Origin of the sequence: Actinomadura sp. NPDC048032, assembly GCF_040653175.1 — a bacterium.
Lineage (GTDB): Bacteria > Actinomycetota > Actinomycetes > Streptosporangiales > Streptosporangiaceae > Spirillospora > Spirillospora verrucosospora.
The window spans coordinates 1-40749 of sequence record NZ_JBEZJP010000017.1 but is presented as its reverse complement, the minus strand read 5'-3'; the positions used below and the strand labels follow the sequence as shown (position 1 = coordinate 40749).

At 72.2% G+C, this 40749-nt stretch carries 41 protein-coding genes and 2 pseudogenes; 14 read left to right on the top strand and 29 right to left on the bottom strand.

Going from position 1 to position 40749, the window contains the following annotated elements; all coding sequences use genetic code 11:
* The 19 genes and pseudogenes from AB0C69_RS04555 to sigJ all read right to left on the bottom strand — a co-directional run.
* A pseudogene (locus tag AB0C69_RS04555) lies at positions 1 to 85 on the bottom strand (ArsR family transcriptional regulator); the annotation flags it as partial.
* Between the two features lie 486 nt (positions 86 to 571).
* Positions 572 to 1096: a hypothetical protein gene (locus AB0C69_RS04550; RefSeq protein ID WP_360349710.1), complete on the bottom strand. Its 525-nt coding sequence runs from the start codon at positions 1094 to 1096 to the stop codon at positions 572 to 574.
* Positions 1093 to 1623, bottom strand: coding sequence for a hypothetical protein (locus tag AB0C69_RS04545; protein ID WP_360349707.1), 531 nt, complete (start codon positions 1621 to 1623; stop codon positions 1093 to 1095). The genes AB0C69_RS04550 and AB0C69_RS04545 overlap by 4 nt, the downstream gene beginning before the upstream one ends.
* A complete protein-coding gene (locus tag AB0C69_RS04540) occupies positions 1620 to 2867 on the bottom strand; it encodes an MlaD family protein (protein ID WP_360349704.1) in 1248 nt (415 codons plus the stop codon). Before AB0C69_RS04540 ends, AB0C69_RS04545 begins: the two co-directional genes overlap by 4 nt.
* The gene (locus AB0C69_RS04535; protein WP_360349701.1) at positions 2867 to 3907 is read right to left on the bottom strand and encodes an MCE family protein; all 1041 of its coding nucleotides are present in this window, start codon (positions 3905 to 3907) and stop codon (positions 2867 to 2869) included. Before AB0C69_RS04535 ends, AB0C69_RS04540 begins: the two co-directional genes overlap by 1 nt.
* Complete coding sequence (locus AB0C69_RS04530) at positions 3904 to 4896, bottom strand: MCE family protein (RefSeq protein ID WP_360349698.1); 993 nt, start codon at positions 4894 to 4896, stop codon at positions 3904 to 3906. Before AB0C69_RS04530 ends, AB0C69_RS04535 begins: the two co-directional genes overlap by 4 nt.
* The gene (locus AB0C69_RS04525) at positions 4896 to 5939 is read right to left on the bottom strand and encodes an MCE family protein (RefSeq protein ID WP_360349695.1); all 1044 of its coding nucleotides are present in this window, start codon (positions 5937 to 5939) and stop codon (positions 4896 to 4898) included. Before AB0C69_RS04525 ends, AB0C69_RS04530 begins: the two co-directional genes overlap by 1 nt.
* A complete protein-coding gene (locus AB0C69_RS04520; protein ID WP_353831989.1) occupies positions 5936 to 6991 on the bottom strand; it encodes an MCE family protein in 1056 nt (351 codons plus the stop codon). Before AB0C69_RS04520 ends, AB0C69_RS04525 begins: the two co-directional genes overlap by 4 nt.
* Complete coding sequence (locus AB0C69_RS04515; protein ID WP_345177905.1) at positions 6988 to 8247, bottom strand: MCE family protein; 1260 nt, start codon at positions 8245 to 8247, stop codon at positions 6988 to 6990. The genes AB0C69_RS04520 and AB0C69_RS04515 overlap by 4 nt, the downstream gene beginning before the upstream one ends.
* Positions 8244 to 9071 carry an ABC transporter permease gene (locus tag AB0C69_RS04510; RefSeq protein WP_360349691.1) on the bottom strand — a complete coding sequence of 276 codons (828 nt, stop codon included), beginning with the start codon at positions 9069 to 9071 and terminating at the stop codon, positions 8244 to 8246. The genes AB0C69_RS04515 and AB0C69_RS04510 overlap by 4 nt, the downstream gene beginning before the upstream one ends.
* A 3-nt stretch (positions 9072 to 9074) precedes the next feature.
* Positions 9075 to 9860 carry an ABC transporter permease gene (locus AB0C69_RS04505; RefSeq protein ID WP_353831991.1) on the bottom strand — a complete coding sequence of 262 codons (786 nt, stop codon included), beginning with the start codon at positions 9858 to 9860 and terminating at the stop codon, positions 9075 to 9077.
* Between the two features lie 55 nt (positions 9861 to 9915).
* Positions 9916 to 10434, bottom strand: a complete 519-nt coding sequence (locus AB0C69_RS04500) for a hypothetical protein (RefSeq protein WP_360349688.1) — start codon at positions 10432 to 10434, stop codon at positions 9916 to 9918.
* Between the two features lie 53 nt (positions 10435 to 10487).
* Positions 10488 to 11711 carry a lipase family protein gene (locus AB0C69_RS04495; RefSeq protein ID WP_360349685.1) on the bottom strand — a complete coding sequence of 408 codons (1224 nt, stop codon included), beginning with the start codon at positions 11709 to 11711 and terminating at the stop codon, positions 10488 to 10490.
* A 9-nt stretch (positions 11712 to 11720) separates the two neighbouring features.
* Positions 11721 to 12848: a DUF6801 domain-containing protein gene (locus AB0C69_RS04490; protein WP_360349682.1), complete on the bottom strand. Its 1128-nt coding sequence runs from the start codon at positions 12846 to 12848 to the stop codon at positions 11721 to 11723.
* Positions 12849 to 12973: 125 nt separating this feature from the next.
* Positions 12974 to 14275, bottom strand: coding sequence for a DUF6801 domain-containing protein (locus AB0C69_RS04485; protein WP_360349679.1), 1302 nt, complete (start codon positions 14273 to 14275; stop codon positions 12974 to 12976).
* A gap of 255 nt (positions 14276 to 14530) precedes the next feature.
* A complete protein-coding gene (locus tag AB0C69_RS04480; RefSeq protein WP_360349676.1) occupies positions 14531 to 15544 on the bottom strand; it encodes a cupin-like domain-containing protein in 1014 nt (337 codons plus the stop codon).
* Between the two features lie 68 nt (positions 15545 to 15612).
* The gene (locus tag AB0C69_RS04475) at positions 15613 to 16989 is read right to left on the bottom strand and encodes a DUF6801 domain-containing protein (protein ID WP_360349673.1); all 1377 of its coding nucleotides are present in this window, start codon (positions 16987 to 16989) and stop codon (positions 15613 to 15615) included.
* 50 nt (positions 16990 to 17039) lie between these two features.
* Positions 17040 to 18635 (bottom strand): phospholipid carrier-dependent glycosyltransferase, encoded by a 1596-nt coding sequence (locus tag AB0C69_RS04470; RefSeq protein ID WP_360349670.1) that lies wholly within the window; start codon positions 18633 to 18635, stop codon positions 17040 to 17042.
* A gap of 239 nt (positions 18636 to 18874) precedes the next feature.
* Positions 18875 to 19813 carry an RNA polymerase sigma factor SigJ gene (gene sigJ / locus AB0C69_RS04465; protein WP_360349667.1) on the bottom strand — a complete coding sequence of 313 codons (939 nt, stop codon included), beginning with the start codon at positions 19811 to 19813 and terminating at the stop codon, positions 18875 to 18877.
* 157 nt (positions 19814 to 19970) lie between these two features.
* Here sigJ and AB0C69_RS04460 point away from each other — a divergent pair, with 157 nt between their 5' ends.
* Positions 19971 to 20600, top strand: a complete 630-nt coding sequence (locus AB0C69_RS04460) for an LUD domain-containing protein (RefSeq protein WP_360349664.1) — start codon at positions 19971 to 19973, stop codon at positions 20598 to 20600.
* Positions 20601 to 20710: 110 nt separating this feature from the next.
* Here the strand turns inward: AB0C69_RS04460 and AB0C69_RS04455 are convergent, their stop codons facing one another.
* The 3 genes from AB0C69_RS04455 to AB0C69_RS04445 are packed head-to-tail and all read right to left on the bottom strand — an operon-like array spanning position 20711 to position 23150.
* Entirely contained in the window at positions 20711 to 21484 is a 774-nt protein-coding gene (locus tag AB0C69_RS04455; protein ID WP_345170945.1) for an ABC transporter permease, read from the bottom strand.
* Positions 21481 to 22452, bottom strand: a complete 972-nt coding sequence (locus tag AB0C69_RS04450; RefSeq protein ID WP_345170947.1) for an ATP-binding cassette domain-containing protein — start codon at positions 22450 to 22452, stop codon at positions 21481 to 21483. The genes AB0C69_RS04455 and AB0C69_RS04450 overlap by 4 nt, the downstream gene beginning before the upstream one ends.
* A gap of 38 nt (positions 22453 to 22490) precedes the next feature.
* Positions 22491 to 23150 (bottom strand): DUF4097 family beta strand repeat-containing protein, encoded by a 660-nt coding sequence (locus AB0C69_RS04445; protein ID WP_353832001.1) that lies wholly within the window; start codon positions 23148 to 23150, stop codon positions 22491 to 22493.
* Between the two features lie 252 nt (positions 23151 to 23402).
* On the opposite strand from AB0C69_RS04445, the gene AB0C69_RS04440 reads away from it, so the two are divergent.
* Together AB0C69_RS04440 and AB0C69_RS04435 are read left to right on the top strand one after the other, a co-directional pair.
* The gene (locus AB0C69_RS04440) at positions 23403 to 24149 is read left to right on the top strand and encodes a helix-turn-helix domain-containing protein (protein WP_360349659.1); all 747 of its coding nucleotides are present in this window, start codon (positions 23403 to 23405) and stop codon (positions 24147 to 24149) included.
* A 164-nt stretch (positions 24150 to 24313) separates the two neighbouring features.
* Entirely contained in the window at positions 24314 to 25852 is a 1539-nt protein-coding gene (locus tag AB0C69_RS04435) for an MFS transporter (RefSeq protein WP_360349656.1), read from the top strand.
* A gap of 87 nt (positions 25853 to 25939) precedes the next feature.
* Here AB0C69_RS04435 and AB0C69_RS04430 read toward each other — a convergent pair whose 3' ends face one another.
* The 3 genes from AB0C69_RS04430 to AB0C69_RS04420 all read right to left on the bottom strand — a co-directional run bounded on the left by AB0C69_RS04430 (position 25940) and on the right by AB0C69_RS04420 (position 28618).
* Entirely contained in the window at positions 25940 to 26494 is a 555-nt protein-coding gene (locus tag AB0C69_RS04430; RefSeq protein WP_360349653.1) for an SMI1/KNR4 family protein, read from the bottom strand.
* Positions 26495 to 26630: 136 nt separating this feature from the next.
* Positions 26631 to 27317, bottom strand: coding sequence for a response regulator transcription factor (locus AB0C69_RS04425; protein ID WP_360349650.1), 687 nt, complete (start codon positions 27315 to 27317; stop codon positions 26631 to 26633).
* Entirely contained in the window at positions 27287 to 28618 is a 1332-nt protein-coding gene (locus AB0C69_RS04420; RefSeq protein ID WP_360349647.1) for a sensor domain-containing protein, read from the bottom strand. Before AB0C69_RS04420 ends, AB0C69_RS04425 begins: the two co-directional genes overlap by 31 nt.
* Before the next feature lie 126 nt (positions 28619 to 28744).
* Between AB0C69_RS04420 and AB0C69_RS04415 the strand changes: the two genes are divergently transcribed.
* The 5 genes from AB0C69_RS04415 to infA all read left to right on the top strand — a co-directional run bounded on the left by AB0C69_RS04415 (position 28745) and on the right by infA (position 33984).
* Positions 28745 to 30040 (top strand): SGNH/GDSL hydrolase family protein, encoded by a 1296-nt coding sequence (locus AB0C69_RS04415; RefSeq protein WP_360349644.1) that lies wholly within the window; start codon positions 28745 to 28747, stop codon positions 30038 to 30040.
* Positions 30037 to 30822: an ABC transporter ATP-binding protein gene (locus tag AB0C69_RS04410; RefSeq protein WP_360349641.1), complete on the top strand. Its 786-nt coding sequence runs from the start codon at positions 30037 to 30039 to the stop codon at positions 30820 to 30822. The genes AB0C69_RS04415 and AB0C69_RS04410 overlap by 4 nt, the downstream gene beginning before the upstream one ends.
* Before the next feature lie 3 nt (positions 30823 to 30825).
* A complete protein-coding gene (locus AB0C69_RS04405) occupies positions 30826 to 32757 on the top strand; it encodes an ABC transporter permease (RefSeq protein ID WP_360349638.1) in 1932 nt (643 codons plus the stop codon).
* A 211-nt stretch (positions 32758 to 32968) separates the two neighbouring features.
* Positions 32969 to 33763, top strand: coding sequence for a GNAT family N-acetyltransferase (locus AB0C69_RS04400; RefSeq protein WP_360349635.1), 795 nt, complete (start codon positions 32969 to 32971; stop codon positions 33761 to 33763).
* On the top strand, positions 33760 to 33984 hold the full coding sequence (gene infA, locus AB0C69_RS04395; RefSeq protein WP_360349632.1) for a translation initiation factor IF-1: 225 nt from the start codon (positions 33760 to 33762) through the stop codon (positions 33982 to 33984). Before AB0C69_RS04400 ends, infA begins: the two co-directional genes overlap by 4 nt.
* Before the next feature lie 140 nt (positions 33985 to 34124).
* Here the strand turns inward: infA and AB0C69_RS04390 are convergent, their stop codons facing one another.
* Both AB0C69_RS04390 and AB0C69_RS04385 read right to left on the bottom strand, forming a co-directional pair.
* Entirely contained in the window at positions 34125 to 34451 is a 327-nt protein-coding gene (locus AB0C69_RS04390) for a rhodanese-like domain-containing protein (RefSeq protein ID WP_360349629.1), read from the bottom strand.
* A 196-nt stretch (positions 34452 to 34647) separates the two neighbouring features.
* Entirely contained in the window at positions 34648 to 35058 is a 411-nt protein-coding gene (locus AB0C69_RS04385) for an ATP-binding protein (protein ID WP_360349627.1), read from the bottom strand.
* Positions 35059 to 35174: 116 nt separating this feature from the next.
* Between AB0C69_RS04385 and AB0C69_RS04380 the strand changes: the two genes are divergently transcribed.
* The 5 genes from AB0C69_RS04380 (at position 35175) to AB0C69_RS04360 (ending at position 38686) form a co-directional block, all read left to right on the top strand.
* The gene (locus AB0C69_RS04380; RefSeq protein ID WP_360349624.1) at positions 35175 to 35984 is read left to right on the top strand and encodes a helix-turn-helix transcriptional regulator; all 810 of its coding nucleotides are present in this window, start codon (positions 35175 to 35177) and stop codon (positions 35982 to 35984) included.
* Positions 35984 to 36184, top strand: coding sequence for a DUF397 domain-containing protein (locus AB0C69_RS04375; RefSeq protein WP_360349621.1), 201 nt, complete (start codon positions 35984 to 35986; stop codon positions 36182 to 36184). Before AB0C69_RS04380 ends, AB0C69_RS04375 begins: the two co-directional genes overlap by 1 nt.
* Before the next feature lie 260 nt (positions 36185 to 36444).
* On the top strand, positions 36445 to 36591 hold the full coding sequence (locus tag AB0C69_RS04370; RefSeq protein WP_353832015.1) for a hypothetical protein: 147 nt from the start codon (positions 36445 to 36447) through the stop codon (positions 36589 to 36591).
* Positions 36591 to 37553: an MvdC/MvdD family ATP grasp protein gene (locus tag AB0C69_RS04365; RefSeq protein WP_360349618.1), complete on the top strand. Its 963-nt coding sequence runs from the start codon at positions 36591 to 36593 to the stop codon at positions 37551 to 37553. Before AB0C69_RS04370 ends, AB0C69_RS04365 begins: the two co-directional genes overlap by 1 nt.
* Positions 37550 to 38686: a methyltransferase domain-containing protein gene (locus AB0C69_RS04360; protein ID WP_360349615.1), complete on the top strand. Its 1137-nt coding sequence runs from the start codon at positions 37550 to 37552 to the stop codon at positions 38684 to 38686. The genes AB0C69_RS04365 and AB0C69_RS04360 overlap by 4 nt, the downstream gene beginning before the upstream one ends.
* 99 nt (positions 38687 to 38785) lie before the next feature.
* Here the strand turns inward: AB0C69_RS04360 and AB0C69_RS04355 are convergent.
* Positions 38786 to 39847 (bottom strand): annotated as a pseudogene (locus AB0C69_RS04355) (N-6 DNA methylase); the annotation flags it as partial.
* A gap of 51 nt (positions 39848 to 39898) precedes the next feature.
* Positions 39899 to 40054: a hypothetical protein gene (locus tag AB0C69_RS04350; protein ID WP_360349612.1), complete on the bottom strand. Its 156-nt coding sequence runs from the start codon at positions 40052 to 40054 to the stop codon at positions 39899 to 39901.
* Positions 40055 to 40314: 260 nt separating this feature from the next.
* On the opposite strand from AB0C69_RS04350, the gene AB0C69_RS04345 reads away from it, so the two are divergent.
* Positions 40315 to 40749 (top strand): hypothetical protein (locus AB0C69_RS04345; RefSeq protein WP_360349609.1); only part of this gene is annotated, 435 nt, incomplete at its 3' end.

Genomic DNA, 40749 nt, shown 5'->3' with positions numbered 1-40749 from the left:
CCCGCACGACGGCGAATCCGTTGTCGCGCAGCACCTTGAGGTGCTGGGACACGGCGGGCTGGGAGATCCCGAACTCCTTCCGGACGTCCTGGTCAGCTCGCCGACGAGGCGGCTCTGCCGGACGGCCGGGTCGCCGTCCGGCGGGGTCACGGTGATCTCGACGGCGACCAGCATCCGGGCCCTGCCGGACCGCTCGTCCAGTTCGGCGACGGCGGCGTCCAGGATGCGGGCCCTGGTGATCGTCCGCGCCTTCGCGACCTCCCGCTCGAAGGCCGGACGGCCCTGCGCGATCTGCCGGTGCAGGTCGCCGGTGGTGGAGTCCTGCCAGGTCCTCAGGCCGGGCCCGAGCGATCGGTAGTCGAGGGTGTTGAGGTTCTGGACGCCCTGCTCCCCCGCCTCCAGGACGTCGTCGCGCGCACGGGAGTACGCGCGGGCGCCGTCGTGCGCGGCCGAGTACCATGACCGGCCGGCCCAGGCGGCGAACAGCGCGGCGAGGACGAGCAGGGCCGTCGCCGTCCGTCGCGGGGTGTCGTCCGTCCCCCGCAGGGTTCCGTCTGCCATGCGAGCCCCCTCAGACCGAGGTGAGTGCGGTGATCGTCCAGTGGCCGCGGTCGCGGTGCGCGGTCACCGCGAGCTGCGCGGCGGCGGGCGTCCCGTCCGGCCCGCCGGCGCGCGCGGCGGTCTGGTCGAGGAAGACCAGGAGCCGGGCGGTGTCGCCGGTCAGCGAGACGACCCCGGCGCGCACCACGCGGGTGGTGAGCGTGACCCGCTGGGCCGGGGCCTGCCGCCTGACCTGCGCGAAGAGCCGCCGGTACTCGTCCAGCGCCCGGCCGGACAGCTCCGTTCCCGCGGCCCGCTCGGTGGCGGCGAGGTCGTCCGGCGCGTAGCTGAACACCCGGGCGAGGGCCGTGGCCACGTCCCCCAGCACCTCGGTCGTGGCCACGTCGTCCAGGACGGCGGTGTCGCGGGGAGTCTTCCCGCCCCCCGCCAGCCCGTGGTCCCGTGCCGGTCCGGCGGCGAGACGGAGGGCCGGCGCGAGCACGGCGAGCGCGAGCGCGACCGCGAACGGCCCGCGGAGCCCGGGCAGCCGCCTCATCGCGCACCGACCGGGATCGCGGTGAGCGATTCGAGCCTCCAGCCGGACGGCGTGCGGACCGTCCCGGCCTCGAAACGCTTGCGCTGCAACGTGGGCGCGCCGCCCTGCGAGGCCAGCTTCACCTGCACGGACGCGATGACCTTCGCCTTCCCCGCCCGGACGTCGAGCGAGGTGACGGCGGCGCCGGTGACGGTGGCCGCGGCGGTGGTCCGGGACCGGCCGATCCTGGTGCGGTTCCGCGGTTCGTCCCGGGCGAGCTGGTCGTGCAGCGCGCCGGTGGAGGCGTCCCGCCAGGCGCGCAGCCCGGCGTCCACCCGCGCGGGGTCCATCGAGTTGAGCGCGGCGATCTGCTCGCGCACGCTCCGCAGCACGACGTCCCGCGCGCGTTCGGGCCCGCTCCGGGCGTCCGGTTCGTCGTGCCACACCGTCCAGCCCGACCAGGCGAGGAACGCGGCGGCCGCCGCGATCGCCGCCCACCCGGCGAGGCGCCGGCCGCGCCCCCGGGCATCCTGTGCGGTCGCGGTCATTCGCCCGCCCCCTCGACGCCGAGGAGGCCGCCCATGCCGGTGGGGCCGTCTTCGACGCCGGGCAGGGCGAGCGCCCCCGGCAGCGAGGGCGAACCGGCGGAGAGCACCGACCCCGCCTGCGCCGGGGGCGGGACGGGACGTCGCGGTGCGTTGCCCGCGCCGCGCACGTTCACGCCGCTGGACGGCGGCGAGGCGCAGCGGGCGGCCGTGTTGAGCGCCGGGCCGGGCGAGGTGTCGAGGCCGTTGCGGTACTTCGTGCCGCCGTAGCCGCTCACGCAGTCCGGCGGGTCGAAGAACGTCGTGACCATCCCGAAGCGGAGCCTGCCGCCCTGGGCGGCCGACATGCCGGCGGAGACCGCCGCGGGCGCCTTGACCAGGAGCTGCTCCAGGCCGTCGGCCCGGGGTTCCAGCAGATCGGCCGTGGTCAGCAGGTTCGCGACCAGGACGCTGAGGGACGGGTCGAGGTCGCGCACCAGCGCCCGGAACTCGCCCGCCGCTCCCGGCGCGGTCGACACCAGCCTGCGGAAGGCCGGGTCGGACTCGCGGAGCTGCTCGGAGAGGAGCCGCGCGTTGCGGCCGAACGCCTTCAGCGACGCGGCCTCCTGGTTCTGGGTGCGCAGGACGGTCTCGCCGTCGCCGATGAGCGAGGTGGTCGGCCCGGCGTTCTCGTTCGCGGCGCGGGTCAGCGACCGCGTGCCGTCCAGGAGGGCCTGGAGGTCGGGACCCTGCCCGGCGAACGCCTGGCCCAGCTCCCCGACGACCGTCCGCAACGCCTCGGTCGGGACGGACGAGGCGAGCGCGTTCACGCTGGTGAGCAGGTCCGTCACCGGCGCGGGGGTCGCCGTGGAGGAGCGCGGGATCACCGAGCCGGCCGCCAGGTACGGTCCGGCGCCGGTGTCCGGGCGCAGGTCGATGTACTGCTCGCCGATCGCCGAGCGGTTCGCGACGACGGCCCGCGTGCGCGCGGGGATGCGCGGCGCCGACTTCTTGATCTTCAGGTCGGCTAGCACGCCGTCGCCGGTCAGGCGCAGCGCGCCGACCCGCCCGACCGAGGTGCCCCGGTAGGTGACGTCGGCGTTCTCCGCGAGGCCGCCCGCCTCGGCGAGGTCGGCCCGCACGACGTAGTGGTCGCGGTAGCCGACGTACCCGCCGAGGCCGGCGTAGGTGAGGCCGACGTAGCCCACCGCGAGCAGGCCGGCGACGAGGAACACGAGGTTCTTGACCCTGGCGGACGCGGTCAGCATCAGTCCCCCTCGGCGGGCTTGACCGGCGGGACGATCCGGGTCCCCGGGCGGGCCGTGATCTGGAGGTACACGTTCAGGTAGTCGCCCTTCACCGCGGGCAGGACGGCGTCCGTGAACGGGTACGTCGCCAGGACCTGCAGCGCGTTCGGCAGGTCCCGGCCGGCGTCGGAGAGCCTGCGCAGCGTCGGTTCGAGGGCGCGCAGGTCGGCGATCATGTCGTCCCTGCTCCGCCGGACGGTGGTGACCGCCGCGCGCGACAGGTCGTCCAGCGAGCGCAGCATCCGGACGAGCGCCCCGCGCTGCTCGGCCAGCACCGCGAGGCCGGGTTCGATGTCGTCGAGGGCGACGCCGATCTGGTCCCGGCGGCCGCGCAGCGTGGCCGACAGCCGGTTCAGGCCGTCGATGGCGTCGGTGATGCCCTGCCTGTTCGCGTCCAGGGCGCCGACGAGCGTGCGGGCCTGCTCCAGCAGCGACCGGACCCGCGGTTCGTTGCCGCCGAGCGCCCGGTTCAGCTCGACGGTGATCGTCCGGAGCTGGGCGATGCCGCCGCCGTTCAGCAGCATCGACAGCGCGCCGAAGACCTCCTCGACCTCGGCGTTCCGGTTCGTCCGGGACTCCGGGATGACCGCGCCGTCCGCCAGCGCGCCCGCCCCCGCGCCGGGCGGGGTCCCGCCCGGTGGGCCCGCGCCGAGCTGCACGAACTTCTCCCCCAGCAGGCTCGACTGGCGCAGCTCGGCGCGGGCGTCCGCGGGGAGCCGGACGTCGCCGTCGACCTTCATGGTGACCTCGGCCGTCCAGCCGTCCCGGGGCAGCGTCACCTTCACCACCCGCCCGACCGCGACGTCGTTGACCTTCACCGCCGACTGCGGGACGAGGTTCAGCACGTTCGCGAACCGCGCCCGCACCGTGTACGGGTGGTCGCCGAGGTCGGCGCCGCCGGGCAGCGGGAGGTCCGCGGCGCCGGAGAAGCCGCAGCCGCCGAGGGCGGTGCAGGCGAGGGCCGTCCCCACGGCGTTTCGGATGAGGGTGTGCCGGATCATGGTGCCGCCTTCCGGAGACCGGCCGCGGGCAGGGGCGGGGCCAGCTCGCCGAGGTTCTGCCGCCCCATCAGCGACCGCGTCGCCGGGTCGTAGGCGTTGAGGACGTTGGTCGCGTTGAGCGGCTGGACGTCCAGGGCCTCCGCCAGCGACCGGCGCTGCTTCACCAGCAGCCGCGTGATGTCGGCGAGCTTCGCGACGTTCCCGGCGATCTGCCGCCGGTTGTCGTGCACGAACGCCTTGACCCGGGCGAGCGCCTGGGCCAGCGCCCGCAGCGCGGCGTCCAGTTCCTCGCGGTCGTCGGCGAGAAAGCCGGAGACGTCGGCGAGCTGCCGCTCCGCCTCCCTGACCTGCCCGTCGTTCGTCTTCAGCGTCGTCGTGAACGTCTGGAGGCCGCGGATCGTCGCGAACAGGTCCTTCTGCGAGCCGGACAGCGTCCTGGCCGCCTGCGCCATCCGCTCGGTGGTCGTGCGGATGTCGCGCCCGTTGCCGCTCAGGTTCGCCGCGCCCGTTTCGAGGAGCCGCGACAGCGCGCCGTCCTTGTTCAGGCCCTGGGGCCCGAGGTCGCCGGCCAGCTTGCGGATGCTGTCGTAGATCGCGTCCAGCTCCATCGGCGTGGCGGTCCGCTCGACCGGGATCACCGTCCCGGGCGCCATCTTCGGGCCGGACGTGTAGGCGGGAGTGAGCTGGACGTACCGGTCGGCGACCAGGCTCGGCGCCACCGCCACGGCCTTCGCCCCGGCCGGGACGTCCACCCCCCGGTCGACGGTCATGACCGTCCTGACCCGGGTCCCCTCGGCGCGGACCGAGTCGACCGTGCCGACCTTCACGCCGAGGACCCGCACGTCGGAGCCCTGGTAGACGCCGACGGCGGTCTCGAAGTACACGGTGATCCGGGTCCCGCCCGGGTCGTGCAGGGCGACCGGCACGACGGCGGCGACGACCACCGCGAGACCGGCGGCGACCAGCGGGATGCTCAGTCGGCGCAGCATCACCCACCTCCCTTCCCGGGTGGCATGCACCCGTGATTCGGTGCCTTCGCCCCGTACTCCTTCGGGACGAGCCCGCACAGGTAGCCGTCCATCCAGCGCCCGTTGCCGAGCGTGTTGCCGAGGAGCCGCGTGTAGGGGCCGGCCGTCCTCAGCGCCCTGTCGAGGTCGTCCTGGTTCCTGCGCAGCAGGTCCGTGACGCGGCCGAGCGATCGGAGCGTCGGATCGAGCTGCCGCTGGTTGTCGTCGACGAGCCCGGTGAGCTGCTCCGCCAGCGCCTGGGTGCCGGTGAGCAGCGCGTGGATCGCCTCGCGGCGGCGCCGGATCTCGCCGAGCAGCAGGTTCCCGTCGCGCAGCAGCGCCTCGACGTTCGCGCTCTGGCCCGCCATCGTCCCGGTGACCTGCCGGGCGCCCGCCAGCAGCCGCGCGAGCTCGGCGTCCCGCGACGAGATCGTCTTCGACAGCGCGGAGACGCCGTCCAGCGCCCTGCGGACGCTCGGCGCCGTCCCCGCGAACGTCGTGGAGATCGCGTCGAGGCTCGCGGCGAGCCGGGCGGAGTCGATCCGGCCGGTCGTCCCGGCGAGATCCTCGAACGCCCTGGTCACGTCGTAGGGGGAGGTCGTCCGGTCGAGGGGGATGCGGCGGCCCGGGTCCTGCGGGCGGGCGCCGAGCGGGTCGAGGGCGAGGAACTTGTCGCCGAGCAGCGTCTTGATCGCGATGGCGGCGGTGCTGGCGTCCCCGATCCAGGCGCGGCGCACCCGGAACGCGACGGCGACCTTCGCGCCGTCCAGCCGGACCCCGGTGACCTCGCCGACCTTCACCCCCGCGACGCGGACCTCGTTGCCGGGACGCAGCCCGGCGGCCTCGCCGAACTCGGCGGTGTAGCGGGTGCCGCCGCCGATCACCGGCAGGTCCCCGGCGTTGAACGCCAGCAGGACCAGCGCGCTGATCAGCGTGAGCGACACGACCGCGACGGCGACCGGGTTCCGCTCCCGGACGGGCCGCAGCCGAGGCCGCCGGCCTTCGGCGTGCCGTCTGTTCGTCATGCGCCGCACCTTTCGGCCGTGAGCGGGACACCGGTGGGCGGCGGATGCTCCTCGCCCGGGTACTGCCGGTAGGCGGCGCCGCCGAGGTCGGCCTGGCAGAGGTAGAGGTTCATCCACGACCCGTAGGAGGCGATGCGCCCGATCGCGGTCATCTTCACCGGCAGCAGCCGCAGGAACGACTCGACCTTCGGGGAGTCGTCCGACAGGTTCCGCGACAGCCGCCCGAGCTGGGCGATGTCTCGCCTGAGCGGTTCGCGGCCGTCGCGCAGCAGGCCGGTGGCGGTGCTCGCGAGGTCGTCCAGCGCGCCGATCGCCGCGCCGATCGACGTGCGGTCGGCGGCCAGCCCGGACACGAGCCTCCGCAGCGTCCCGACCAGGTTCCCGAGGTGGTCGCCGCGCGCGTTGACCGTGTCGAGGACGGCGTTCAGGTTGTCGACGACCTGCCCGATGACCTGGTCCTTGTCGGCGATTCCGCGCGTCAGCGACCCGACCGCCGACAGCAGGCCCTCGACCGTCCCGCCCTCGCCCTGGAGCACCTGCACGATCGACCCGGCGAGCCGGTTCACGTCCTGCGGCGACAGTGCCTGGAACAGCGGCTGGAACCCGTTGAACAGCTGCGTCAGGTTCAGTGCGGGCGCCGTCCGCTCGACGGGGATGGTGGCGCCGGGCCGCAGCGTCCCGCCGGTCCCGGCGCCCCGTCCCAGCTCGACGTACCGCTGCCCGATCAGGTTCAGGTACTTGATCGTGGCGGTGGACGAGGCGGGCAGCCGGCGCCCGCGCTCGACGGAGAACGAGACCAGCGCGACGCGGCGGTCCACGACCTCGATGCCGCCGATCCGGCCGACCTCGACGCCCGCGATCCGGACGCCGTCGCCCTCGCGGAGCCCGGACGCGTCGGTGAAGCGCGCCCGGTAGGTGACGGCGTCGCCGCCGCCGGACCCGGTGATGCTGAGGGCGAGCATCGCGGTCGCCACCACGGTCACCACGACGAAGGCCAGCGACTTGACCAGCGGCTTCGCCAGGCCCCGTTTCCCTCGCGCCGTCCGGTTCACTTGAGCCTCACCTCCGTGCCCCGGTAGACGGGCCCGACGAGGACGCTGCTCCAGTCGGGCAGCGCCTCCGGAACCTCCTGGAGCCCGGGGGCGAGCAGCTCGTTGACGAGGCGGTTCTCCTCGGGCGAGTTCGGCAGGCCGAGCGCGCCCGGCGCCACCGCGACGGGCGTCGCCGCATCGACCGGCGCCGACCTCGGGACGGCGGTCCCGCCCACCGGATAGCAGTGCGGGCCGCCCTTGTCGGTGTAGCGCGGACGGTCCCTGCCCGGGACGTAGCGGCCCTTGGACGGCAGCGTCGTGACGTCCACATGCAGGCCGGGCCGGTCGGTGCCCTTGCCGAGCACCTTGTCCATCACGGGGACGAAGTCGGTCAGCATCCGCAGCGTGCACGGGTACTCGGGCGAGTACCTGCTCAGCAGTTCGAGCGTCGGGCGGCTCGCCGCCGACAGCCGGATGACGTTGCCGGAGTTCTCGTGCAGGAAGTGGGCCAGGTCCTGGGAGGCGTCCGTGACCGACGCGTACAGCCGCGCGAGGTCGTCGCGCTGCTCGACCAGCGACCGGCTCGTGGAGGCGAAGTCGTGGAGGGCCTGGAGGATGTCGGGCGCGGCCTCGGTGTAGTCGCGGCTCACCTCGACGAGCAGCCTGAGGTCGCGGTTGAGGGCCGGCACGCTCGGGTTGATCTTCTTGAGGTAGGAGTCCAGCTCGGCGATCGTCCGGCCGAGGTCGGCGCCGCGGCCGTCCAGCGCCTGGGACACGGCGGTGAGCGTCGCCGCCAGCTCCGCCGGCCGGACGGCCGTGAGCAGCGGGTACAGGGTGTCCATCACCTGCTGGAGCTCGATCGCGTTCGCCGACCGGTCCTGGCTGATGACGCTCCCGCCGGTGAGCCGTTCGGGGGAGGGCCGCGCGGGCGGGACGAGCGCGACGAACCGCGCCCCGAACAGCGTCGTCGGCAGGAGCTGGGCCGACACGTTGCGCGGCAGCAGCCGCACCTTGTCCGGCCGGATCGCCAGCCTGAGCGTCGCGACGCCGCCGTCCGAGGAGATCTCGCGGACCTCGCCGACGACCACGCCGCGCAGCTTCACGTCCGCGTGCGGGCGCATCTCGCTGCCCGCGCTCGCCGTCCGCAGCGTCACCCAGGCGACGTCGGTGAACTTCTTGCCGTAGACGGCGACCGACAGCCAGACCAGCAGCACCGGCACCAGCAGGAACGCCACCCCCGCGAGCCGCCGGCCGAGGACCCCGCCGCGGGCGTTCACCCGGCCACCTTCACCGTCGTGCCGGCGCCCCAGAGCGCGAGGCTGAAGAAGAAGTCGCTGACGCTGATCAGGACGATGGACGTGCGGACCGCGCGGCCGACGGCGCGCCCCACCCCGGCCGGTCCCCCGGCCGCGCGGTAGCCGTAGTAGCAGTGCGACAGGATCACCAGGACGCTGAACACCAGCACCTTGACGAACGACAGGACGACGTCCGCCGGCGCCAGGAACAGCCGGAAGTAGTGGTCGTAGGTGCCCGCCGACTGCCCGTTGAACACCACCGTGACCTCCCGGGACGCCAGGTAGGCGCACAGCAGGCCGATGGCGTACAGCGGGACGATCGCGACGGCGCCCGCGACGATCCGCGTCGTCACCAGGTACGGCAGCGACGGGATGCCCATGACCTCCAGGGCGTCCACCTCGTCGCTGATGCGCATGGCGCCGAGCTGCGCGGTGAACCCCGCGCCGACCGTCGCCGACAGCGCCAGGCCCGACACCACCGGGGCGATCTCGCGGGTGTTGATGTAGGCGGACGCGAACCCGGTGAACGCCGAGGTCCCGATCTGCTGGAGGGCCGAGTAGCCCTGCATGCCGACGACGACGCCGGTCGCGAGGGTCATCGCGACCATCACGCCGATCGTCCCGCCGATCACGCCGAGGCCGCCGCTGCCGAACGCGACCTCGGAGAGCAGCCGCTGCACCTCCCTGCGGTAGCGGTGGACGGCGCGCGGCGTCCACAGCAGCGCCCGGACGTAGAAGACGCCCTGGTCGCCGGGCCGGTCCAGCCACGCGAACCACCCGGCGGGGTTCGCTCCGATCACGGCCATCGCTCAGCCTCCCTTCGGCGGGACGACCTGGAGGTAGATCCCGGTGATCACGAGGTTGAGCAGGAACAGCAGCAGGAACGTGATGACGACCGACTGGTTCACCACGTCGCCGACGCCCTTCGGGCCGCCCCTCGGGTTCAGGCCCCGGTGGGCCGCGACGATCCCGGCGACGAAGCCGAACAGCAGCGCCTTCGCCTCGCCGACGTAGAGGTCGGGGAGCTGGGCGAGGGCGGAGAAGCTCGCGACGTACGCGCCGGGCGTCCCGCCCTGCATCATGACGTTGAAGTAGTAGCCGCCCGCGACGCCGACGACCGAGACGAGCCCGTTCAGCAGGAAGGCGACGGCGACGCACGCGAGGACGCGCGGGACGACGAGCCGCTGGACGGGCGAGACGCCGAGCACCTCCATCGCGTCCAGCTCCTCGCGGATCGTCCGGGCGCCGATGTCCGCGCAGATCGTCGAGCCCGCCACCCCCGACACCAGCAGCGCCACGATCATCGGGCTGGCCTGCTGGATCACCACCAGGACGCTGGCGGCGCCGGTGAACGACTGCGCGCCGAACTGCTGGGTGAGGGAGCCGACCTGCAGCGACGTCACCGCGCCGAACGGGATCGACACGAGCGCCGTCGGCAGGATCGTCACGCTGGCGATGAACCAGAACTGCTCGACGAACTCGCGGACCTGGAAGGGCCGCCGGAACGCCATGCCGGACACGGTGGCGCCGAGCGCGAACATCCGGCCCGCCTCGCGCAGCGCGCTCAGCGGATACGTGGCCAGGGGCGCCGTCATCCGGCGGCTCCTGCCCGCGTGAAGGCCGCCGGAGCCCCCGGGTCCTGGCGCGGCGTCATCTCTTGCACGCCGGCGCCTTGGCGAACGCCGCGGCCAGCTGCGGGTTCTTCCGGAGGTCCTGCTCGGGCCCCTGGTAGCCGCTGTACTGCCCGAACGCCTTGCCCATCTGGTCGACGGCCCGTTGCAGCGACCGCCTGTCGGTCACGTTCGCCCGCTCGAGGTTCTTGGACGCGGTCGTGACGGTCGAGTGCGTGCGGGTGAGGTTGTTCATCGTGGTGGAGAACACGGCCTCGCCGTTGTCGACGGGCGGTGCGCCGAGCCCCGACAGCCTCGTCTCCAGCGTCCGCATCCGGTCGGAGATGCCGTCGAGGAGCTGGACGAGCGACGCCTTGGACTTCAGCACGCTCGCGCTGTCCAGCTTCGGCGCCCGCATCGGGGCGCTCTGGGTGAGGACGCCGCAGGCCCTGCCCGCCCAGGCGACCTCGGGGCCGTCCTTCTTCTCCGAGCCGCATCCGGCCGCGGACAGGGCGGCCACCGAGGCCAGCGCCGCGAGGGCGAAGGATCGCCGAACCATGGTTGTCTCCTTCTCGGGGGTGGGTGACCGTGCCGGCGGTCGCGGGGTCGGGGTCAGCAGTTGGAGGCGGCGGGCTTCCCGGCGAACCGGTCGGCCAGGAACGCCATCGCGTCGTCGTTGCCGCGGTAGACGAGGGTGATGTGGCTGACGCCGTCCCACGTCTTCCAGGTGACGGGGACGCCGAGCTTGCAGTAGTCGTCCCGGAGCTGCTTGGCCTGCCCGTACGCGACGATCTCGTCGGAGACCGAGTGGTACTGGAAGACGGGGACCTTCACGGGCTCGCCGCCCAGCTGGTTCTCCGCGACGCGGTCCAGCCAGGCCTCGGTCGCGAACGGGCTGGTGGTGAAGTAGTCGGGGATCGTCTTGCCCCTGTAGTCGAGCAGCAGCTCCAGCGTGCAGGCGCCGCCCTCCAGGCCGTCGACCATGGCGCGGCCCGCGTCGTTGAGGTAGGACGCGAGGTCCAGCTCCGGGTAGGCGTGGTCCATGCCGACCATCGAGTAGAGCAGGAAGCCGAACGGGTCCCGGCCCTCCAGCGGCAGGCCCACGGCGGCCAGGTCGGACGGCACGCCGCCGCCGACCACGCCCGCGAGCTTCAGCTCCGGCGCGTACTCCGGCTGCTTCTGCCCCGCCCACATCGCGGCCGCGCCGCCCTGCGAGTAGCCGCGGAACGCGACCCGCGCGTCCTTCGCCAGGCCCGACTCGGGGAGCCGCTGCGCCGCGCGGACCGCGTCGATGACGGAGTAGCCCATGGAGTCGACCACGTAGGTGGTCGCCGGGTTCTCGTGGTAGCCCTCGTAGTCGGTGACGGCGACCGCGTAGCCCTTCCCGAGCATCTCGTTCAGCGCCGCCTGCTCGTAGAAGGCGCCCTGGTCGATGAACCTGGACGGCGCGCAGCGGAACGCTGGGCCGCTGGTGCCGGGACCGAACCCCACGATCGGCGCCTTCGCCGGGTCCGCCTTCTTCGGCACGAGGACGATCCCGGTGACGGCGACGGGCTTGCCGAGCGCGCCGGTCGACAGGTACATGACCTGCCAGGCGTCCGCGAGGGAGCGCGCGGCCGGCGGGCCCGCCTTGGCCGGGCGCGCCCGGATGACGTCGCCCGGGGAGCCGGACGGCAGCGGCGAGGGCGGGGTGTAGAAGGCGTCCCCGGCGGGACCGAGATCGGTCGCCGGGGCCGCCGAGGCGGGCGCGGAGGACGCCGGGACGGCGCAGAGCGCGGCCAGCAGCGCGGCGGCCAGGGCCACGAGCGCCGCTAGCCGGTGGTGGTGGTTCGGCATCGCCTGCTCCTAGCTCGTCTTCTTCGGGGTGAGCGTCACGGTGACCGCGTTGCCGGGGCCGGCGAGGGAGGAGCCGAGGACGCCGGTGAGCGCGCCGCAGCCGTCGATCGGCGGCAGCTCGTAGGCGCCGGCCAGCGCGCCGCCCGCCTTCGGGTCGAACCCGGCGGCGGAGGTCAGCGTGAGGCCGGTCGGACGGGACGTCCGGCACGCCTCGCCGCCTCCGACGGGCAGGAAGCCGAACACCGTGAACGCGGGGAAGCGCGCGGTCACCTTCGAGACGGTGGTGAGGACGCCGTCCTTGTAGGTCCCGGTCGTCCCGCCCTCGGCGGCGAACACGACGTCGGCCGTCACGGGCAGGAAGCCGAGCATCTGGAACCGGGCCTTGGACGGGTCCAGCGTGAGGCCGCCGGTGACCGCGCCGCCGTCGATCTTCGCGTCGAGGGCGCCGGTCAGCGGGATCGTCCCGCCGGACGCCCTGATCGTGGAAGAGCCCTGGAGCGTGTAGGAGTACGGCGCGGCCCCCGGGCCGCCGTCCTCGTCCACGATCTCGAAGGAGGCGAGGACGGCGTCCTGCCCCGGGTCCTGCGTGCACTCGGACTCGAACGTGCCGAGCCCGGAGGCGCCGCCGTCGTCCGTCCGCGGGGTCAGGGTCAGGACGAGGTCCCCCACGGTGACCTTGCCGGGCCCGGCCTTCGTGAACGTCAGGTCGGGCGCCGCGCCGCGCCCCTTCACGGTGAAGCCGCCGGACGCCGGGATCGGCGTCCCGTCCAGCGCGGAGTCGACCTCGACGGGCAGGCCGTCCGGCGTCTCGGGGACGGTCAGCGTCGCGTCGGCCAGCGCGTGGCCCTGCAGGGTCGTCGCGTACAGGGCCCGCAGGCCCCGCGCGGACTCCGCGCTCACCGTCGAGACCGAGTCGACGGTGATGCCCGGCATGACCTCGCCGACCTCGACCCGGGCGGGGACGTTCGCGCTGAGCTCCACGTGCACCGGCTGGGGCCCGAGGAGCGGGAACGTGCAGTGGTAGTCGAGCCCGAGGGTGGCCGGGCCCGCCGCGGCGGGGCCCGCGCCGGCGAGGCCCGACGCCAGCAGCGCGGCGGCCAGGGCCAGCGCGGCGCCCGTTCTCTTCTTCTTCGTCACCTGTCGACCTCGCCTCGTCTGGGAGGGGCCCCCGCCGTGTCCGGCTGCGCCGCGTCCGCGGCACGCCGCGTTCGCGGCGCGGCGGCGGGGGCCCGCCCTGGTTGACCGTCAGCTCACCGCCGCCGTCACGCCTTGGGCGTGAGGGTCAGGTCGATGGTGTTGCCGTCACCGGCGGTGAAGAGGTTGAGGATGCCGGTCAGCGGCCCGCACTGGTCGATCGACGAGAGCGCGTACCGTCCGCTGATCTTGCCGCCGACGCCCGGGTCGAAGAACTCGCCCGCGGGCGACTGGAGCCGGATGTCGGAGGGCTCGGTGGTCTGGCAGTTCTCACCGCCGCCGATCGGGATGGCGCCGAACACGTTGAACGACGACAGCTTGGTGATGACCTTGCTGTTGGTCGTGAGCTGGCCGTCCTTGTAGAGGCCGGTGGTCGGGCCCTGCGTGACGAGGCCGATGTCGGCGGTCACCGGCAGGAAGCCGAGGATCTGGAAGTTGCCCTTGGTCGGGGCGAGCTTCAGGTCCGCGGTGACGGCGCCGGTGTCCAGGTTCAGGTCGGCGCCGACGGAACCGGTCAGGGGCGCCTTGCCGTTCGGCGCCTTCACGAACGTCTCACCGGAGAGGGTGAAGTCGTAGTGCTCACCGCCGGTGGGAGTCGGGGTGGGCGTGGGGGTCGGGGTGGGAGTGGGGGTCGGAGTCGGCGTGGGAGTGGGGGTGGGCGTCGGGGTCGGCGTGGGGGTCGGCGTGGGAGTGGGAGTCGGCGTCGGGGTCGGGGTGGGCGTCGGCGTGGGGGTGCCGCCGTCGGTGATGGTGAAGTGGGCGAACGGCTCGTCCTGGCCCGGGTCCTTGGTGCAGGTCACGTCCTTGCCGCCGGCCCAGACCTCGGTGCCGTCGGCCTTCTTCGGGTTGATGTGCTGCGTCAGCCCGACGATCGTGATCTTGCCTTCGCCGGTCTGGCTGAACACCAGCTGCGGCGCGTCGCCCTCGGCGACCAGGTCCCAGGTCGCCCCGGCCTGCTGCGGGATGTCGACCTTGTTGATGACGACGTCCGTCGCGACCGGCAGGTTCGGGTCCTCGGGCACCGACACGACCGAGTCGGCGGAGGCCGTGCCCTCCAGCGTGACGGCCTTCACCGCGCGCAGGCCGTTGGTGATGGTCCCGGTGATGTGCGCCGTCGACTTGATATGGAAGGGCGGCGACAGCTCCCCGACCTTGATGCTGGACGGGAAGTCGCTGTCGATGTCGACCGTGAGCGGCTGGTTGCCGATCAGCGGGAAGACGCAGTGGAAGTTCAGCGTCTGGTGGATCGGGTCCGCCAGGGCGGGGCCGGCGCCGACGACGCCGAGCAGGGAGAGGCCGAGGCCCCCGATGGCCGCGGTCGCGAGGCCCTTGGCCGTGCGCCGCTTGCGCGTACCGAGCTTGTCGTCCAACTTTCTGCCTTTCGTCCGGAACCAGATTTCCCGTACGTTTCGAGGCGGTAAATTACCGGCCTCCGGCACCCGGGTCTTCGCGGTCGACTGACAAAATCAAAGGGGTTCACGCTCACCGTTCAACGGCTTTTCAAAAGTGCGGCCACTTGAGCACGATCTGACATTTTTCGAGCTTTTCGAGGGCAGCGTCAGATCACCGGACGACAGCGTTTCCGCACTTTGTCATCCGGTGCTCGAATCACCGGCGCGAACGGATCAGAGGTGCTGGTAGGTGGTGTAGTCGGAGGCGAAGTCGTTGTCTTTCAGGAAGTTGGTGAAGCTCATCGTGATCGTGGCGTCGAGGCCCTCGACGTAGTGCCACCACCCGATCGGGATGAACAGCAGCTCACCGGGGGCGAGCGTGCACTCCAGCACCTGCGCCCCGCGCATGGCCGGGAACCTGTCGTAGTCGACGTCGCTCCCGTCGACCTCCGAGTAGCAGTGCAGGGTGTTGTAGACGTGGGCGGTGTCGTGCATCGGCACCATCCTGACCCTCTTGCGGCCCATCACCTGCGCCATGAAGTTGTTGGTCAGGTCGTGGTGATAGGGCGTCTTCGTGCCGGGCGGGCCGAGCCAGAAGAAACTGCGGCCCTTGACCTCGCCGCCGTCCAGGTACTCGGAGACCGGGTCGATGTCGTCCCACAGGACGTCCAGCGCCCGCTGGTTTCGGGACGCGTTGTTGGCCGTCATGTAGAAGTCGTTGGTCGTCCCGGCCGCCTCGACCATGTCGACGTACTCGCGGAACGGCATGAGCCGCTTGTGCCGCGGCCCGTTGATCTCGTAGTTCTCGTCGGACTCGCGGCCGAACTGCACCTCGACCTCGTTGCCGCCGCACGTCGCGCGCAGGTAGTCGAAGTCCCACTTCGTGAGCGCGGGCCACGACTTGAGCATTCCGGTGATGATGACGGGGCGGTTCTGGAAGTAGTACTCCTCGAAGAACTCGTCCCGGGAGAGGCGCTCCCTCCGGACGATTTCGCCGCCGTCCGCGCGCATCCGGGCGAGCCGCCCGTAGACGGTCAGCGTCCACTCGCGCTTGCGGAGCCGGTTGGCGACGCGGGTCGCGCCCAGCACGTACGGGCTCGCCAGCGCGCCGGCCACCTCCCGGGCGGCCTCCTCCTCGGTGAACCCGTTGCTCGCCAGCGCCGCGCGGATCACCTCCGGCGGGTTGCCGAGCAGCAGGTTCTCGGCGATCCAGCGGCGCCACTGGTCCTTCGGTCGGGTGGTGGTCACGGCGTTCCTCCGTGGTTCGGTGAGCAGGCGTTGTGATGAGCAGGCGTTGCGGTGGGCGGGCACGTCGTTCAGCCGGCGGGGCGCGGGGCGGTGCGCGCGGGGGCGGGGACGACCGGCGGGCAGCTGATGTCGGCGTCCGGGATGCAGGTGGCGCCCAGGGTGACGCGCAGCAGGTTCCCCGGGCCGGAGACGGCGCCGTCGAACAGCGGGCCGAGGTCCTCGACGGCCCCGCAGCCGGTGAAGCGCGGGATGCGGAACGAGCCGTCGAGCATCCCGCCTTCCAGGACGCTGGTCATCTCGCCCTTGAGGACGATGTCGGCGTCGGCGGCGGTGCGGCAGTTCCCGCCGACGTCCAGCGGCGTCCCGTTGACGGAGACGTCCGAGATGCGGATCGACATCCGCATGTGGGCGCTGACGGACTGGACGCCGGTCTGCATGTCGCTGACGGCCTCGAACGTCCCGTAGTCCTCGCCCGGCCCGAGGGGGCGCTGCGTCATCTCCATCGTCGCGGTCGTCGGCATGAACCCGAAGGTCAGGAACGTCGACCGCGACCGCAGCGGCGAGACGAACCGCTGCCGGACGGAGGCGCCGGTGTCGGTGAGCGCGTAGACGACATTGGTGAGGGCGGGGCGGCCGAACTCCGGATCGTTCAGGATCGCGGCGCCCTTGAGCTTGGCGACGTTGGAGAACCCCGACAGGTAGACGCAGCCGGGGTACCAGTCATCGGTGGGCCCGGTGAACCTCCCGCACTCGGCCGGGGTCTCGCCGGGCGCCGCGGCAGCCCGCTTCCCTGTCTTCGGCGGCGCGGTCTTCGGCGGCGCGGGCGTCGCCGGGGCCTCGCCGGCGGGGACGGGCACCGTGGCGAGGACGTGCTCCGCCGTCGGCTCGCACCCGATGGTGATCGCCGGTTTCGCGTCCTCGGGGACGCCGCCGTGGGCGTCGCGCGGGCCGAGCTCCAGCGTCAGGTCCCCGGCGGTGAACGTGAGGTCGCCGGTCCCGGCGGGCGTGACCGGCGGGACGTCCCCGGACGCCGCCAGGACCAGGTCGGCGCCGTCCGCGACCGGGGTGGCGGGCGTGGCGAGTCCCGGCCAGGCCGCCGGGGCGGACCGGCCGTCCTGCCGCACGGACACGCCGAGCTCCGCGGTCCCGGCGACGGAGGCGCCGCCGAGCGCGCTCACCTCGGGCACCGCGGCCTTCGGGATCGTCACCGCGACCGTGACCCGGCCCGGCCGCACGGGTCGTCCGGCCGTTCCCGTCGCGGGGAACGCGCCCCGCACCCGGACGCCGACCTCCCGCGACGTCCCGGACGGCAGGCGGCACGCGTAGGTCAGGGCGGCGTCCGCCTCCTGCGCCCGCGCCGCACCGCCTGGCAGGGATCCGGTCACGAGCGCGCCCAGCCCGACGGCCGTCACGGCGCCGAGCCTCCAGCGGGCGGGGGTCCTCATCGTCGATCACCTCTCCTGGGACTGCTGCGGACGTGCGGGCCGGCGCGAGGTCACGTCCACCCGGGAAGCCACAGGCGGGCCTGCCGGCCGGCCTCCGGAAGGGGCTGGCCTGTGAGGATCGGCAGGAGGTAGGCCAGGTTCACCGCCACGAGCGCGAGGTAGGCGGCCCCGGCGGCGCCGAGCAGCAGGCGCGGCACGGGCCGCTCCCGGTGCGGGGCGGAGACGCCGTCGAAGAGCAGGACGATCGCGAGGATCGCGAACGGCAGCATCGGCAGCGCGTAGGTGGAGTACATCGTCCGGCCGGCGAGCGCGGCGGGGAACCAGGGCAGCCAGCTCGCGAGGTAGCCGCCCACGACCGCCGCGGCCCGCCGGTCGCGCGCCGCGAAGGCGCAGACCACCATGCCGAGCAGCGCGACGATGGAGAACCACCAGAGCGCAGGCGTGCCGAGGTGGGAGATCTCGCTGACGCACTTCGCGGCGCCGCAGCCGTCCCGTCCCTGCGGTACGGAGGTGCGCCACATGACGGCCGGATGTCCGAGGACGGGCCACTGCCAGGGCCACGACTGGCCGGGGTTCGGCTGCGTCACGCCGCCGTGGAAGTCCAGAGTCATCGCGTGGTAGTGCCACAGCGACCGCAGCGGATCGAGGAACGACGGCCACAGGCCGCTCGGATGCGCCTCGGCCCAGCGCCGCTGGAACCCCGGGACGTTCTGGCCGAAGAGGGCCTTCTGCAGCGGCGTCCCTGAGACGAACCAGCCCCACCAACTAGCCAGGTAGACGACCCCGGCGACGGCCCACACCTGGACCAGCGAGGGCAGGAGGTCGAGCCTGGCCATGCCACGCCACGGCCGGACGGCTCCGGTGTCCTTGCGCGCTTTCCCGTCCCAGATCAGCGCCAGCGCCCAGAAGAACACGAGCACGGAGGCGCCGGACCATTTCGTCGCGCAGGCGAGACCGAAACAGACCCCGCCCGCCAAGCGCCACCCATGCCAGACGAACGGCCCGCCAAGCCCCCCGCTATCGGAACGCGCGGCCAGGGCCTCCCGCGTCCTGTCCCGATCGGCGATGAGGCAGCCGAACCCGGCCAGCACCCACACGAGCAGGAAGATGTCGAGCATGGACGCGCGGCTGGACACCAGCCACGAGCCGTCCAGTGCGAGCAGCAGCCCGGCCGCGCAGCCGAGAACGGTCGAGCCGGTCAGCCGCCGCGCGATGCGGGCCAGCATCAGCACCGCCAGCACCCCCGCCGCACCCGCCGCGCACCGGTAACCGAACGGGCCGGATCCGAAGAGCGCCATCCCGGCGGCGATGAGCCACTTCCCGAGCGGCGGATGCGCGGCCCACTCGCCGCCGCCCGCGAGCCCCGCCGCGGGATGCCCGGCGATGAAGAAGGAGTCGGCGTACTCGCCGTTCGGCCCGCCGCGCCAGTTGTGCTCGACCCCGTAGTGCAGGAACGCCCAGGCGTCCTTGGCGTAGTACGTCTCGTCCCACACGAGGGCGTGAGGGGCGCCGAGCCGGTGGAACACCAGGAACCCGGCGAACGCCGCGACGAGCAGCGGCCCGGCCCAGCCCCACGCGGACGCGCGCCGACCGGCCGGCGCGCCGGCCGCGGACGCCGGTTCTTCCACCGCTACGGAGGCGGTCAAGGTGCTCCCCTTCGCTAAGGCGTGGACGGGGAGAAGAACCGTAATGAGCGGCGCACCACCGGATGAACCAAGTCCGCGACGAAGAAAGGGCGGCGATTACTCACCTCTGTGAGTTTTCTAACGTCCCGCTCCGGAAACCCGAATGCCGTTATAGAAGCGAACGACAACTTCTCCGAACACCGCTGTCCCGAGACGCGCGATTTCCGCCCCGCGAAAGGGGCAAGGCCCGGAACGCCGCGTCACCCCGCCGTCCAGCGGCGGAGTTTCTCGGGGTTGCGCACCACCCAGATGCGCCGGATCCGGTCTTCCGCGATCTGGAACGCGAACACCGACACGATGGCGCCGTTCTGCTGCGCCACCAGGCCGGGCTGCCCGTTGACCAAACGCTCCGCGAACGTCATGTCGTCGGGCCTGCGCCGGGCGAGTTCGAGCCAGGCGCGCGCGATCCGCTCGCCGCCCTCGATGGGGGGCGAGAAGGTGGTGGCGAGGCCGCCGCCGTCGGCGACCGCCGTGGCGTCGGGGTCGACCAGGCGGATGAGGGCGTCGATGTCCTTCGCCTCCCACGCCCGCCTGAAGGCTCTGACGACAGCGGCGTGCCGGGCCGGCGGGGCCGCGGAGGGCTGCGAGGCGCGGACGCGGCGGCGGGCCGAGGAGGCCAGCTGGCGGCACGCCGCCGGAGTGCGGCCGACGATCTCGGCCACTTCGGCGAAGGGGTGGCGGAAGACGTCGTGCAGGATGAACGCGACGCGCTCGGCGGGGGTCATCGATTCGAGCACGACCAGGAAGGCCAGGCTGAGCGACTCGTCCAGGGTGACCCGGTCGGCCGGGTCCGCGGCCGCGCCGTCCGGCCGCCCGCCGATCCACTCCGCGCGCTCGGGCAGCGGCTCGGGGATCCAGTCGCCCACATACGTCTCTCGCCGGGCCCGCGCCGAGCCGAGCACGTTCAGGCAGATGCGGCCGGCGACCGTCGTCAGCCAGGCCCCGGGCACCTCGACGGCCTCCTGCTGCTGCCGGGACATGGCGTACCAGCGGGCGTAGGTCTCCTGCACGGCGTCCTCGGCCTCGGCCAGGGAGCCCAGGAGCCGGTAGGCGAGACCGGTCAGGCGCCGCCGCTCGCTCATGATCGCATCCAGGTCCGGGTCGGGCCGGTCCTGCTCGGGCTCGGATCGGATGGTCATGGCGCCGACGGCTCCCTCGGTCGAATCGGTCCTCACCCCTTCGACAGGACGGCGCACCGGAATGTGAGGCGGCGCGCCTGCCTCACGTTTCCGCGGGCTGCGTTGTCGAACTGCTCAGACCACCCCATCATCCGGCGACAAGGAGCTCAGCGACATCATGACCACCTCGATTCCGGCGCCGCCGTTCACCGAAGCGGCGCCCGGGCGGCGTCTGGAACGGGCGGCCGCCGCCCTCACCGCGCACGGTTTCACCGTCGAGATCCTCGATGACGCCGCCGCCGCGCGCACCCGTGTCAGGGAGCTGATCCCCGAGGGCGCCGGCGTGTTCACCGCGGCCAGCGAGACCCTCCGCCTGTCCGGCATCGACGAGGACATCAACGGCAGCGGACGATACGACGCCGTCAAGCCGCGCATCCTGGCCATGGACCGCGCCACCCGTACGGACGAGATCCGGCGGCTGTGCGCCGCCCCCGACGTCGTCGTCGGCAGCGTCCACGCGGTCACCGAGACCGGTTCCCTCGTGGTCGCCTCGGGCAGCGGAAGCCAGTTGCCCGGCTACTCCGGCGGAGCCGCCCGCGCGATCTGGATCGCCGGCGCCCAGAAGGTGGTGCCCGACCTGAGCACCGCGCTGCGCCGCGTCGAAGACCACTGCCTGCCGCTGGAGAACGCCCGCGCCCTGAAGGCCTACGGCACGCCCAGCGCCGTCAACCGCCTCCTCATCCTCAACGCGGAATACCAACCCGGACGCGGCACCGTCCTGCTCCTCCGCGAATCCATCGGCTTCTGACCCCCGGAGGTCGTCCCGCGGCCAGGGCGACGGCGCGCCTGTTCTGGACCGGAAAGCGGTCAGGGCCGTCAGACCCTTTGGTCTGACGGCCCTGGTCGGCCGGTTCACGGTCAGGCCTTGTTGTAGGTGCGCTTGGCCCAGAAGTAGGAGAGGAGGGCGAGGCCGGCGCACCACGCGGCGGCGATGGCGCCGCTGTTGCCGATCGGGGTGCCGAGCAGGAGCCCGCGGACGGTCTCCATGATCGGGGTGAAGGGCTGGTACTCGGCGAACCAGCGCAGGGCGGTGGGCATGGAGTCGGTGGGGACGAAGCCGCTGCCGAGGAAGGGCAGGAGGATCAGCGGCATCGGGGCGTTGCTGGCGGCCTCGGGGGTCGAGGCCTTCAGGCCGAGGGCGACCGACAGCCAGGTGACGGCCACCGCGAACAGGGTCAGCATCCCGGCGGTCGCCAGCCACTCGACGGCGGAGGCGTTCGGGCGGAAGCCGATCGCCAGCGCGATGCCGATGAGGACGGCCATGCCGAAGAGCTGCTGGACGACGCTGGCGACGACGTGGCCGGTGAGGACCGAGGCCCGGGAGATCCGCATGGTGCGGAAGCGGGCGACGATGCCCTCGGTCATGTCGGTGGCGACCATGACGGCGGTTCCGGTCGCGGCGGTCGCGGCCGTCATGAGCAGGATGCCGGGGACGACGTAGTTCACGTAGGCGTCCCGGCCGCCGCCGAGCCCGCTGCCGAGGGTGCCGCCGAGGACGTAGACGAACAGCAGCAGGATGATGACCGGCGTGATGATCAGCTGGATGGTCATGGACGGGTAGCGGACGATGCGCTTGAGCTGCCGCCGGACCATGGTGGAGGAGTCGCGCGCGGCGAGGGTGAGCGTGCTCATCGGAGGGCCTCCTTGGTTCCGGCCGTGTCGTCGGCCTGCCGGCCGGTGAGGGTGAGGAAGACGTCGTCGAGGTCGGGCGTGTGCACCGACATCTCGTCGATCTCGATCGAGTGGTCGTCCAGGACGGCGAGCACGTCCCGGATCATCCGGACGCTGCCGTCGCTCGGCACCTGGAGGGTGAACGCCTCCGGGTCGGGGGTGCCGGCGCCGAGGGCCAGCGCGGCGGCGTCGAGCCGGCCGGGCTCGCCGAACTTCAGCAGGATGTGGCCGCCGGGGATGCGCCGCTTCAGCTCCTCGGAGGTGCCCTCGGCGATCAGCCGCCCCTGGTCGAGGAGGGCGATGCGGTCGGCGAGCTCGTCGGCCTCCTCCAGGTACTGCGTGGTGAGGAAGATGGTGACGCCGTCCCGGACGAGGTCGCGGACGATGCCCCACATGGCGCGGCGGCTGCGCGGGTCGAGGCCGGTGGTGGGCTCGTCCAGGAAGATCAGCTTGGGGTCGCCGACCAGGGTCATCGCCAGGTCGAGCCGGCGCTGCATGCCGCCGGAGTAGGTCGAGGCCGGCTTGCCCGCCGCGTCGACCAGGTCGAACTTCTCCAGCAGTTCGGCGGCCTTCCGCCTGCCCTCGCTCTTCGGCAGGTGCCTGAGGTCGGCCATGAGGAGGAGGTTCTCCTCGCCGGTCAGGAGCTTGTCGACCGCCGAGTACTGCCCGGTCACCCCGATCGCGCCGCGCACGTCGTCGGCCTGGCGGCCGAGGTCGAACCCCGCGACGCGGACCTCGCCGGCGTCGGCCCGGATCAGCGTGGACAGGATCTGGACGGTGGTGGTCTTGCCCGCGCCGTTCGGGCCGAGCAGGGAGAAGATCGTTCCTTCGGGGACGGACAGGTCGATGCCGTCCAGGACGACCTTCTCGCCCTTCTTGTCGCGGTAGGACTTGCGCAGCCCGGTCGCCGCGATGGCCAGGTCGGTCATGGTGCTGCTCCTTTGGGGGGTCGCGTCGGGGCCGCGGGTCAGAGGCTGCGGGCGGTGATGTCGCCGTGCATCGTGGTGGCGTGGAGGTCGAGTTCGGCGGTGCCGTCGTTCTTGAGGGTGTTGGTGATGCGGCCCTGGCTGGTGCCGGCGTCCAGGGAGGCCGAGACGCCCGCGGCGGCGCCGACCGAGATGTCGCCGGACATGGTGCGCAGGACGACCTTGCCGCCCGCGGCCTCGGTGATCCGGATGTCGCCCCGCTGGGTGCTGATCTCCGCGGGGCCGCCCAGCCGGCCGACCTCGACGTCGCCGTCGGTGGCGGTGAGGCGCAGGCTCGCGGCCTCGTCCAGCTTGATCGAGCGGTAGGCGCCCTCGAAGGCGACGTCGCCGAACCGTCCGACGGTCCGGAGCTCGGCGGCGGCCGCCTTCCCCTCGACCCGGGACCCGGTGGGCAGCTGGACCGTCACCTCGACCGCCCCGGAGGAGCCGAGGCGGTTGTTCACCGGGACCGCGATCCGCAGGACGCCGTCCGCGTACTCGACCGCGGTCTGCTCCGCGGCCTTCACGTCGCGGCCCTTGGACGCGTCGGCGGGCCGGACCTCGACCGCGGTGTCGGTGCGGTCGGCGGCGATGAGCTGGACGCGGCCGGCGGGGACGTCCAGGACGGCGGTGATCGGGGCGGGGGTGTCGAACTTCTGCATCGTGCTCTCCTTGCGGTCCGCCTTGCGGCTGCTTGTTTCGAACAACGCAAAAGCTACGTTGCTTTCCAGATACAGGCAACACGATCTTTGCATTGAAGTAGCATTTGCGCAGGTCAGAGTTAGATAATCATTGCAACAGACTGGAATCTAACGCAACGCAACGCTGCCGAACGTTGCAATGTACTGAAGGTGAACGCTATGGTGGAGGCGTCAGGGAACACCACGGCCCCGCGGGGCACGAAAGGGGTCGTGATGCCGGGAGGCAGGCTCACCCAGCAGGAGCGCCAGCAGATAGCGGTGGGGCTGGCCGACGGCCTCGCCTACGCGGAGATCGCGCGCCGCCTCGACCGTCCGACCTCCACGGTCACGCGCGAGGTGATGCGCAACGGCGGCCCCACCGGCTACCGCGCCGACCTGGCCCACCACGCCACCCAGCGCCGCACCCGGCGGCGCACCCAGACCGCGGCCCGGGGAACGCGGGCGGCGCCGCAGCCCTACGGACGCGACGCCGAGGCGGTGCTGGAGTTCCAGGAGACCCTCGCCACCGTCATCATGACGTCGGGCCTGCCCAAGATGACGGCCCGGGTGCTGAGCTGCCTCTACACCGCCGACACCAGCCTCACCGCCTCCGAACTCGCCGAGCGGCTCCAGGTCAGCCCCGCGTCCATCTCCAAGGCGGTCGGCTTCCTCGCGGACCTGGAACTCATCCGCCGGGAGAGCGACGGCCGGCGCGACCGCTACGTCGTCGACAACGACCTCTGGTACCAGTCGATGATCCGCAGCATCCGGGACAACGACCGCTTCAGCGAAGCAGCGCGGGAGGGCGTCGCCGTCCTCGGGCGCGGCACCCCGGCCGCCACCCGCCTGGAGAACGCCGCCCGCTTCCTCGACTTCGTCAGCGAAAGCCTGAACCGGGCCGTGGAGCAGGCCCGCGACGTCCTCTACACCAAGCCGGAAACGCCCCCGGTCGCCGCCGCGCCGGAACCGGACCGCGGCTAGGGCCGTCCCGGCGCCCCGGCCGGACGCGGGCGGCGTCATCGCGGCCCGTGGCGCAGTTCACACGAGCGGCCTGTCAGAAGGACGCGGCCGCCGGTGTCTCGTGTGCGTCAGGAGGCCCGCGATCGATTCGCGCGGCACGCCGCACCACGAGTGAGGACGAAGTCATGGCGACCACGAAGGCGGCCGCGCCGCCGGCCGGCTCGCGCCGCTGGGCCGCGCTGCCGTTCATCGGCCTGGCCCAACTAATGATCGTTCTGGACGGGACGGTCGTGAACATCGCGCTGCCGTCGCTCCAGCGGGACCTGCAGATCTCCGACGGCGACCGGCAGTGGATCATCACCGCGTACACGCTGGCGTTCGGGAGCCTGCTGCTGCTCGGCGGCCGGATCGCCGACTACACCGGCCGGAAGCGGGCCTTCCTGGTCGCCCTGCTCGGCTTCGCCGGCGCGTCGGCGCTCGGCGGCGCGGCGGGCGACTTCGAGATGCTGCTGACGGCCCGCGCGCTGCAGGGCGCGTTCGGCGCGCTGCTCGGGCCGTCCGCGCTGTCGCTGCTGGCCGTGACCTTCACCGGGCCGAAGGACCGCGCCAAGGCGTTCGGGATCTGGGGCGCGATCTCCGCCGCGGGCGGCGCGATCGGGCTGCTGGCCGGCGGGGCGCTGACCGACTACCTGGACTGGCGCTGGTGCCTGTACATCAACATCCCGATCGCCGTGGTCGCTGCGGTCGGCGGGTTCGCGATGCTCACCGAGTCCCGGCACCCGGGCTCCGCCCGGTTCGACTTCCTCGGCGTCCTGCCGGTCACCGGCGGGCTGGTCGCGATCGTGTACGCCACGGGCCGGGCCGGGTCGGACGGCTGGGGCTCGGCGAAGGTCATCGGCCTGCTCGCCGCCGGCGCGGTGCTGCTCGCCGCGTTCGCCCTCGTCGAGAGCCGCGTCGCGCAGCCGCTGCTGCCGCTGCGCGTGGTCGCCGACCGGACACGCGGCGGCGCCTACCTGGCCGTGGGCCTGTCGGTCATCGGGATGTTCGGCGCGTTCCTCTTCCTGACGTACTACATGCAGGTCGTCAAGGGGTACTCGCCGATCAGAACGGGCGCGGCCTTCCTTCCGATGGCCACGGCGGTGCTGCTGTCGGCCGGCGGCCTCACCACCCGGCTGCTGCCCAGGGTCGCGCCGCGCGCTCTGATCGTCCCCGGCATGCTGGTGAGCTCCGCCGGCATGTTGTGGATGCTCACCCTGGATCCCGGCACCCCCTACGCCGCGGGCGTCCTCGTCGCCCAGCTCCTCCTCGGCTTCGGGGCGGGCATGATCATGCCGGTCGCCCTCGACTACGCGACCCACGGCGTCGGCCAGGGCGACTCCGGCATCGCCTCGGCGACCGTCAACACCGCGCAGCAGATCGGCGGTTCGATCGGCATCGCGCTGCTCAACACCATCGCCACCGCGGCGACCGCGGACTACCTGGCCTCGCACGGCCCGAGCCCGGCCGTCGCCAAGCAGGCACTGGTGGAGGGCTTCGCCGCGGCCGGCGCCTGGTCCGCCGGGATCCTCGTGGTCGGCGCACTGATCGTCGCCGTCCTGATGAACACCCCGCGCCCCGACCTCCAGACCGTTTCCGAGCACCGGACCGCCCCAGAGGACCAGGCCGTGCCCGAGGACGCCGCGGCCCCGGGCCTGCCGCCCGGAGCCCCCGCCCCCAGCGTCTGACAGACAGCGGCCGCGACCGCCGCCCAGACCACGGCCGACTGCCTTGAGGGCACGAGCCTGGTCGGCGGCGGCCCGGCCGCACTGATCTCAGTCGGCGATCCGGCGGCGGCCGGCGGGGGTCCCCTTGAGGGCGCCGAGCCGAACCAGCCAGTTCGCGTACCAGTCGGCGAAGTCGAGACCTGGGGTGAGCGCGCCGCCAGGGGCGCGCACTTCGTCGCGCCAGACCCGCCCGGGGGCCGCCCCGGTCACGACCATCCGGAAGTACGCCCCGTGCCCGATCTCGGCGATGATCACGGATCCGGTCAGCGCGTCCTCGTGGTTCCCGTGCTCGTCCAGCTCGTCGAAACGCTCAGCGGGGACGCGGGCGGTGAACGGGAAGGGCGTGGCCAGATACCGGGGCGCGTAGGCGCCGCGGTCCGCCCACCTGGCGGACCGGCCGAGCGGCCAAAGGCCGTGGCCCGGGCCGGCTCCGCCGTCACCGACCCGCAGGACGAAATCGCGGTACGAGTCGGGCAGGCGGACATCGAGACGCCGTTCCAGGTCGAGGACGTCCTCCGACCGGCACGGCGGCCCCAGCTCACCTCTGTCGCCCAGCGTGGCGAGGGCGGCGAGGATCACATGGCGGTTCCACATCCATTCCATGCGCGTCTACTCCATGCGCGTCCATCCCTGGGCGACCCGGGCGTGCTTCCGTGATCGTTAGGCCGCTCCGGCGGCGCGTTCACGGGGATTTCCGCTCCATCGCCAGGGCCTTTGGGACGCGCCGGGCCTCACGGGCTCAGCCGGGGTCTGGGGCGGGGGGACGGTCTCGGAGGTAGGTCAGGACGGCGAGGACCCGGCGGTGCGTGTCGTCGGTCTGGGGGAGGTCGAGCTTGGCCAGGATGCTGCGGACGTGCTTGCCCACGGTCGCTTCGGTGACGACCAGCCGGCGGGCGATGGCGGCGTTGGAGCCGCCCTCGGCGATCAGCGCGAGCACCTCGTGCTCGCGGGGGGACAGCGCGGCGAGCGGGTCACGGCGGCGGCCGATGAGCTGCCGGATGACCTTCGGGTCCACCACCGTCCCGCCGTCGAGGACCTGGCGCAGCGCGGCGACGAAGTCGGCGACGTCCACCACCCGGTCCTTGAGCAGGTAGCCGACCCGGCGGCCGTCGCCGGAGTCGAGCAGGTCGGCGGCGTAGCTCAGCTCGACGTACTGGCTGAGCGCCACCACCGCGAGGCCCGGGTCGGCGCGGCGCAGCCGCACGGCGGCCCGCAGGCCCTCGTCGGAGAAGCCCGGCGGCATCCGGATGTCGGTGATGACCAGGTCGGGGCGGTGCTCGGCGACGGCCGCGAGCAGGGCCTCGGCGTCGTCGACGGCGGCGGCCACGTCGAAGCCGAACCTGGCCAGCAGCCCCGCCAGGCCCTCCCGCAGCAGGACGCCGTCCTCGGCGAGGACTACCCGGACGGCGGTCGGTTCGGTTCGCAAGGCAGCTCCACGCGGACGAGGGTCGGCCCCCCGGCGGGGCTCGACACGAGCAGTCTGCCGTCGATCACCGCCACCCGGTCGGCGAGGCCGGTCAGCCCGGTGCCGCGGGACGGGTCGGCGCCGCCCGCGCCCTCGTCGGCGACCTCCACCGTGAGGACGCCGCCGGCGAGGCGCGCGACCACCGCGGCCCGGTCGGCGCCGCTGTGCTTGGCGGCGTTCGTGAGCGCCTCGGCCGCGGCGAAGTAGGCCGTGCTCTCGATCTGGCGGGGAAGCCGTCCGGGCAGGTCGGCCTCGACGGCGACCGCGAGCGGGGACCGGTCGGCCAGCTCGCCCAGCGCCGCCGCCAGGCCCCGGTCGGTGAGGACGCGGGGGTGGATCCCGTGGACGAGTTCCCGCAGCTCGGTCATGAGCAGCTTGGCCTCCGCGTGGGCGTCCGCGACGCTGCCGGCCGCCGGGGACCCGGGCGGCAGGTCGACGCGGGCGATCCCGAGCTTCAGGGTGAGGGAGAGCAGCCGCTGCTGGGCGCCGTCGTGCAGGTCGCGCTCGATGCGGCGCCGCTCGGCCTCGAACGCGTCGACCAGCCGGGCGCGGGACCGCGCGACCTCGACAAGCTCGGCCTGGAGCCGTTGCCCCGAGCCGTTGCGCAGGGAGGTCCGGGCGAGCGCGCCCTGCCCCGCGGCGACCAGGCCGAGCAGGTACGGGACGGCGGGCAGCAGCACCAGCCCCGCGGCCGCGTAGGGCAGCGCCTCCTCCGGCGTCGCGATCTTCACCGGGCCGAGCACCATCGGCCCGTCGCCGCCGAGCATGATCAGCGGGGCGACCACGGCGCCGGACTCGAAGGCCAGCACGGACAGCAGCGCCGCGTACAGGACGGGGACGGCGGCCGACAGCAGCAGGAAGTAGCCGAGCGCGCGCCAGGTGACCGGTTCGGTGTAGCGGGTGCGGAGCCACGGCAGGACGCCCCGCTCGGGCGGCCGCCGATGCCCCGGGCCCGCCGGACGGGCGTCCACCAGGCGGAGTCGGCGCCGTTCCAGACCGGTCAGCGGGATGGTCACCGCCGGCCCGAGCCCGGCGACCAGCAGGAGGCCGAGGACGGCCGGCAGCGCGCGCTCGCCGAGCGCGGCGTCCGAGGCGGCGGCCAGGAGCAGCGGCGTCCCGAGCACCGCCAGCGGCAGTCCCGCCGCGACCACGACGACCACGGTCGACAGCAGGTAGCCGGCGGCGCGCCAAGGCCAGGCCGTCAGCAGGAAGCCGCGGCGTCCCATCGCGGCCAGCAGGGTGGGCGGCGGGTCGTTCGGCACAGGCGTACGCTAGCCGACCCCGCGCCGTGCCCGGCCCGCGCGAACGCGGAGGTAGTGCTAGGCATACCTCCAAGTTGGGGGACCAGCGTGATGCGGCCGCCGGTGCCCCGGCGGTGGGATCGGAGCATGAGACGAAAGCTCCCCGCACGGGCCGTCGCGCCCTTGGCCGGCGTCACCGCTGCCGCGCTGATCGCCGGGCTCGGATACGCCTGGCCCCGTCCCGCCCCTTCCGCCGCACAGGCGGCGTCCTTCAGGACCGCGGGCTGGTCGCAGAGCTGGGGCGCGGCGATGCAGCGCCCGATCGCCGGCGGCGAGGACGAAGGCCCGAACTGGTCCGTGGAAGGCTTCGGCGACCACTCGCTGCGCCAGGTCGTCCGGCTCAGCACGGGCGGTGCTCAGGTGCGGATCCGGCTGTCCAACCTCTACGGGACCCGTCCGCTGCGGGTCGCCGCCGCGGCCGTCGCCCGCTCGGCGGGCGGCGCCCAGGCGTGGCCGGGCACCACGGCGGCGCTGAGGTTCGGCGGGACGCGGTCCGCCACCGTGGCGCCGGGCGCCGACATCGTCAGCGATCCGGTGCCGCTGGCCACCGTTCCGCTGGAGAAGCTGGCGGTCACGCTGCGGTTCACCGGCGCGACGGGGCCCGCGACGTTCCACCGCTTCACCACCCAGCCCGCCTACCGCGCCTCCGGCGACCACCTGTCCGACGAGGGCGCCGGCGCCTACACCCGTTCCACGGACGCGCTGTACTACCTGGCGGGCGTGGACGTCACCGGCGGGACCGGCGGGACGGTGGTCGCCTTCGGGGACTCGCTCATCGACGGCGTCGGAGCCGCCCCCGGCGCCGACGCGCGCCTGCCGGACGCGCTGGCCGAGCGGCTGGCCGCCGCCCGCAGCCCGCTCGGCGTCGTCAACGCGGGCATCGGCGGCAACCGGCTGCGCCACGACTCGGCATGCGCCGGGGAGAAGGCCACCGCCCGGTTCGCCCGCGACGTCCTGGACCGTCCCGGCGTGCGGGCGGTGATCGTCCATCTGGGCGCCAACGACATCCGCGAGACCCCCGGCGACCCGTGCCTGCGGCCGGGCGGACCGGCGACCGCCGCACAGGTCATCGATGCCCAGCGGCAACTGGTCCGCGCCGCCCGAGCCCGGGGTCTCAAGGTCGTCGGGACGACCATCCTGCCGATGAAGGGCGCCCTGTTCCCGGTGTGGTCGCCGCAGGTGGAGAAGAACCGCGACGCCATCAACCTCTGGATCCGGACCAGCGGCACCTACGACGCCGTCCTGGACGCCGACCGCATCATGGCCGACCCCGCCGACCCCGACCGTCCCCGCCTCTCGTACGTCTACCAGGACGGGCTGCACCCCAACGACGCGGGCTACCAGGCCCTGGCGCGCGGCGTCGACCTGCGGGAACTGCGATGAGGGGTCCCGCTGTGGCGGGCCCCGGCCCCGGCCCCGCGCCCGCGCCCGCCACCGCTCCGGTCGCGCCGGTGCAGCTGTACCAGGTGAGCAGGCACTACGGGACGGGCGAAGCGCGGGTGCAGGCGCTGACCGACGTCAGCGTGACCTTCCCCGCCGGTTCCTGGACGGCCGTGATGGGCCCCTCGGGTTCGGGGAAGTCGACCCTGCTGCACTGCGCCGCGGGCCTCGACAAGGTGACGTCCGGGCGCGTCGTGCTCGCCGGGCTGGACGTCACCCACGCCGCCGACGCGACCCTGACCGGCCTGCGGCGCCGCGCCGTGGGGTTCGTCTTCCAGAACTTCAACCTCATCGCCTCGCTCACAGCCGAGCAGAACGTCGCGCTCCCGCTGAAGCTCGCCGGCGCCCGGCCGTCGCGCCACGACGTCCGGGCCGCCCTCGCGGACGTGGGCCTGGCCGACCGCGCGCGGCACCGTCCGCGCGAGCTGTCGGGCGGGCAGCAGCAGCGGGTGGCGATCGCCCGCGCGATGGTGACGCGGCCTTCGGTGCTGTTCGCCGACGAGCCCACCGGGGCCCTGGACACCGGCTCGGCCCGCACCGTCCTGCGGCTGCTGCGCCGCATGGTCGACACCGGCGGGCAGACCGTCGTGATGGTCACCCACGACCCGGTCGCGGCGGCGAGCGCCGACGCGGTCGTGTTCCTGTCGGACGGCCGGGTCGCCGACCGTCTGATGCGCCCGTCCGCCGCCCAGGTGGCCGAGCGCCTCACGCGGTTGGAGGGCTGACACGTGCTGCGCATCTCCGCGAGCACCGTCCGGGACCGCTGGCCGCTGTTCGCCGGGGCGCTGCTCACCGTCTCCCTGGGCGTGGCGCTGGTGCAGTCGTCGGTGCTCGTGCTGCTCTCCACGGGCGAGCCGAAGATCCCGCCGGGCGCCTCCGGCCGGACGGCCGAGCAGATCCGGGAGGGGTACGTCGGGGCCGCCACGCTGCTGGGCATGGCCACCCCGCTGGCGATGTTCCTGGCGGTGTTCATCGTGGGCTCGACGTTCGCGTTCGCCGTGGAGCAGCGGCGCAAGGATCTGGCCCTGCTGCGCATGCTCGGCGGGAGCCGTCCCCAGTTGATCAGGCTGCTGCTCGGCGAGGCGTTCCTGCTGGGGCTGGCGGGCAGCGTCCTCGGGATCCTGCTGGGCGTGCCGGGCACCTGGCTCCAGGCCCGCCTGCTGATCGGGATCGGGCTGCTCCCCGGCGGCTTCTCGGCGCACTGGTCTCCCGGAATCCTGCTGCTGTCGCCGAGCGTCGGCATCGGCGTCGCGGTCTTCGGAGTGCTGTCGGCCTCCTACCGGGCGGCCCGGGTCCGTCCTCTGGACGCCCTGCGCGCCGCCCCGCGCGCGACCCGGGTGATGACCTTCGGCCGCTGGCTGTCGGGGGTGTCCTCGCTGGCTCTCACGATTGCGCTGGTCTCGGCCGGGCACGGCGCCGACCTGCTGGGCGCCCTGCTGATCGGGATGGCCGTGTCGATCTTCGGGTCCATCGCGCTCAGCGCGCTGAGCCCGCTCGCCGTCCCGCTGGTCGGCCGGGTGCTCGGGACGGTGTTGCGCGCCGGCGTGCTCGGTGAGCTGGCGCAGGCGAACCTGCGCGACGCGGTGCGGCGCAGCGCCTCGACGGCCGCGCCCGTCATCGTCCTCGTCGGCCTGCTGGTCGGCCTGACCGGCGCGCTGAACTCGCTGGCCCGGGCCACCGGCGCGGACCTGGAACGGATCGCCGCCGCCGACCTGGTGGTCACCTCGAACGGGGCCGCCGCCGCCCGGATCCCGCAGGTTCCCGGCGTCGCCCTGGCGTCCCCGCAGAGCCAGGTCGAGATGTCGGTGACGTCCCGTCATCGCGTCGAAGGCCGCTCCTACCGGCAGACCCGCTACTCGGGGATCATCGCCGTGGACGGCACCGCCTACCGGCGAACCCACCGCCTCACCCTGCGCTCCGGCTCCCTCGACGCCCTGCACGGCCGCACCATCGCGATCGGCCCCCAACTGGCCGCCGAAGGCGTCCGCAACGGCGACGTCACGGCACGGGTCGGCTCCCGCAAGCTCGAACTGCGCATCGTCGCGCGCCTACCGGAAGTCCTGGAGAACGGCAGCGACAACTTCCTGGTGCCGCGCGATCTCATTCCCGCCGAGATGCTCGCGGACGCGCCCACGGAGACCCTGGTCCAGGTCGCCCCCGGCACTTCGCCGCAGGCCGCCGCCACCCGGATCCGCGCCGCCGGGCTCGGTGAGGTGCGGACCCTCCGCCAATGGGCCGACGCCAGGGTCGCGGAGCAGCAGCGCGGCACGACGGGGATCATGTCCGTCCTGATGGGCATGTCCGGCCTGTACGCCGCCATCGCGGTCGTCAACGCCGTCGTGATCGCCGCCGCCGAGCGCCGCACCGAGTTCGCCGTCGCCCGCGCCACCGGCCTGACCCGCGCCCAGGTCGTCCGGATGGCCGTCATCGAGTCCGCGGCCGTCACCTTCATCGGCCTTTCTCTGGGGGCCTTGGTCGCGGCGGGAGCTCTGGCGGGCTTCTTCCCGAAGATGCACGGCGTGCGCATCCTCGCCGTGCCGTGGACGCTGCTCGGCCTGCTGACGGCGGCCTCCCTGGCCATCACCGCCGCGGCCGCCGCCCTGACCGCGATGGCCGCCACCCGGCCGTCCCTGACGGCCCTGGTCGCCGCCCGCGAATAGGACCCGGGGCGCTCATAGAGGTGGAAAAAGGGTTGGAGCGGGAGGGCGCCGCGCTGATACCGTCGCGCTCGGCCGTGCAGACGTCGCCAGGAGGTGAGTACCCGTGAACCCTGTCACCCATGGGTGCTCCTTCAGCTCGTCACGGTCCGGCGGCTGACAGTCGGTGTCGCCAGGAGCGCCTGAGATCGAGGCACTCCTGAAGGAGACTCCGATGAACACGAAGCCCTACAGACCCGGCCTGAGCGGGAACGCGGTGGAGATCACGCGCGTCGCGGACAGGCATTGGCACGCACTGGAAGACGACCTGGTGGTCGGCCGCGGGTACGCGGAACACCGGCCCGACGGGCGCCTGTTCGTCAGCATCGACGCCTGGCACGACGCCGCGTTCGACCGGCTCGCCGAGGCGATGCCGGCGGAACTCCCGGCGCCGCTGTACACGGTGGTCGACGAGGCCGACGCCGAGCTGACGGCCCGATGGCGGCGGGCCGGTTTCAGGATCCGGCGCCGCGAGTGGGAGTACGTCGTCCCGACCGACCCGCGGACGACGGGGCTCGGAGGAGCCCTGCCGCCTCCGGGCGTGACGATCGTCCCCGCCGGCCAGGTGGACGAGGACCTGCTGCGGGCGGTCGACCGCGCGATCCGCGACGAGGTCGAGGCGACCGTCGGATGGTGGCAGTCGATGCCCGCGGAGGTGCTTCCCCGCCCCGCGGACGACACCGTCGTCGACCCGTCGAAGTACGCGGTGGCCGCGGCGCCGGACCGGTACCTGGGTCTGATCCGGGTGGTGACGGTCAGACGGCCGCGCATCGGGCTGCTCGCGGTCCGGGCCGGCGAGCAGCGCCGGGGCATCGCGCGCGCCCTGCTGGCCCACGCGCTGGGGACGCTCCACCAGTCCGGCTTCGACGCGGCCTGGGCCGAGGTCCAGGAGTCCAACCGGGCGGCCTCGGCACTGATCGAGGGCATCAGGGCCCGGTCGGTGAGCAGCAACCTGGAGCTCGTCCGATGACGAGGAACAAGCACGGGCTCGAACTCGAAGGCAGGGTCGTCGAGTGCCTTCGCGCCGCCATGTTCACCGTGGAGTTCGAGGGCGGACACCGGGTGCTCGCGCACATCAGCGGCAAGATGCGCCAGAACTACATCAAGATCAACCTGGAGGACCGCGTCCTGGTGGAGCTCTCCCCGTACGACCTGACGCGCGGCCGGATCGTCTTCCGCTACCGCAACTAGTGACACTCGGGCCCCGGTCACAGGCTTCCCGTGACCGGGGCTCAACTCCGGGACGGCCAGGCAGTCGCCACCCGGGCCACGATCCACGCAGAGGCGGTGCGATGCCGGGGAGGGCAGGGGACTCTGCCCTCCCCGGCACGTCAAGCCGACTCGGTGGGGAGACCGGCCTCCACCCAGTCCTGGATGCCCTCGCGGTACTTGCGGACGTCGGTGTAGCCGAGGGCGGTGAGCCGATCGGCGACCTGTCCGCTGTTGGCGCACGCGGGGTTGGAGCAGTAGGTGACGATCGCGGCGTCGCGGTCGGGCAGCAGGGTCGGCGCCTGGGCGTTGACGTCGGCCATGACCAGTTCGAGGGCGCCGGGCAGGTGCTGCTTGGCGTAGTACTCGCCGCCCAGGGTGTCGAGGACGGTCACGGTGCCCGCTTCGATCGCTGCCTTGAGCTCGTCGCGGGTGATGAGTGCGGTCATGCCAGTACCCTCCAAGAATTAGGACCGTGGTCCGGTTATTGGTGGATACTAATCGGACCACAGTCCGTTTGCAACGGATGACTCAGGCACCGAGCCCGCACCTGCCGGCGTTGAGCCCGCCCGTCCGGCGAAGCGGGGGAAGCGCGGCCGCACCCAGGGGGGTCGGGCGCGGCCGCTCGCCGGACGGGCGGGGGTCCTAGAGGGCGAGCCGCGCCCAGACGACCTTGCCGCGACCGCCGTTGACGTGCCGGTATCCGCAGCCGCCGGTCGCCAGGAGCCGCACCATCATCAGGCCCCGCCCGCCCTCGGCCTCGACATCGGCGTCCGGCACGACCGGCGGCGCGTGGGACGGGTCCCACACCCGGAACTCGACGGAACCGTCCAAAAGCGTGACCCACGCCTGGATCTCATGCCCCTCCAGGGCGTGCACCACGGCGTTCGTCGCCAGCTCCGACATGATCGTCCGCCCGACATAGTCGAGCCGCGCCAACCCCCACGCCTCACACGCCTGCGACACCAGCGACCGCGTCAGATACACGCTCTCCGGATAAGCCCGCCACCGAAGCCCGAACTCATTCGACGCCTTCGACGGAAGCTTGTCCCGCATGTCCCGAATGCCATTCATCCCGGACCGCCTTTCTCCGTGAACCCTGCCCCCCACTTTTCCGCCGCCCGTTACGCTTGTCGCGTTTCGTTCAGTGATCCCTAACCGAAGGATCTTGAATGGCGCGCGTGGACCGACTGGATCCCGATCACAACCTGTGGCACTGGCTGTCCGTTGACCTGCGAGTTTGGCGCGAAGAACGCAACCTTTCCCAGGTGGACGTAGCTAAGATCTGCGGCGTTGACAATTCCACAGTTTCAAACTGGGAATCGGGCAGCGCGAAAATCCCCCATCGACACACCGAAACTCTTGACCGGGTTTGGCGTACTCGCGGTCATTTCACCCGACTTCGTGGACTTGCCGACAGCAGCCACGACCCGAACTGGTTCCAGCAGTTCGCCGCCTACGAGCGGCGAGCTTCAACCATCAGCCCATACTCGGCACTGGTGATTCATGGTCTCCTGCAGACTCCGGACTACATGCGCGCATTGATCGTCGGCGGCCAGAACATCGAGGACGTGGATGGCGCAGTCGAGGAGCGGATGGCGCGGCAGGAAGTCCTCTCAGGACAGGATCCGCCGAACCTCTGGGTGCTGATCAAAGAGTCGGTCCTATGGGACGTCATCGGCTCCACGGAGATCATGAGGGCGCAACTCGCCTACCTGATCGAGGTGAGCCAACGCCGCAACGTCGTTGTTCGTGCCGTGCCGCGCAGCGTAGGAGCACACCCAGGAGTTGATGGATCATTCACCCTCCTCGAAGTAGATCGGAGGGGGGTGGCTTGGTCGGCGGCGGTCGGCGGCGGTCGGCTGGTGACGGACCCTGCCAAGGTCCATGACTACCGGGTACGGTATGACCGAATTGGCGCTGATGCCCTGTCGCGGGATTCCACGCGAGATCTCATAGCCAAGGTCATGGAGGCCCTGTGATGAGCAAGCCGATTTGGCGCAAGTCCCTGCGGAGCGGCACAGGCGGTGCTGGCGGCGAAGAATGTGTTGAGGTGGCCGCTCTCGCAGAGGGACGCGGCATCAGGGACAGCAAGGCACCCGACGCCGGCCACCTCACCCTCACCCCCACAAGCTTCACCCAGCTCATCACCCGCGCAAAGCGCGGAGACCTAGACCTCTAACCCTCCCGACAACGCGGACGGCCTCGCCTTCGACCTACGGTGAAATCGACCGGCCGAAGGCGAGACCGCCTAGGGCCTGCCCATCGAGCGGAGGCCATGCAGTTAGCGGGCCGATATGGCACAAAACAAGCTGTAAAGGACCGTCCACCATGAGCGAAAACCCGTTCGTCCAAGCGCGTGACCGCTTCCCACTCGGCCTCCCGGGGCACGTTGTGCCTGTCAGCCCCCAGCAGCCGACTACCGACGCTCGCCCGTGGGGAATGGACCAGGCCGTCGATCCCGCCCCGGTCCGGGCCATGGGCAAGCACGGCAAGCCCACCAGCACCCGGCAAGAGAAGGTCGCGACCGAGTACACCGACGACAGCAAGACCAAGAAGGACGACTACACGCAGACAGTGACCGACTGATGCCGGCTTCGCTGGTGCTCCTGCTCGCTGAGCAAGACGACGGAGAAGCCGCCTACGTCCGTGATGCGCTCGCTCAACGCGGCGCCCGCGTAGTGCGGTTCGACACCGCGTCGTTTCCGTCGGCGTCCAGCGCGAGTCTCCGCCTAGCCCGCGATGGATGGCAGGGACGCCTGACCACCCCAGACGGGGTCATCCCACTGGAAGACGTCACGGCGGTGTACTACCGGCAACCGCAACCGTTTCGATTCCCGGACACCTTGAGCGAGCCGGAACGGCGATTTGCCACCGTGGAAGCCCGGTTCGGTTTCGGCGGGGTGTTCATGTCGCTGCCCGCCCGTTGGGTATCGCACCCGGCACGGTTAGCCGACGCCGAGTACCGGCCGCTCCAGATGGCCACCGCCGCCCGCTGCGGCTTCACCCTCCCCACGAGCCTGCTCACCAACAGCCCCAGCGACGCCGAGACGTTCGCCCGTACGCGCGAGGGCGTGGTCTACAAAGCCACCATGCACAAGTTGGTCAGTGAGGCCGACCGGGTGAAGCTGATCTACACAACACGCGTGGACCCGGACGCCATCGACGCCCGGGTGTCCACCACCCTGCACCTGTTCCAGGCCAACATCCGCAAAAGCCATGACGTCCGCCTGGTCGCCACCACCGGCGGTCACACGCACGCTGTCGCGATCTTCACCGACGACCCGCATGGACGCCAGGACTTCCGCACCGCCTATGACACTCTTGGCTACGCCGTCACCGCCGTCCCCTCCGCCGTGGCCGACGCCTGTCACTCCTACCTCTTGGCGCTCGACCTCGCGTTGGGTGTGTTCGACTTTGCGGTGACCGACGACGGGGCATGGTGGTTCCTGGAATGCGGCCCCGGCGCCCAATGGGCCTGGCTGCAAGAACGCACCGGTGCCCCCATCTCCGACGCCATCGCCGACACCCTTCTAGGGGCAGCAGCATGACCGTCCCGTCCGACGCGTGGCGAACCCGCGCACGAGCCCTGGCCGACTTGCTCAGCGACCAAGGCGAAATCACCGACCCTGTGTGGCACCGGACGGTCGCCCGCGTTCCCCGGCACGTCTTCGTCCCCGCCTTCTACTCCGACGACGACCCGCCCGAACTGGTGGACGCCACCGACCCGCGCTGGCTTCGACTCGCCTACTCCAACGACACGCTCGTCACCCAACGCAAGGAACATCCCGACCATCCCGGCATGCTGTGGTCCACCAGTTCCAGCACACGCCCGAGTCTGATGCTCCGGATGTTGCAGATCCTGGACGTGGCCGACGGCATGACCGTTCTGGAGATCGGCACCGGCACCGGCTACAACGCCGCGTTGCTGTCCGAGCGGCTCGGCTCGTCACAGGTCGTCAGCGTGGACATCGATCCCGACCTGATCAGCGTTGCCCGGAACCGGCTGGCCGATGCCGGATACCACCCCTCGCTCATGGCGGGAGACGGTTCCCGGGGCTGCCCTGCCCGAGCCCCCTACGATCGGCTCATAGCCACCGTGGCCACCGAACGCGTCCCCTACGCGTGGGTCGAACAGACCCGCCCCGGCGGCATCATCCTGGCCGACGTCCGGCCGCGGGGCATGACATGGGCCGGGGCACTCGCACGCCTCACCGTGGCCGACGACGGCACCGCGACCGGCCCTTTGATCTCCTGCACCTGGGGTTTCATGTCCGCCCGCCGCGACGTCGCGCTACCCGGCGTCCCCGAAGGCGTCCCCATCGACACCAGCACCACCCACACCCGCACGAGCGACGTCGGCCGCGAGGCCCTCCGCACTCCTGGGCTGTCCCTGCTGATCTGGCAGCGCCTCCCCGGCCTCAACGCCTTCCCCGGCGCCAGCGCAACCCGGGTCACCACTCCCGACGGCTCATGGGCGAACGTCACGGGCGGCACCCCCGCCAAGGTCGAGCACGGCGGCCCGTCCGACATCTGGCGCCACGTCGAAGACGCACACGCCTGGTGGTCCACGCACGACCGCCCCGACGTCGAGGCGTTCGGCCTCACCCTCGGCCACGACCAGTACCGCCTGTGGTTTCAGACACCTGAAGGCGAGCGCTGGCCAGCCCCCGGAGAGCCGTAGCCGCTCAGCAGGCGCACACCCCCTCGCGTCCCGCTCCTCCCAGGCGGCCGCTGGCCCACACGTGGGACCGGGACCCGCCGCACCGTCAGCGGCAGGAGCTCACTCCGCGGGAGACTCCTTGGGCTGCTCAAGCGCCTCGGCGATGGCGTTGAACTCGGCGAGTGCGGCCGTCAGGTCCTCGACGATCTCGCGGGCGATGACGGCCGGCGGCAACAGGCTGTCGGCGTCCTCCAGGCTCGGGTCCTTCAACCACGGCGCGATGTCGAGGTTGACCTTGTCGCGGGCGATCAGCTCGTCGTAGGTGAACGCCTTGAACCGTTCGGACTCGATGCGGTTCTCACGAGGTTCGCCGGCCGGTAGCACTTGACGAAGTCGTCCAAGTGCTCGCGGGTGAGCCGGTTCTGCTTCAGTGTGAAGTGCTGGCCAGTACGGAAGTCGTACACCCACAGCTTGGACGTCCACGACGCCTGGCCGGGCCGGCTTCTTGTCGAAGAACAGCACGTTGGCTTTGACGCCGCCAGCGTAGAAAATCCCGGTCGGCAGCCGCAGCAGCGTATGCACATCGAACTGCTTGAGCAGCCGCCGCCGGATCGTCTCCCCCGCCCCACCTTCGAACAGCACGTTGTCGGGCAAGACGACGGCCGCACGACCGGGGATGCCCAGCATGGACGCGATGTGCTGGACGAAGTTGAGCTGCTTGTTCTTGGTGGTGACCCAGAAGTCCTGGCGGGCGTACTCGATGTCCTCTCGGCTTGCCCGCCCGTTACCACCCACGACTGTGATGGACGACTTGCGGCCGAACGGCGGGTTAGCCAAGACCACGCTCGGATAGACCTGAGACTTCTCAGCCAGCGCGTCGCGAACCTCGATCAGCGATTCGCCGTTGGGCTTACCGATGCCGTGGAGCAGCATGTTCATCGCTGCCAGCCGGGCCGTACCGTCCACCAGCTCGACCCCGCGGATGCTGCCCGCAGCGAGCTTGTCACGCTGCTCAGGCGGGAGGTCGCTGCTTTGGGCGCTCATATAGTGGTGTGCCGCCAGCAAAAAGCCGCCCGTTCCACAGGCCGGGTCGCAGACCACATCTGCCGGACCCGGCTGGACGCAGTCGACTATGGCAGCGATCAGCTCACGGGGCGTGAAGTACTGTCCGGCCCCGGACTTGGCGTCCTCGGCCCCTTGGCAAGTAGTTCCTCGTAAGCATCGCCCTTCACGTCAACGCCCTGGCTGGACCTTGCCCATGGCCGCGTCGGGGTCGCTGTAGATATAGGTCTCGGCCGCCGCACCGTCCACCACCAGCAGCGGCTCGTGGCGCAGCAGGAAGCCGAAGTTCCGCGAACGCCGTGCCAGCTCCCCGAACGAGTCGGCCATCTCTCATCACCCCGCACCCCGAGCATTGCGAGGAACGTTGCAGGATATCTGCTTCGCCCCATTCTTCCCAGGGGTCTGCCAACTCGCCTGCCGACTTACTGACACCCCAGCCGGCCAAGGGGTTGACCTCCACTCGCCAGCAGGCCGCTGATGGGCTCACCCGACGAGGAGATCTGGCCCCCTAGTGCGTAGACCAGCATCCAGGGGAACCAGCACATGCCCGCCTAGCCGTACGATTCGTAAAAGGTCTGGAGGGAATCTTGGAGATCGGTGCAGCCGACCGCCTGTTGACAAGAGTGATCATCCCCGCATCGGTTCGGAAGCCGATCGAGGTCCACATCGAGCACCCCGCCCTACGTGTGGCCATCGTGGAACGCGAGGGAGCCAGGTCTCTCGGTTCCGGCTGGGACGTACCCGGCGTCTACATCCTCCTCGATCCCCCCGCTCCCGACGGTGCGTGGGGCGTGTACGTGGGCAAGGCCCCCGCGGGCATCAGGTCTCGCCTATCGGCCCACCTCAGCCAGAAAGACCACTGGTCTCGCGCCGTGCTCGTCCGAAGGGACACCGAGCACGGCTTTCACTCGGCCCAAGTCGGATGGCTGGAAGGGCGCCTATACGACCTGCTACACACCGCCACAAACGCCCGTCTCCACAACATGCGCCGCCCGGTCGACGAAACACTGCCGCCAGACGAT

Bases quoted from the DNA above. Each gene is read 5' to 3' on its own strand.
- AB0C69_RS04360 (WP_360349615.1), top strand. From the start codon at position 37,550: ATGACCGTCCCGTCCGACGCGTGGCGAACCCGCGCACGAGCCCTGGCC.
- AB0C69_RS04435 (WP_360349656.1), top strand. From the start codon at position 24,314: ATGGCGACCACGAAGGCGGCCGCGCCGCCGGCCGGCTCGCGCCGCTGG.
- AB0C69_RS04350 (WP_360349612.1), bottom strand. From the start codon at position 40,054: ATGGCCGACTCGTTCGGGGAGCTGGCACGGCGTTCGCGGAACTTCGGC.
- AB0C69_RS04390 (WP_360349629.1), bottom strand. From the start codon at position 34,451: ATGACCGCACTCATCACCCGCGACGAGCTCAAGGCAGCGATCGAAGCG.
- AB0C69_RS04540 (WP_360349704.1), bottom strand. From the start codon at position 2,867: ATGCTGACCGCGTCCGCCAGGGTCAAGAACCTCGTGTTCCTCGTCGCC.
- AB0C69_RS04530 (WP_360349698.1), bottom strand. From the start codon at position 4,896: ATGCTGCGCCGACTGAGCATCCCGCTGGTCGCCGCCGGTCTCGCGGTG.
- AB0C69_RS04415 (WP_360349644.1), top strand. From the start codon at position 28,745: ATGAGACGAAAGCTCCCCGCACGGGCCGTCGCGCCCTTGGCCGGCGTC.
- AB0C69_RS04400 (WP_360349635.1), top strand. From the start codon at position 32,969: ATGAACACGAAGCCCTACAGACCCGGCCTGAGCGGGAACGCGGTGGAG.
- AB0C69_RS04430 (WP_360349653.1), bottom strand. From the start codon at position 26,494: ATGGAATGGATGTGGAACCGCCATGTGATCCTCGCCGCCCTCGCCACG.
- AB0C69_RS04450 (WP_345170947.1), bottom strand. From the start codon at position 22,452: ATGACCGACCTGGCCATCGCGGCGACCGGGCTGCGCAAGTCCTACCGC.
- AB0C69_RS04500 (WP_360349688.1), bottom strand. From the start codon at position 10,434: ATGGTTCGGCGATCCTTCGCCCTCGCGGCGCTGGCCTCGGTGGCCGCC.
- AB0C69_RS04535 (WP_360349701.1), bottom strand. From the start codon at position 3,907: ATGATCCGGCACACCCTCATCCGAAACGCCGTGGGGACGGCCCTCGCC.
- AB0C69_RS04370 (WP_353832015.1), top strand. From the start codon at position 36,445: ATGGACCAGGCCGTCGATCCCGCCCCGGTCCGGGCCATGGGCAAGCAC.
- AB0C69_RS04510 (WP_360349691.1), bottom strand. From the start codon at position 9,071: ATGGCCGTGATCGGAGCGAACCCCGCCGGGTGGTTCGCGTGGCTGGAC.
- AB0C69_RS04505 (WP_353831991.1), bottom strand. From the start codon at position 9,860: ATGACGGCGCCCCTGGCCACGTATCCGCTGAGCGCGCTGCGCGAGGCG.
- AB0C69_RS04475 (WP_360349673.1), bottom strand. From the start codon at position 16,989: ATGAGGACCCCCGCCCGCTGGAGGCTCGGCGCCGTGACGGCCGTCGGG.
- AB0C69_RS04525 (WP_360349695.1), bottom strand. From the start codon at position 5,939: ATGACGAACAGACGGCACGCCGAAGGCCGGCGGCCTCGGCTGCGGCCC.
- AB0C69_RS04495 (WP_360349685.1), bottom strand. From the start codon at position 11,711: ATGCCGAACCACCACCACCGGCTAGCGGCGCTCGTGGCCCTGGCCGCC.
- AB0C69_RS04365 (WP_360349618.1), top strand. From the start codon at position 36,591: ATGCCGGCTTCGCTGGTGCTCCTGCTCGCTGAGCAAGACGACGGAGAA.
- AB0C69_RS04380 (WP_360349624.1), top strand. From the start codon at position 35,175: ATGGCGCGCGTGGACCGACTGGATCCCGATCACAACCTGTGGCACTGG.
- AB0C69_RS04440 (WP_360349659.1), top strand. From the start codon at position 23,403: ATGCCGGGAGGCAGGCTCACCCAGCAGGAGCGCCAGCAGATAGCGGTG.
- AB0C69_RS04445 (WP_353832001.1), bottom strand. From the start codon at position 23,150: ATGCAGAAGTTCGACACCCCCGCCCCGATCACCGCCGTCCTGGACGTC.
- AB0C69_RS04550 (WP_360349710.1), bottom strand. From the start codon at position 1,096: ATGAGGCGGCTGCCCGGGCTCCGCGGGCCGTTCGCGGTCGCGCTCGCG.
- infA (WP_360349632.1), top strand. From the start codon at position 33,760: ATGACGAGGAACAAGCACGGGCTCGAACTCGAAGGCAGGGTCGTCGAG.
- AB0C69_RS04375 (WP_360349621.1), top strand. From the start codon at position 35,984: ATGAGCAAGCCGATTTGGCGCAAGTCCCTGCGGAGCGGCACAGGCGGT.
- AB0C69_RS04410 (WP_360349641.1), top strand. From the start codon at position 30,037: ATGAGGGGTCCCGCTGTGGCGGGCCCCGGCCCCGGCCCCGCGCCCGCG.
- AB0C69_RS04460 (WP_360349664.1), top strand. From the start codon at position 19,971: ATGACCACCTCGATTCCGGCGCCGCCGTTCACCGAAGCGGCGCCCGGG.
- sigJ (WP_360349667.1), bottom strand. From the start codon at position 19,813: ATGACCATCCGATCCGAGCCCGAGCAGGACCGGCCCGACCCGGACCTG.
- AB0C69_RS04545 (WP_360349707.1), bottom strand. From the start codon at position 1,623: ATGACCGCGACCGCACAGGATGCCCGGGGGCGCGGCCGGCGCCTCGCC.
- AB0C69_RS04385 (WP_360349627.1), bottom strand. From the start codon at position 35,058: ATGCGGGACAAGCTTCCGTCGAAGGCGTCGAATGAGTTCGGGCTTCGG.
- AB0C69_RS04455 (WP_345170945.1), bottom strand. From the start codon at position 21,484: ATGAGCACGCTCACCCTCGCCGCGCGCGACTCCTCCACCATGGTCCGG.